The 54308-nt window shown below is 74.7% G+C and carries 59 protein-coding genes (2 of these 59 running past the window's edge); 29 read left to right on the plus strand and 30 right to left on the minus strand.

Translation table 11 applies throughout. The features are described from left to right. Window positions 1-524, minus strand: the 5' portion of a protein-coding gene (locus ACLQ2W_RS15735) for an adenosine deaminase (RefSeq protein WP_425787074.1). It extends 502 nt beyond the left edge of the window; 524 of the gene's 1026 nt are visible here — the first part of the coding sequence; the start codon lies at window positions 522-524; its stop codon lies off the left edge, out of view. Continuing rightward, window positions 521-1312: a trans-aconitate 2-methyltransferase gene (locus ACLQ2W_RS15740; RefSeq protein WP_425787075.1), complete on the minus strand. Its 792-nt coding sequence runs from the start codon at window positions 1310-1312 to the stop codon at window positions 521-523. Before ACLQ2W_RS15740 ends, ACLQ2W_RS15735 begins: the two co-directional genes overlap by 4 nt. An 87-nt stretch (window positions 1313-1399) precedes the next feature. Between ACLQ2W_RS15740 and ACLQ2W_RS15745 the strand changes: the two genes are divergently transcribed. Further along, on the plus strand, window positions 1400-2383 hold the full coding sequence (locus tag ACLQ2W_RS15745) for an aldo/keto reductase (protein ID WP_425787076.1): 984 nt from the start codon (window positions 1400-1402) through the stop codon (window positions 2381-2383). 91 nt (window positions 2384-2474) lie between these two features. Next, the gene (locus ACLQ2W_RS15750) at window positions 2475-2666 is read left to right on the plus strand and encodes a hypothetical protein (RefSeq protein ID WP_281939568.1); all 192 of its coding nucleotides are present in this window, start codon (window positions 2475-2477) and stop codon (window positions 2664-2666) included. Between the two features lie 102 nt (window positions 2667-2768). Here the strand turns inward: ACLQ2W_RS15750 and ACLQ2W_RS15755 are convergent, their stop codons facing one another. The 7 genes from ACLQ2W_RS15755 to ACLQ2W_RS15785 all read right to left on the minus strand — a co-directional run bounded on the left by ACLQ2W_RS15755 (window position 2769) and on the right by ACLQ2W_RS15785 (window position 7143). Continuing rightward, window positions 2769-2972 (minus strand): cold-shock protein, encoded by a 204-nt coding sequence (locus ACLQ2W_RS15755; RefSeq protein WP_088962828.1) that lies wholly within the window; start codon window positions 2970-2972, stop codon window positions 2769-2771. Window positions 2973-3262: 290 nt separating this feature from the next. After that, window positions 3263-3535, minus strand: coding sequence for a DUF4235 domain-containing protein (locus ACLQ2W_RS15760; protein ID WP_107160738.1), 273 nt, complete (start codon window positions 3533-3535; stop codon window positions 3263-3265). Then, complete coding sequence (locus ACLQ2W_RS15765; protein WP_425787077.1) at window positions 3532-3897, minus strand: DUF3618 domain-containing protein; 366 nt, start codon at window positions 3895-3897, stop codon at window positions 3532-3534. The genes ACLQ2W_RS15760 and ACLQ2W_RS15765 overlap by 4 nt, the downstream gene beginning before the upstream one ends. After that, window positions 3894-4328: a phage holin family protein gene (locus ACLQ2W_RS15770; RefSeq protein WP_107160733.1), complete on the minus strand. Its 435-nt coding sequence runs from the start codon at window positions 4326-4328 to the stop codon at window positions 3894-3896. The genes ACLQ2W_RS15765 and ACLQ2W_RS15770 overlap by 4 nt, the downstream gene beginning before the upstream one ends. Window positions 4329-4603: 275 nt before the next feature. After that, the gene (locus ACLQ2W_RS15775) at window positions 4604-5800 is read right to left on the minus strand and encodes a mechanosensitive ion channel family protein (RefSeq protein WP_425787078.1); all 1197 of its coding nucleotides are present in this window, start codon (window positions 5798-5800) and stop codon (window positions 4604-4606) included. A 78-nt stretch (window positions 5801-5878) separates the two neighbouring features. Beyond that, window positions 5879-6700, minus strand: a complete 822-nt coding sequence (locus tag ACLQ2W_RS15780; protein ID WP_425787079.1) for a DUF1206 domain-containing protein — start codon at window positions 6698-6700, stop codon at window positions 5879-5881. Window positions 6701-6777: 77 nt separating this feature from the next. Continuing rightward, window positions 6778-7143 (minus strand): hypothetical protein, encoded by a 366-nt coding sequence (locus ACLQ2W_RS15785; RefSeq protein WP_107160726.1) that lies wholly within the window; start codon window positions 7141-7143, stop codon window positions 6778-6780. Window positions 7144-7202: 59 nt separating this feature from the next. Here ACLQ2W_RS15785 and ACLQ2W_RS15790 point away from each other — a divergent pair, with 59 nt between their 5' ends. After that, window positions 7203-8429, plus strand: coding sequence for a cysteine desulfurase-like protein (locus ACLQ2W_RS15790; protein WP_425787080.1), 1227 nt, complete (start codon window positions 7203-7205; stop codon window positions 8427-8429). Further along, entirely contained in the window at window positions 8426-8713 is a 288-nt protein-coding gene (locus tag ACLQ2W_RS15795) for a GNAT family N-acetyltransferase (RefSeq protein ID WP_281939550.1), read from the plus strand. The genes ACLQ2W_RS15790 and ACLQ2W_RS15795 overlap by 4 nt, the downstream gene beginning before the upstream one ends. A gap of 46 nt (window positions 8714-8759) precedes the next feature. On the opposite strand, the gene ACLQ2W_RS15800 is transcribed toward ACLQ2W_RS15795, so the two are convergent. Then, complete coding sequence (locus tag ACLQ2W_RS15800; RefSeq protein ID WP_425787081.1) at window positions 8760-10259, minus strand: glycoside hydrolase family 3 protein; 1500 nt, start codon at window positions 10257-10259, stop codon at window positions 8760-8762. Window positions 10260-10396: 137 nt separating this feature from the next. Between ACLQ2W_RS15800 and ACLQ2W_RS15805 the strand changes: the two genes are divergently transcribed. The 5 genes from ACLQ2W_RS15805 (at window position 10397) to ACLQ2W_RS15825 (ending at window position 14243) form a co-directional block, all read left to right on the plus strand. After that, window positions 10397-10519 (plus strand): hypothetical protein, encoded by a 123-nt coding sequence (locus ACLQ2W_RS15805; protein ID WP_255563043.1) that lies wholly within the window; start codon window positions 10397-10399, stop codon window positions 10517-10519. A gap of 67 nt (window positions 10520-10586) precedes the next feature. Continuing rightward, on the plus strand, window positions 10587-10826 hold the full coding sequence (locus ACLQ2W_RS15810) for a hypothetical protein (RefSeq protein WP_425787082.1): 240 nt from the start codon (window positions 10587-10589) through the stop codon (window positions 10824-10826). A gap of 50 nt (window positions 10827-10876) precedes the next feature. Further along, a complete protein-coding gene (locus ACLQ2W_RS15815) occupies window positions 10877-12508 on the plus strand; it encodes a RecQ family ATP-dependent DNA helicase (RefSeq protein WP_425787083.1) in 1632 nt (543 codons plus the stop codon). A gap of 63 nt (window positions 12509-12571) precedes the next feature. Then, the gene (locus ACLQ2W_RS15820; RefSeq protein WP_405093525.1) at window positions 12572-13075 is read left to right on the plus strand and encodes a hypothetical protein; all 504 of its coding nucleotides are present in this window, start codon (window positions 12572-12574) and stop codon (window positions 13073-13075) included. 136 nt (window positions 13076-13211) lie between these two features. Further along, window positions 13212-14243, plus strand: a complete 1032-nt coding sequence (locus tag ACLQ2W_RS15825) for a helix-turn-helix domain-containing protein (protein WP_425787084.1) — start codon at window positions 13212-13214, stop codon at window positions 14241-14243. A 175-nt stretch (window positions 14244-14418) separates the two neighbouring features. Here the strand turns inward: ACLQ2W_RS15825 and ACLQ2W_RS15830 are convergent, their stop codons facing one another. Genes ACLQ2W_RS15830 through ACLQ2W_RS15865 form a run of 8 tightly spaced genes read right to left on the minus strand, consistent with a single transcriptional unit; the run spans window position 14419 to window position 23044 of the window. Further along, window positions 14419-15411 carry a DNA topoisomerase IB gene (locus tag ACLQ2W_RS15830; protein ID WP_425787085.1) on the minus strand — a complete coding sequence of 331 codons (993 nt, stop codon included), beginning with the start codon at window positions 15409-15411 and terminating at the stop codon, window positions 14419-14421. Then, complete coding sequence (locus tag ACLQ2W_RS15835) at window positions 15395-16354, minus strand: glycosyltransferase family 9 protein (RefSeq protein ID WP_425787086.1); 960 nt, start codon at window positions 16352-16354, stop codon at window positions 15395-15397. Before ACLQ2W_RS15835 ends, ACLQ2W_RS15830 begins: the two co-directional genes overlap by 17 nt. Next, entirely contained in the window at window positions 16351-17058 is a 708-nt protein-coding gene (locus ACLQ2W_RS15840) for an SDR family oxidoreductase (protein WP_357300461.1), read from the minus strand. Before ACLQ2W_RS15840 ends, ACLQ2W_RS15835 begins: the two co-directional genes overlap by 4 nt. After that, on the minus strand, window positions 17055-18545 hold the full coding sequence (locus ACLQ2W_RS15845) for a PfkB family carbohydrate kinase (protein ID WP_425787087.1): 1491 nt from the start codon (window positions 18543-18545) through the stop codon (window positions 17055-17057). The genes ACLQ2W_RS15840 and ACLQ2W_RS15845 overlap by 4 nt, the downstream gene beginning before the upstream one ends. An 11-nt stretch (window positions 18546-18556) precedes the next feature. Continuing rightward, a complete protein-coding gene (locus tag ACLQ2W_RS15850) occupies window positions 18557-19231 on the minus strand; it encodes a D-sedoheptulose-7-phosphate isomerase (protein ID WP_425787088.1) in 675 nt (224 codons plus the stop codon). Next, the gene (locus ACLQ2W_RS15855; RefSeq protein ID WP_425787089.1) at window positions 19231-20448 is read right to left on the minus strand and encodes a glycosyltransferase; all 1218 of its coding nucleotides are present in this window, start codon (window positions 20446-20448) and stop codon (window positions 19231-19233) included. The genes ACLQ2W_RS15850 and ACLQ2W_RS15855 overlap by 1 nt, the downstream gene beginning before the upstream one ends. Further along, window positions 20433-21407: a glycosyltransferase gene (locus ACLQ2W_RS15860; RefSeq protein WP_425787090.1), complete on the minus strand. Its 975-nt coding sequence runs from the start codon at window positions 21405-21407 to the stop codon at window positions 20433-20435. Before ACLQ2W_RS15860 ends, ACLQ2W_RS15855 begins: the two co-directional genes overlap by 16 nt. After that, window positions 21404-23044: an HAD-IIIA family hydrolase gene (locus tag ACLQ2W_RS15865; RefSeq protein ID WP_425787091.1), complete on the minus strand. Its 1641-nt coding sequence runs from the start codon at window positions 23042-23044 to the stop codon at window positions 21404-21406. The genes ACLQ2W_RS15860 and ACLQ2W_RS15865 overlap by 4 nt, the downstream gene beginning before the upstream one ends. Window positions 23045-23158: 114 nt before the next feature. On the opposite strand from ACLQ2W_RS15865, the gene ACLQ2W_RS15870 reads away from it, so the two are divergent. Both ACLQ2W_RS15870 and ACLQ2W_RS15875 read left to right on the plus strand, forming a co-directional pair. After that, window positions 23159-23605 (plus strand): SRPBCC family protein, encoded by a 447-nt coding sequence (locus ACLQ2W_RS15870; RefSeq protein ID WP_405093515.1) that lies wholly within the window; start codon window positions 23159-23161, stop codon window positions 23603-23605. A gap of 90 nt (window positions 23606-23695) precedes the next feature. Then, window positions 23696-24463 carry a polyprenol monophosphomannose synthase gene (locus ACLQ2W_RS15875; RefSeq protein ID WP_107160691.1) on the plus strand — a complete coding sequence of 256 codons (768 nt, stop codon included), beginning with the start codon at window positions 23696-23698 and terminating at the stop codon, window positions 24461-24463. Window positions 24464-24823: 360 nt separating this feature from the next. Here ACLQ2W_RS15875 and ACLQ2W_RS15880 read toward each other — a convergent pair whose 3' ends face one another. After that, entirely contained in the window at window positions 24824-26416 is a 1593-nt protein-coding gene (locus ACLQ2W_RS15880; protein ID WP_425787092.1) for a phytoene desaturase family protein, read from the minus strand. A gap of 70 nt (window positions 26417-26486) precedes the next feature. Here ACLQ2W_RS15880 and ACLQ2W_RS15885 point away from each other — a divergent pair, with 70 nt between their 5' ends. Continuing rightward, window positions 26487-27920 (plus strand): aldehyde dehydrogenase family protein, encoded by a 1434-nt coding sequence (locus ACLQ2W_RS15885; RefSeq protein WP_425787093.1) that lies wholly within the window; start codon window positions 26487-26489, stop codon window positions 27918-27920. A gap of 65 nt (window positions 27921-27985) precedes the next feature. Here the strand turns inward: ACLQ2W_RS15885 and ACLQ2W_RS15890 are convergent, their stop codons facing one another. Beyond that, on the minus strand, window positions 27986-28390 hold the full coding sequence (locus ACLQ2W_RS15890) for a ChaB family protein (protein ID WP_425787094.1): 405 nt from the start codon (window positions 28388-28390) through the stop codon (window positions 27986-27988). Between the two features lie 144 nt (window positions 28391-28534). Between ACLQ2W_RS15890 and ACLQ2W_RS15895 the strand changes: the two genes are divergently transcribed. The 5 genes from ACLQ2W_RS15895 to ACLQ2W_RS15915 all read left to right on the plus strand — a co-directional run bounded on the left by ACLQ2W_RS15895 (window position 28535) and on the right by ACLQ2W_RS15915 (window position 31270). Beyond that, the gene (locus ACLQ2W_RS15895; protein WP_425787095.1) at window positions 28535-29512 is read left to right on the plus strand and encodes a YihY/virulence factor BrkB family protein; all 978 of its coding nucleotides are present in this window, start codon (window positions 28535-28537) and stop codon (window positions 29510-29512) included. 86 nt (window positions 29513-29598) lie between these two features. Next, window positions 29599-30015: a DUF2795 domain-containing protein gene (locus ACLQ2W_RS15900; protein ID WP_425787096.1), complete on the plus strand. Its 417-nt coding sequence runs from the start codon at window positions 29599-29601 to the stop codon at window positions 30013-30015. A 55-nt stretch (window positions 30016-30070) separates the two neighbouring features. Then, window positions 30071-30532 (plus strand): SRPBCC family protein, encoded by a 462-nt coding sequence (locus tag ACLQ2W_RS15905; RefSeq protein WP_425787097.1) that lies wholly within the window; start codon window positions 30071-30073, stop codon window positions 30530-30532. A gap of 101 nt (window positions 30533-30633) precedes the next feature. Continuing rightward, complete coding sequence (locus ACLQ2W_RS15910) at window positions 30634-30894, plus strand: hypothetical protein (protein ID WP_107160680.1); 261 nt, start codon at window positions 30634-30636, stop codon at window positions 30892-30894. 160 nt (window positions 30895-31054) lie between these two features. Then, window positions 31055-31270 (plus strand): hypothetical protein, encoded by a 216-nt coding sequence (locus ACLQ2W_RS15915; protein ID WP_425787098.1) that lies wholly within the window; start codon window positions 31055-31057, stop codon window positions 31268-31270. Here ACLQ2W_RS15915 and ACLQ2W_RS15920 read toward each other — a convergent pair whose 3' ends face one another. Further along, the gene (locus tag ACLQ2W_RS15920) at window positions 31271-31717 is read right to left on the minus strand and encodes a hypothetical protein (RefSeq protein ID WP_425787099.1); all 447 of its coding nucleotides are present in this window, start codon (window positions 31715-31717) and stop codon (window positions 31271-31273) included. Between the two features lie 165 nt (window positions 31718-31882). Here ACLQ2W_RS15920 and ACLQ2W_RS15925 point away from each other — a divergent pair, with 165 nt between their 5' ends. Further along, the gene (locus ACLQ2W_RS15925; protein WP_396770893.1) at window positions 31883-32245 is read left to right on the plus strand and encodes a DUF6401 family natural product biosynthesis protein; all 363 of its coding nucleotides are present in this window, start codon (window positions 31883-31885) and stop codon (window positions 32243-32245) included. Between the two features lie 59 nt (window positions 32246-32304). Here the strand turns inward: ACLQ2W_RS15925 and ACLQ2W_RS15930 are convergent, their stop codons facing one another. Then, window positions 32305-33165: a mechanosensitive ion channel family protein gene (locus ACLQ2W_RS15930; RefSeq protein WP_281939506.1), complete on the minus strand. Its 861-nt coding sequence runs from the start codon at window positions 33163-33165 to the stop codon at window positions 32305-32307. A gap of 201 nt (window positions 33166-33366) precedes the next feature. Here ACLQ2W_RS15930 and ACLQ2W_RS15935 point away from each other — a divergent pair, with 201 nt between their 5' ends. From ACLQ2W_RS15935 to ACLQ2W_RS15945, 3 genes are all read left to right on the plus strand, one after another. Continuing rightward, on the plus strand, window positions 33367-35463 hold the full coding sequence (locus ACLQ2W_RS15935) for an ATP-binding SpoIIE family protein phosphatase (RefSeq protein WP_425787100.1): 2097 nt from the start codon (window positions 33367-33369) through the stop codon (window positions 35461-35463). 41 nt (window positions 35464-35504) lie between these two features. Beyond that, entirely contained in the window at window positions 35505-36182 is a 678-nt protein-coding gene (locus ACLQ2W_RS15940; RefSeq protein WP_425787101.1) for an HAD family hydrolase, read from the plus strand. Window positions 36183-36283: 101 nt separating this feature from the next. Further along, window positions 36284-37570, plus strand: a complete 1287-nt coding sequence (locus tag ACLQ2W_RS15945) for a cation:proton antiporter (RefSeq protein ID WP_425787102.1) — start codon at window positions 36284-36286, stop codon at window positions 37568-37570. A 25-nt stretch (window positions 37571-37595) separates the two neighbouring features. On the opposite strand, the gene ACLQ2W_RS15950 is transcribed toward ACLQ2W_RS15945, so the two are convergent. Next, complete coding sequence (locus ACLQ2W_RS15950; protein ID WP_425787424.1) at window positions 37596-38540, minus strand: NAD(P)/FAD-dependent oxidoreductase; 945 nt, start codon at window positions 38538-38540, stop codon at window positions 37596-37598. A gap of 101 nt (window positions 38541-38641) precedes the next feature. On the opposite strand from ACLQ2W_RS15950, the gene ACLQ2W_RS15955 reads away from it, so the two are divergent. After that, window positions 38642-38869, plus strand: coding sequence for a DUF3072 domain-containing protein (locus ACLQ2W_RS15955; RefSeq protein WP_405093502.1), 228 nt, complete (start codon window positions 38642-38644; stop codon window positions 38867-38869). A 9-nt stretch (window positions 38870-38878) separates the two neighbouring features. On the opposite strand, the gene ACLQ2W_RS15960 is transcribed toward ACLQ2W_RS15955, so the two are convergent. The 3 genes from ACLQ2W_RS15960 to ACLQ2W_RS15970 are packed head-to-tail and all read right to left on the minus strand — an operon-like array spanning window position 38879 to window position 42027. Then, entirely contained in the window at window positions 38879-39379 is a 501-nt protein-coding gene (locus ACLQ2W_RS15960; protein WP_425787103.1) for a metallophosphoesterase family protein, read from the minus strand. Between the two features lie 36 nt (window positions 39380-39415). Then, the gene (locus tag ACLQ2W_RS15965) at window positions 39416-40195 is read right to left on the minus strand and encodes an SDR family oxidoreductase (RefSeq protein WP_281939494.1); all 780 of its coding nucleotides are present in this window, start codon (window positions 40193-40195) and stop codon (window positions 39416-39418) included. Beyond that, on the minus strand, window positions 40192-42027 hold the full coding sequence (locus tag ACLQ2W_RS15970; RefSeq protein WP_425787425.1) for a glycoside hydrolase family 15 protein: 1836 nt from the start codon (window positions 42025-42027) through the stop codon (window positions 40192-40194). Before ACLQ2W_RS15970 ends, ACLQ2W_RS15965 begins: the two co-directional genes overlap by 4 nt. Before the next feature lie 112 nt (window positions 42028-42139). Between ACLQ2W_RS15970 and ACLQ2W_RS15975 the strand changes: the two genes are divergently transcribed. Continuing rightward, a complete protein-coding gene (locus ACLQ2W_RS15975) occupies window positions 42140-42727 on the plus strand; it encodes a general stress protein (protein WP_425787104.1) in 588 nt (195 codons plus the stop codon). A 54-nt stretch (window positions 42728-42781) separates the two neighbouring features. Here the strand turns inward: ACLQ2W_RS15975 and ACLQ2W_RS15980 are convergent, their stop codons facing one another. Further along, complete coding sequence (locus ACLQ2W_RS15980) at window positions 42782-43369, minus strand: DUF1684 domain-containing protein (protein ID WP_405093498.1); 588 nt, start codon at window positions 43367-43369, stop codon at window positions 42782-42784. Between the two features lie 122 nt (window positions 43370-43491). Here ACLQ2W_RS15980 and ACLQ2W_RS15985 point away from each other — a divergent pair, with 122 nt between their 5' ends. Together ACLQ2W_RS15985 and ACLQ2W_RS15990 are read left to right on the plus strand one after the other, a co-directional pair. After that, complete coding sequence (locus tag ACLQ2W_RS15985; protein WP_405093497.1) at window positions 43492-43974, plus strand: MarR family winged helix-turn-helix transcriptional regulator; 483 nt, start codon at window positions 43492-43494, stop codon at window positions 43972-43974. A gap of 11 nt (window positions 43975-43985) precedes the next feature. Further along, window positions 43986-44972 (plus strand): pirin family protein, encoded by a 987-nt coding sequence (locus ACLQ2W_RS15990; protein ID WP_281939484.1) that lies wholly within the window; start codon window positions 43986-43988, stop codon window positions 44970-44972. A gap of 62 nt (window positions 44973-45034) precedes the next feature. Here ACLQ2W_RS15990 and ACLQ2W_RS15995 read toward each other — a convergent pair whose 3' ends face one another. After that, a complete protein-coding gene (locus tag ACLQ2W_RS15995) occupies window positions 45035-45163 on the minus strand; it encodes a hypothetical protein (protein ID WP_255563042.1) in 129 nt (42 codons plus the stop codon). A 143-nt stretch (window positions 45164-45306) separates the two neighbouring features. On the opposite strand from ACLQ2W_RS15995, the gene ACLQ2W_RS16000 reads away from it, so the two are divergent. After that, on the plus strand, window positions 45307-46896 hold the full coding sequence (locus ACLQ2W_RS16000; protein ID WP_425787105.1) for a phospholipase D family protein: 1590 nt from the start codon (window positions 45307-45309) through the stop codon (window positions 46894-46896). Here ACLQ2W_RS16000 and ACLQ2W_RS16005 read toward each other — a convergent pair. Then, window positions 46845-47579: a hypothetical protein gene (locus tag ACLQ2W_RS16005; RefSeq protein WP_425787106.1), complete on the minus strand. Its 735-nt coding sequence runs from the start codon at window positions 47577-47579 to the stop codon at window positions 46845-46847. The two genes, ACLQ2W_RS16000 and ACLQ2W_RS16005, sit on opposite strands and share 52 nt — an antisense overlap. Before the next feature lie 266 nt (window positions 47580-47845). Here ACLQ2W_RS16005 and ACLQ2W_RS16010 point away from each other — a divergent pair, with 266 nt between their 5' ends. Continuing rightward, window positions 47846-48646, plus strand: a complete 801-nt coding sequence (locus ACLQ2W_RS16010) for a SigB/SigF/SigG family RNA polymerase sigma factor (protein WP_405093493.1) — start codon at window positions 47846-47848, stop codon at window positions 48644-48646. 118 nt (window positions 48647-48764) lie between these two features. Next, a complete protein-coding gene (locus ACLQ2W_RS16015; protein ID WP_425787107.1) occupies window positions 48765-51404 on the plus strand; it encodes an ATP-dependent RNA helicase in 2640 nt (879 codons plus the stop codon). A gap of 6 nt (window positions 51405-51410) precedes the next feature. Here the strand turns inward: ACLQ2W_RS16015 and ACLQ2W_RS16020 are convergent, their stop codons facing one another. Continuing rightward, the gene (locus tag ACLQ2W_RS16020) at window positions 51411-52136 is read right to left on the minus strand and encodes a PP2C family protein-serine/threonine phosphatase (RefSeq protein WP_425787108.1); all 726 of its coding nucleotides are present in this window, start codon (window positions 52134-52136) and stop codon (window positions 51411-51413) included. Between the two features lie 218 nt (window positions 52137-52354). Between ACLQ2W_RS16020 and ACLQ2W_RS16025 the strand changes: the two genes are divergently transcribed. Further along, window positions 52355-54308 carry the 5' portion of a glycoside hydrolase family 9 protein gene (locus tag ACLQ2W_RS16025; protein ID WP_425787109.1) on the plus strand. Its footprint extends 656 nt past the window's final position, so 1954 of the gene's 2610 nt are visible here — the first part of the coding sequence; its start codon is at window positions 52355-52357; its stop codon lies beyond the right edge, outside the window.

Raw genomic sequence — 54308 nt, forward strand, 5'->3', positions numbered from 1 at the left:
ATCTCGGGGCCGCCGAGACCGAAGCTGATCAGCCCGTCCGGCCGCTGGTCCAGCGCGATGCGCAGCGTCTGCTCGGCGGCCGGCAGCCCGGCCTCGCCGGGGATGTCGAAGCACCAGCGCAGCGCGATGCCGAAGTCGGCCTCGGCGCGCTTGCGGGCGTCCTCGATCGCCTCGCAGAACGCCGGCGCGGGGATGCCCCGGTGCACGTGCGAGTACGGGGTGACGGTCAGCTCGGCGTAGCGGACCTGCTGGCGGGCCAGCTCGCGGGCCACCTCGTGGGTGAGCAGCCAGACGTCGTCGGCGTCCCGGATCAGGTCCACCACGCTCAGGTAGATGTCGATGAAGTGGGCGAAGTCGCGGAACGCGAAGTAGTCGGCGAGCGCCTCCGGGTCGGCCGGGACGGGGCTGCGCCCCTCGTGCCGGGCGGCCAGTTCGGCGACGATCCGGGGCGAGGCGGAGCCGACGTGGTGCACGTGCAGCTCCACCTTGGGCAGGCCGGCGATGAAGGTGGACAGGTCGGTCACGGGTTCTCCTCTGCGCGGGCGCCGGTGCGGGCCACCACGAAGATCCGACGGAACGGGAAACACACCTGACCCTGCCGCACCGGGTACGCCTCGGCGAGGCGGGCCCCCAGCTCGGCCCGGAAGTCGGCCCAGCCGGCGGCGTCCAGCGCGGCCCGGACGGGGCGCAGCGCGGTGCCTTCCATCCAGGTCAGCACCGGGTGGTCCGCGCCGGCGACCGGGAGCAGGTGCACGTAGGTAGTCTCCCAGGCGTCCACCGCGCAGCCCGCTCCGGTCAGCAGCGTGGCGTAGTCGACGGGTTCACCGACCGGGGCCTCGCGCAGCAGCCCGGCGAGCGGCTGGCGCCACCGGTCCCGGCCGGCGACCTCACGCAGCGCGCGGTGCGACGGCGCGGCGAAGTTGCCGGGGACCTGGAACGCCAGCCAGGCGTCCGGCGGCAGCTCGACGGCCCAGCGGGTGAGCAGCTCGCGGTGGCCGGGCACCCACTGGAGCACCGCGTTGGCGACCAGCACGTCGACGTCCGGCGCCGGCCGCCAGTCCCGGGCGTCGCCGACGGCGAACGTGACCGGGGCGGCCAGGGCGGCGGCCCGGCCGATCATCTCGGGCGAGGAGTCGAGGCCGGTGATCCGGCTGCCGGGCCAGCGCTCGGCGAGCCCGACGGTGAGCGTGCCGGGCCCGCAGCCGAGGTCGACCACCGCGCGCGGGCGCTCGGCGCCGACGCGGGCCAGCAGGTCGTGGAAGGGCCGGGAGCGCTCGTCGGAGTAGCGCAGGTAGGTGCTCGGGTCCCACATGACAAGTCTCCAAACCGTACGTACGTCTTGCTGACGACCGTACGGCCCGGCGAGCGCCACGGCAACCCGCTCACTAGGCTCGACCGGATGGAACAGCGCAACTTCGACCGGCTCGGTCGGCACGTGGGCATCATCGGACTCGGCGCCTGGCAGCTCGGCGCCGACTGGGGCGAGGTCAGTGAGGACGCGGCGCTCGACGTGTTGACCGCCGCCGTCGACGCCGGCGTCACCTTCCTGGACACCGCCGACGTGTACGGCGACGGCCGCAGCGAACAGCTCATCGGGCGGTTCCTGCGGTCCCACCCGGGTCACGGGCTGACCGTGGCCACCAAGATGGGCCGGCGGGTGCCGCAGACGCCGGAGGCGTACACGCTCGACAACTTCCGGGCCTGGACCGACCGGTCCCGGGCCAACCTCGGCGTCGACACGCTCGACCTGGTGCAGCTGCACTGCCCGCCCACCGCGGTCTTCGCCGACGACCGCGTCTTCGACGCCCTGGACACGCTGGTCGCCGAGAAGCGCATCGCCGGGTACGGCGTCAGCGTGGAGACCTGCGACCAGGCGCTCACCGCCATCGCCCGGCCCGGCGTGGCCAGCGTGCAGATCATCCTCAACGCGGTCCGGCACAAGCCGCTGGAACGGGTGCTCCCGGCCGCCGCCGCGGCCGGGGTGGGCGTCATCGCCCGGGTCCCGCTCGCCAGCGGCCTGCTCTCCGGCCGGTACGACGAGCACACCACGTTCCCGGCGGACGACCACCGCACCTTCAACCGGCACGGCGAGTCGTTCGACGTCGGTGAGACGTTCTCCGGCGTCGACTACGACCTCGGCCTGGCCGCGGTACGCCGGCTCGCGCCACTGGTCGGCGACGCCCGCACCATGGCGCAGTTCGCGCTGCGCTGGATCCTCGACCAGCCCGGCGTGACCGTGGTGATCCCCGGCGCCCGCTCCGCCGAGCAGGCCCGGCGCAACGCCGAGGCGGCCGGCCAGCCGCCGCTGACCGAGGTGGAGCTGGCCTCCGTGCGGGCCACCTACGACGAGCTGATCCGGCCGCAGGTGCACGACCGGTGGTGACCGCACCGATTCGGCCCGCCGGCGCGGCGTCGCCCACGACCGGCGTCGGCGGGCATGCTGGGGCGGGGCGGACGTCGTCGGAGGGGGCGCGATGAGGGGTTGGTTCCGGCTCACCATGGGCCTGCTGGCGGTGGTGATCGGCGCGCTCTGGACCGTGCTGGGGCTCGGCTACGTCGAGGGCAGCGTGCTGACCGACCGGCGGATCTGGGCACTGGTCGGCCCGGTGGTCGTCCTGGTCGGGTTCGTGGCGCTCTGGCTCGGCATGCGGGCCCGACGCCGCTGAGGCGCACCGGCGCGCCTGCCGGGTGGGACACGGAGAAGCCCCGCCTCCCGTGCGGGATGCGGGGCTTCGCGCACCGGCCGGCGGGGCCGGCACGGTGTCAGCTCAGATGGGGCGGACCTGCTCGGCCTGCGGACCCTTCTGACCCTGGGCGATCTCGAACTCCACCCGCTGGTTCTCCTCCAGCGAGCGGTAGCCGCTGGACTGGATGGCCGAGAAGTGGACGAACACGTCAGCACCCCCGCCGTCGACGGTGATGAAGCCGAAGCCCTTGTCAGCGTTGAACCACTTCACGGTTCCCTGCGCCATGTGCAACTCCTTCTAAAACTGGCGGCCGAGCACGCCGTGCGGCCGATTGGCCGTTTTCGAGCAGCGGCGCCTGAGGCGGCCCCCCGTGCAGGGGAACGTCCCTCAACCCACGCGTCTCGCAACAGCGTGAGACAGCAAACCACGTACGCAAAAACTTCGCACAGCCTACCGGACGAAGTTCTCCGACATGTGACCTGAAAGTTGTCCGGAGATCGACGGATGGCCGGGGTCCGGAAACGCGAAGGGCCCCTCTCCCACGCAACGGGAAAGGGGCCTTCGATCGAGCTGGTTCAGTCCGGCCAGTGCCCGGTCAGCCGGCGTACGCCGACCGCGCCGCCCCGGTCCACGGCGGCGCGCACCGCCGAGAAGATCGCGCCCTGGAGCGCCGCGGCGGCCAGGACCTCGCCCCACCCGCGGTCCTCGTCGGTGGCGCTCGGCGCGTCGCCGTCGCCCGCCGTCAGCTTCCAGACCTGCCGGAAGATCATTCCGGCGACCGTGCCGGCGGCGAGGCCGAGCAGCACCCCCACCGGCTTGTAGGCCGCCTTGCCGATCCTGCCGCTCACCTGCGCCTCCCTCGGACCACCAACAGCACCACCACGGTCACCACCGCGCCGACCGCGACGGCCGCCCACGGCAACGGGTTGCGCCCGACCGCCTCACCCGACTCGTACGCCTGCGCCCGGACCTGCCGGGCCCGCTCCGTGGCCCGCGTGCGCACCCGGGCGACGGTCAGCGACGCCTCCTGGCGCACCTTCGCCTTGGCCTGCTCGGCGGAGTGCCGCACCAGCGCCTTCGGGTCGGCCCGGGCCGCCAGCAGCTCCACCGTCTCACCGAGTTCCACCCGGGTGCGGCGGATCTCCTCCCGGAGCGCCGCCACGTCCGGGGTCCCGTTCCCGTTCGCTTTCCCGTTCCCGTTGCCGGTCACGCCCGCCTCCCGTCCTTCACCGCGGCGGTGACCGTGTCGACGTCCGCCCGCACACTGCGGACCGTCGCCTCCGGCACCGGCGGGACGGCACGGCTGACCTGCTTCTTGCCCACCAGCGCCAGGATCCCGGCGAGCAGGAACAACACCACCGCCACGATCAGGGCGGCCAGCCACGCCGGCATGACCAGCGCCAGCAGCAGGATCACGGTGGCGACCAGCGCGCCCGCGCCGTAGAGGGCCATCACCCCGCCGCCGCCGAACAGACCGATCCCGATCCCGGCGTGCTTGCCCTTCTGGGTCAGCTCCGCCCGGGCCAGCGTCAACTCGTCCCGTACCAGACGGGTGACCTGTTCGGTGGCCCGCTGCACCAGTTCCGCGGTGGACGGCTCGTGCCCGGTCCGGGACGTACTGTGACTCGCGACGTCAGCCATGCTGTCCTCCTTTCTTCATCACCGCGCTGTATGCCCGGAGTCGCCGCCCGTCAATCCTGCGCGGGGCGGCCGGTCGGCCCGGCCGCGCGCCACCGGCGCCCGGCGTCGACCAGCCGGAATCCGGGGCGTGCGCAGCAGGTCCCCGGAACTCGGCCGGGCAAACCCGTCCGGCCGGGCCCGCTACGGACCCCGGACGCCCGGCCCCAGGCTCGGCACGCACGGAGAGCCCCCGGCGCCGCGCGGGCGGCCGGGGGCTCCGATCGGGGTACGACGGCTCAGCGGCGGGCCTCGGCGTGGTCCTCGCGGCCCACGAACACCTCGCTGCGGGCGTCCCCGTCGTCGCTGCCGCCGAAGACCCGCGCGTCGTCGTGCGCCTCGGTGTCGGCCGGCCGACGGGCCGCCCGGCGCGGCTGCACCACCTGCCAGGGCAGCGGACCGGTCGCGTCGCCCACCTCGGCACGCAGCCGGGGCAGGGCGGTCGGGCGGTGGTCGCGTACCCAGGTCACCAGGTGCTCGCGGACCAGGCAGCGCAGGTCCCAGAGGCTGCCGGCGTCGGCGGCGCTGACCAGCGCGCGGACCTTGACCATCCCACCGGTCGCGTCGGTCACCTGGAGCACGCAGACCCGGCCGTCCCACAGCTCGGTGCCCTCGCAGAGCCGACGCAGCTCCTCCCGCATGGCCTGGACGGGGATGGCCCAGTCGAGGTCGAACTCGGCGGTGCCGAGCACCGCCGCCTCGGTGCGGGTCCAGTTCTGGAACGGCTTGCTGGTGAAGTACGAGGTGGGCAGGATCAACCGGCGGTCGTCCCAGATCTGCACCACCACGTAGCTGAGCGTCAGCTCCTCGATCCGGCCCCACTCCCCCTCGACCACCACCACGTCGTCGAGGCGTACCGCGTCGCTGAAGGCGAGCTGGAGGCCGGCGAAGACGTTGCCGAGCAGGCTCTGCGCGGCGAGCGCGGCGACGACACCGACCACACCGGCGGAGGTGAGCACGCCGGCGCCGACGCCGCGTACGGCCGGGAACGTCATCAGCATCACGCCGACGGCGAGGATCACGATCACCGCGATGGTCAGCCGGCGCAGCAGCACCACCTGGGTCCGTACCCGGCGGGCGTGCCGGTTGTTCGGCACGTCCACCCGGAACCGGGCCAGCGCGGTGTCCTCCGCCACCACCAGCAACGAGGCCACCAGCCAGGCCGCCGCGGCGATCATCGCCAGCACCAGCGTGTGCAGCACGAACTGCCGCCACGGGCTGCCCACCGCGTAGAGCGTGGTGAACCGGACCGCGAGCTGGACGCCGACCACGGTGGCGGCGACCTGGAACGCGCGGTGCGAGTGCTCGGTCAGCTCGGTCATCAGCAGCGAGCGGCGGCCGAGCCGGCGGGTGACCCGGTGGACCACCTCGACCAGCACCAACGCGACCGCCGCCGCGGCGAGCGCGGCGGCGACCGTCACCAGATAGCTCTGCACGACATTCTCTCCCTCCGGCCCGCGCGGATTCGGGCACAAAGGCCCAATGGTGCCCCGCGGTCCGGGTATCGACCAGGATCAGACCTTGCGGTACCGGGACTGGAAGAAGCAGTAGACGCCGAACGCGGCGATGCCGAGCGCCATCAGCGCCAGCAGCCACGGCCCGTACGCCTGGTCGCGCAGCGTCCGCAGGGCGGCGTCCAGGCCGCGCGCCTTCTCCGGGTCGTACTTGACGGCGGCGACCACGATCAGCAGACCGGCGATGGCGAAGACGGCGCCGCGGGCGGCGTACCCGGCCATGCCGAGGCGGCGGGTGAGCTGGCGGGTCTTCGGGCTCATCTCACCGGTCTTCAGGTTGCGCTCGAACTTCTTCTTCAGGCCGTAGATCACCATGCCGATGCCGACCGCGGCGAGCACCAGGCCGGCGAGCCCGACCAGCCACCGGCCGCCGTCGGAGGCCATCAGCTTCTCGGTGAGCTGCTGCTGCTGGTCCGAGGAGTTGGAGCTGGCGTCCTGGACGACCTTGATCGCGGTCCAGCCCAGCCAGACGAAGATGATCACCCGGACGACCGAGGCGATCCGCTCGAAGGTGCGCTCCTTGCCGGTCCTGGACTGGTGACCGACAAGCGCCTCGGAGGCCTGCCAGAGGGCCATGGCGAAGAGGCCGATGGCGATCACCACCAACACGAACTTGCCGAGCGGCTGCTCGCCGAGCGTGCGCAGCGCGCCGTTCTGGTTGCCCTCCTCCCCGGAATTCCCGAAGGCGATCTGCAGCGCCAGCCAGGCGAACAGGAGGTGGACGATTCCGTAGCCGATGAAACCGGCGCGAGTCAGCAGTTCGAGCCACCGGCTGTTCTTGGCCTGGGCGGCGGTGGCTCCGGCGTTCCGGGTGAGAGACATGGGCCCTCAATCTCCCGACGTGCAGTTTTCCAAACGTCACCGCCCGCCGCCGCCGACCGCCGCCCGGCCGAATCCGATCAGTTGTTGGGGTTGCGGGCCACCCGCAGCGTGACGTTCTGGTCGGTGACGCTGTCCAGGCTGACCTGGAAGCCGCCGACCTCGGTGGCCTGCTGGCCGGTGGTGAGCGAGAGCTGCTCCCCGGCCACCTCGACGGTGACCTGGTCGTCCTGGGCGCCGATGAGCTTGGCCTCGACGCCGAGGATGGTGGCGCTGGCGTCCACGCCACGGTCGAAGGTGATGGTGCAGGCGTCCAGGCCGCAGTCGGTGTCGGCGCCGTTGGAGCTGCACCCGGCGAGCAACGCGGCGCCGAGGGCGAGACCGGCGAGCAGCCCGGCGGCACGACGGGTGGGGGTCGGGGGGAAGGTGGCGCGTCGGTTCGTCACCTCCCCAACGGTACGTGCTCACCACCACCGCTCCCGTTCCCGCAAGCTAGGGTGCGGGAATGGCTTTTGACGTGGGGCGGGTGCGGGGGGCGTATCCCGCGCTGGGCGAGGGCTTCGCCCACTTCGACGGCGCCGGTGGCACCCAGACCCCGACCGGGGTGATCGAGGCGGTGGCCGACGCCATGCGCGCCGCCATGGGCAACCGCAGCACCGCCTTCCGGCCCGGCCGGCGGGCGCTGGAGCTGGTCGCCGACGCCCGGGCCGCGGTCGCCGACCTGCTCGGCGCGGACCCGTCGGGCGTGGTGCTCGGGCCCAGCGCCACCGCGCTGACCTACACGCTGGCCCGGACGCTGGGCGCCGGCTGGCGACCGGGCGACGAGGTGGTGGTCTCCCGGCTGGACCACGACGCCAACGTCCGGCCCTGGGTGCAGGCCGCCGAGGCGGCCGGCGCGACGGTGCGCTGGGCCGAGTTCGACCGGGCCACCGGTGAGCTGCCCGCCGGCCAGTACGCCGACCTGGTCGGCGAGCGCACCCGGCTGGTCGCGGTGACCGCCGGCAGCAACGCGATCGGCACCGCGCCGGACGTGCCGGCGATCGCCAAGACCGCACACGCGGTCGGCGCGCTGGTCTGCGTGGACGGGGTGCACTCGGTGCCGCACGGCCCCACCGACCTGGCCGCACTGGGCGCGGACGTGCTGGTCACCAGCGCGTACAAGTGGTCCGGCCCGCACCTGGCGGCGATGGTCGCCGACCCGGCGCGGTGGGCGGCGCTGCGCCCGGCGAAGCTGCTGCCCTCCGCCGACACGGTCCCGGACCGCTTCGAGTACGGCACACCCAGCTTCCCGCTGCTGGCCGGCGTGACCGCCGCGGTGGACCACCTGGCGTCGCTCGACCCGGCCGCGACCGGCGACCGCCGGGCCCGGGTCCGCGCCGGCCTGGCCGCCGCCCAGGCGCACGAGGAGGCGGTCTTCGACCGGCTGCTCGCCGGGCTGGCGGCCCGCCCCTTCGTCACGGTGTACGGCGCGCCCGCCCGGCGCTGCCCCACGGTGTCGTTCCGGGTGGCCGGGCGGACCCCGGCGGAGACCGCCGCGGCGCTCGGCGAGGCGGATCTCTGCCTCTCCTCCGGCGACTACTACGCCTACGAGTTCTTCCAGGCCATGGGCCTGCGCGACAGCGGCGGCGCGGTGCGGGCCAGCGTCTACCACTACAACACGGTCGACGAGGTGGACCGGCTGCTGGCCGAACTCGACCGGCTGGCCGACGACGAGGGGACAATGGTCAGGTGAGCTTCCTGGTCGAGGAGAACCCCGCCAAGCACCGCTTCGAGATCCTGGTCGACGACGCGCTGGCCGGCTTCACCGCGTACCTGCCGCGCGGTGAGGTGCTGGTCTTCACGCACACCGAGGTCGAGGACCGCTACCAGGGGCAGGGCGTGGGCGCCGCGCTGATCCGGGGCACGCTGGACCAGGTGCGCGCCAACGGTGGCCGGGTGGTGCCCCGCTGCCCGTTCATGGCCGCGTTCATCGAACGGCACCCGGACTACGCCGACCTGGTGGTCGACGCGCCCTGAGGCCCGGCCCGACCGGGGGACCTCCCCACCCGGCCGGGCCGGGAGTTCAGCGGACGCCGGCCAGCAGCTCGGCGGCGGCCCGGGCCGCCGCCGCGGTGGCGCCGTGGGTGGCCAGGTGCACCCGACCGGCGGCCAGCTCGGGCACGCCCAGCTCGACCACCACCGCGTCCGGGCGGGACGCCAACGCCCGGGTCACCGCGTCCCGCATCCAGCCGTGCCGGTGCAGGTCGCGGACCACGAGCACCAGCGGCCGGTCGGCCGGGCCGGTGGCCGGGTCGGCCGGGACGGCATCGGCGGCGTACCGGGCGGTGGTGGTGCCCGGCGTCAGGTGGGCCAGCGGCGTGGCGATCCCCCACGGGGTCTCCTCGCCGATGGCGATGTTGCGGGGCGGCGCGAACTCCACCACGTGCGCCGGCCCGGCCAGCGGCAGCAGCCCGGCGTCACCGGTGACCCGGACGGCCCGGCGGGCGGCGGCCAGCCCGATCGGCGACCCGTCGGCGGCCGGCCGGCCACCGCTGCGGTGGGCGCGGGCGGCGACGCTCCACGCGGCGAGCTGACCGACCCGTTTCGCCGCCTCGGCCAGCCGCTCCTCCGGCAGTTCGCCGCGCACCACCGCGGCCACGATCGCGTCGCGTAGCTCACGGGCGTCGGACTCGGTGGCCCGTTCCCCGCCCACGCAGATCGCGTCCGCGCCGGCGGCGAGCGCCCGCACCGCCGCCCCGGCGAAGCCGTACCGGTCGGACACCGCGCGCATCTCCACCGCGTCGGTCACCACCACGCCGTGGAAGCCCAGCTCCTCGCGGAGCAGCCCGCCCAGGATGCGCGCGCTGAGCGTGGCCGGCAGCTCCTCGTCGAGCGCCGGCACCAGCAGGTGGCCGGTCATCACCGCCTGGACCCCGGCCGCGACCGCGGCGCGGAACGGGGCCAGCTCGACCGCGTCCAGCCGGGCCCGGTCGCCGCCGATGCGGGGCAGGTCGAGGTGGGAGTCGACCCGGGTGTCGCCGTGCCCGGGGAAGTGCTTGGCGCAGGCGGCGACGCCGCCGGCCTGGAGCCCGCGGACCCAGGCGGCGGTGTGCCGGGCGACCAGCTCGGGATCGGCGCCGAACGAGCGCACCCCGATGACCGGGTTGGCCGGGTTGGAGTTGACGTCGGCGTCCGGGGCGTAGTCGAGCGTGATGCCGACCGCGGCCAACTCGGCGCCCAGGTCACGGGCGACGTCCTCGGTCAGCGCCGCGTCGTCCACCGCGCCGAGCGCGAAGTTGCCGGGCCGCGAGCTGCCCCGGGCCGACTCGATCCGGGTGACGTCGCCGGCCTCCTCGTCGATCGCCACGATCACGTCCGGCCGCTCCGCCCGCAGGTTCGCCGTCAGCGTCGCGACCTGCTCGTGGTCGACGACGTTGCGGGCGAACAGGACCACCCCGCCGAGCCCTTCGCCGAGCCAGCGGCAGACCCAGGGCGGCGGGGTGGTGCCGACGAACCCGGGTTGCAGGACGGCGGCGGCGAGCGCCGCCAGGTCTCCGCTGGCGCCCACGATCCGTTCCCTCACGCTGTGCTACCCCCGTATCCCCACGGACCCGCCGGGGATCGACGGGTGCTGACATGGTCACACCGCGCAGCTAAATAGTCAACAATCCTTACTGTTAGCTGCTGGCATCCCGCCCCGCCCCGTGGGAGAGTTCGTCCATGCCCGCCCTGCCGCTCGCGGACGCCACCGGCGCCGCCGACATCCCCGGCGTACGCCTGCTCGGCCTGGTGGTCGGCGCGCTCTTCCTGCTGATCGCGATCCGCGCGATGTTCCGCCGCTGACACCCGGTTCGACAGGGGCCGCCGGGGTAGGGGTGTCGGTGTCCCGACACGGCGGAGGGTGCGGCGCATGAAGATCGGCTACTTCCTGTCCAGCGAGGAGTACACCCCGGCCGAGCTGCTGGCCCAGGCGCGCGGCGCCGAGCAGGCCGGCTTCGAGGCACTGTGGATCTCCGACCACTACCACCCGGAGATGATCGACAGGTACGCCAAGGCCGGGTTCGACGAGGTCTACGTGGCCAACACCGGCCCGCACTGGCAGGGCTTGTTCGACCTCTACCAGCGCGACGTGCTGCCCCAACTGCGGTGATCAGGGCAGCCGGTTTCGGGGTCGGACTCCGGGGGTAGCTGAGGCGCTTGATGAAACTGACCAGGCACGCCACCACTCTGCGCCGCGCGGCGAAGAACCTGTTCGGCTGGACCGCGTTGCGGCCCAACCAGTTGGCCGCCATGCGCGCCGTCATGCAGCGCCACGACGCCCTGGTGGTGCTCCCCACCGGCGCCGGCAAGTCGGCGATCTACCAGATCCCGGCCAGCCTGATCCCCGGCCCGACCGTGGTCATCTCCCCGCTGCTCGCGCTCCAGCAGGACCAGATCGCCGCGCTCAACGAGCGGCAACGGCCCGAGCTGCGCGCGGTCCGGATCAGCTCGGACGAGAGCGCCGCGCAGCAGGCCGAGGCGATCGAGGACGTCCGGGCCGGCCGGGCCGAGTTCCTGTTCATCACGCCCGAGGCGCTGAGCAACCCGGACCGGCTGGCCGAGGTCCGCTCGCTGTCCCCGGCGCTGGTGGCGATCGACGAGGCGCACTGCATCTCGTCCTGGGGCCACGACTTCCGGCCGGACTACCTCGCGCTCGGCCACCTGATCGACGGGCTCGGCCGGCCGCCGGTGGTGGCGCTGACCGCCACCGCCTCGCCCCCGGTGCGCGACGACATCATCGCCCGGCTGCGGCTGCGCGAGCCCGAGGTGGTGGTCTCCGGGCTGGATCGGCCGAACCTGTTCCTCGAGGTGGCCCACTGCCCGACCGAGGACTACCGGTGGCGGCGGCTGGTCGCGTTGCTGCGCGACGACGAGCGGCCCGGCATCATCTACGTGCCGACCCGGCGCGCGGCCGAGGAGCTGGCCGAGCGACTGACCAAGGCGGGCTTCCCGTCCGAGTTCTACCACGGCGGCATGCCCACCGCGGCGCGGCACGAGCTGCACGAGGCGTTCCTCGCCGACCGGGTGCCCATCATGGTGGCCACCTCGGCGTTCGGCATGGGCATCGACAAGCCGAACATCGCCTGGGTGGTGCACATGGCGCTGCCCGACTCGCCGGACAGCTACTTCCAGGAGATCGGCCGCGCCGGCCGGGACGGCTCCCCGTCCCGGGTGCTGCTGCTGTGGCGCTCCGAGGACGTCGGCCTCCAGCGCTACTTCAGCGGCGGGCTGCCGGACGAGAAGGAACTGTCCGACCTGGCCGCGGTGCTGCGGAGCAAGGCCCGCACCCGCAAGGAACTGCGCGAGCTGACCGGGCTGGGCCCGCGCAAGCTCGGCCAGTACCTCTCCCTGCTGGAGCAGATCGGCGCCGCCGAGCCCCGCGCCCGGCAACGCGTCGGGGTGCCCCGCTACGCGCCGGAGGCCGCCGAGGCCGGCCGGGCCGCGCGCGCCGAGGCCGAACGGCAGCAGACCGTGACCCGGTCGCGGACCGACATGATGCGCGCGTTCGCCGAGACCACCGGCTGCCGCGGGCAGGCGCTGCTGGCCTACTTCGGTGAGCAGATGAGCGAGGTCTGCGGCCACTGCGACAACTGCCACGCCGGCACCAGCGTGGCCAACGACGGCGCGGTCGGGCCGTTCCCGGTGCACAGTCAGGTCCGCCACGCCGAGTGGGGGTCGGGCCTGGTGCTCAGCTACGAGGAGGGCCGGATGACGGTGCTCTTCGACGAGGTGGGCTACAAGACGCTGTCCGTGCGCGTGGTGTCCGAACAGGGCCTGCTGGAGCTGGACTAGCCTGATCCGGGCACCGCGACGGTGCCCGTCGACAACGACGACCGCGGCGAAAGGAACCTGATCGTGATCGAGCAGCCGGCGTACACCCGGTTCGGCGTCTCGGACGAGGAGTGGGGGCTGCTGGTGGGACTGCCGCAGTCGGTGCTCACCGCGGCGGCGGCCGCCGAGTCCGACGGCACCCGGCGCACCATGGCCGAGAACGCCGCCGGGCTGGAGACCATCGCCGCCGGCCGGGAGTCGGCCAGCCCGCTGGTGGCCGCCGTGGCCGGCGAGATCGTCTCCCGGGTCGGCGACCCGGAGACCGGCGCGGAGCTGCCGGTCATCACGCCGGACGACCCGACCGCGATGATCGAGGACGTGCTCGCCCGGGCCGGCCAGGCGTCCGCCCTGCTCACCGGCAAGGTGGACGAGGGGCAGGCCGGGGCGTACCGGCACTGGCTGGTGGAGATCGCCGAGCAGGTGGTGGGCGCCGCCTCCACCGGCGGCATCCTGGGCATCGGCGGGGACGTGGTGAGCGACTCCGAGCGCCGGTTCCGGGACCGACTGTCCCAGGTGCTCAACGACTGAACGCAGACTTAACAGAGGCTTCCACGTTCGTCAATGACGGACGTCACGCCCCACGGGTGCCGCATTTCGGCCCCGTGGGGCGTCGTGTTTGTGGAGGGATGTCGACAGACCACGGGGGTCGTTCATGGACACACCGATGCAACCGCAGATCTTCGACACGGCGCAGATACCCGCCGCCGACCGCTTCGGGCTCTGGCTGGAGATGCTCGCCCAGACGCCCACGCTGATGCGCGTCCACACCGAGCACGCCGACAACTTCGAGGCGCGGGCCGAGTTCCTCGAACTGGGGCCGATCCAGCTCATCCGGCACCGCTACCCGTCGCTGCACGGGATCCGGACCCGCAAGCTGATCAGCCGGTCCGACGCCGACTGCTACCTGCTGGCGCTGACGCTCACCGGCACCGGCATCGCCGACCAGGACGGGCAGCGGGGGGTCTGCCCACCGGGCGACCTCACCTTCTACGACTGCGCCCGGCCCCAGGAACTCAGCCACCACACCGACCGTGCCGACGACCGGTCCGCCGCGTCGATCGTGGCGCTCATCCCGCACGACGCGCTGCCGCTGCCGCACCGCCGGCTCACGCCGCTGTTCGCCAGCCGGATGTCCGGCGCCGAGGGGATCGGCGCCCTGCTGGCCGACTACCTCATCCGGATCACCAGCCATCCGGACCAGTACCACGCGGTCGACGCGGACCGGCTGGGCGGCGTCGCGCTCGACCTGATCGCCACGCTGCTCGGTCGCCACCTGGTCTCCGAGGAGGCGGTGCCGACCGAGGTCCGGCGCCGCGCGCTGCTCGCCCAGGTGCACGCGTACGTCCGGCAGCACCTCGGCGACGTGACGCTGGGCCCCGGCACGATCGCCGACGCCCACCACCTGTCGGTACGGTCCCTGCACCGGCTCTTCGAGGACGAGGAGACCACCGTAGCGGCGTACATCCGGGACGAGCGGCTGGCCCGGTGCCGGCGCGACCTCGCCGACCCGGCGCTGGCCGACCGGTCGATCCAGGTCATCGCCGGCCGCTGGGGGTTCCGGGACAAGGCCCACTTCAGCCGCGCCTTCCGGGCCACCCAGGCGGAGACACCGCAGGCGTTCCGGGCACGTCACCTGGAACAGGCACGGATCGTCAACAGCCCGGCATCCGAAGTCAACTCGACCCGGACACAATGAACCCGGGCCGGCACCGGCGACGGTGACGACCCGCTGGTAACGGGGGGCCGTGGCGTGGCGCCCGCGGCGGTCCAGCCGCGGGCGGCCGCCCGGTGACCCCCTCGCGCCGCATCGGACGGCACCCGGGTTCCGGCCCCGTCGTTTTCCCCCCAGGACCGACGGGGCCGGTCGGGGGTCAGTCGGCCGCCGCCTCCTCCAGCAGCGCCAGCACCGACTTCTCCACCGCCTCGCGCGGCATCTCCGGCTGCACCGGCGCCAGCACCCCGTCGTGGTACAGGTCGACCACGCGCGGGTCCACGTACGACGTGCGGGCCACCGTCGGCGTGTTGCCGAGCAGCTCGGCGACCGAGCGCATCACCGCCGCCACCGCCCGGCGGCGCGCGGTGACGGACCGCTGCGGGCCCACCGAGGCCAGCTCGGCGGCGGCCAGCACGGTGGCGTGCCAGGTGCGGAAGTCCTTCGCGGTCATCTCCCCACCGCTGGCGTCGCGCAGGTAGTCGTTCACCTCGTCGCTGCGCACGTCGCGCCACGCGCGACCGTCCCAGTAGCCGAACAGCCGCTCCTGGGCGCGACGCCGTCGGCGCAGGTTGAGCAGCACCTGGCACAGCTCCGCGTCCTCGACGCGGCGGACCTGGTCGATGCCGCCCTTGGCCGGGAACTCGAACACCACGCACCCGCCGCGGGAGCGGGCGTGCTCCGGTCGCAGCGTCGCCACGCCGAACGTGGGGTCGTCGCCGGTCGCGTACTGGTCGCTGCCCACCCGGAACGCGCCCATGTCGAGCAGCCGGGCCACGGTGGCCAGCACCCGTTCCCGCCGCAGCCCCCGAAGCGCCAGGTCGTGCGCGACCCGGTCCCGCAGCGCCGGCAGCCGGTGGGCCACCTCCAGCACGTGGTCGAACTTCACCTCGTCCCGCTTGCGCCGCCACTGCGGGTGGTAGAGGTACTGCTTGCGGCCGGCCGCGTCGATCCCGGTGGCCTGGATGTGCCCGTTCGGGTGCGGCGAGAGCCACACGTCCCGCCAGGCGGGCGGGACCACCAGCTCGCGCAGGCGGGCCAGTTCGTCGGCGTCGCGCACCGGTTCGCCAGTCGCGTCCAGGAAGAGCCAGCCCTTGCCGCGCCGCCGCCGGGCGTACCCCGGCCGGCCCGGGTCGCTACGCCGCAACCGCACCGGAGACCCGTTCCACCTCGGCCACCGCCGCCACCACCTCGTCGACCCCGATGGCATCCAATGTCGGATGCGTTCCCACCCCGCCGGAACCGGTCGAGTCCGGGTCGGATCCGGCGACCTCGACGCGACCGAGCACCAGGTGCCGGCGCCGGTCCGGCGGTGGACCCCAGCGGGCCGCCGGCACCGGGCCGAACAGCACCACCGAGGCGGTCCGGTACCCGGTGGCCAGGTGCGCCACCCCGGTGTCGCCGCTCACCACCACGCGGGCGTCGGCCACCAGCGCGGCCAGCTCGGTCAGGCCGGTCCGCCCGGCCAGCACCGCCGTCGGCGGCAGGTCCGCGTCGCGGGCCACCCGGGCGGCCAGCGCCCGCTCGTCGGCCGAACCGGTCAACACCACCCGGTGGCCGCGCGCGGTGAGCGCCCGCGCCAGCCCCGCGAAGCGGTCCGCCGGCCAGCGCTTCGCCGGCACCTTGCTGCCCGGGTGCAGCACCGTCACCCCGGCCGGTACGCCGACCGCGGCCGGCCGCCGCAGCGCCAGGTCCCCGGCATGCGCCGGCAGGCCGTACGCGTGCAGCAGCCGGCACCAGCGACGCACCTCGTGCTCGTCGGCGTCCCAGGCCGGACCGTCGAGGTGGCCGGCCGACGGGTTCCGGAAGGCGAGCAGCCGGCCCGGCCGGACGGCGGCCAGCGCCCGGTGCGACTCCGGTCCCCGGCCGTGCAGGTTCACCGCCACCTCCGGCGGCGGCCCGGTCCACCGGATCCGGTCCGGTCCCGTGGTGGGCAGCACCCGGTCGACCGCCCCGGTCAGCGCCGCCAGCGGCGCCAGCCAGGCCGGGGCCGCCAGCACCAGCTCCCGGCCGGGCAGCCCGGCGCGCAGGCCGCGCAGCGCCGGGACCGCGGTGGCCAGGTCACCGACGCCGAGCGCGCGCAGCACCAGGATCACGGGTACGACGACTCCCGCTCGGCGCAGACCACCAGCTCGCGGACCGCGCAGCCGGCGGGCTGGGAGAGCGCGAACAGCACCGCGGCGGCGGTGTCGGCCGGCTCGTTGAGCACGGCGTCCGGCCCGGGCCGGTACTGCTCGTCGCGCTCGTCGAAGAACGCGGTGCGCATGCCGCCGGGGATCAGCAGCGTCACCCCGACCGCGCCGGCCAGTTCGGCGGCGAGCGCCCGGGTGAACCCGACCACCCCGAACTTCGCCGCGCAGTAGGCGGTCGCGTCGCCGACCGCCTTGACGCCGAGCGTGGAGGCGACCGTGACGATGGTGCCCCGGGACTCCTCCAGGAAGGGCAGCGCGGCCCGGATCACCGCCGCGGTGGCGAGCAGATCCACCGTGACGATCCGTTCCCAGGTCTCCGCCGGCACGTCGGCCAGTTTTCCGGGCACGTCCAGGCCGGCGGCGGTGACCACCGCGTCCAGGCCGCCGGAGCGTTCCGCGAGGTCCCGGGTGGCGGCCTCGGCAGCCCGGGTGTCGGCCAGGTCGCACTCGACCCACGGCACCCCGTCGGCGGGCCGCTGCCGGTCCAGCACGAGCGGCCGGCCGCCGGCGCCGGCGACGGCCGCGACCACCGCCGCGCCGAGACCGCTGGACCCGCCGGTGACCAGCACGGTCGGCCCGGCGCCGGGCCGGTTGCGTGGCGCGTTCATCGTGCTCCCTTCGCCGTGGACCGGACGACCGGCTCCGGACCGGTCTCCGGGACCGGGCCGGCCGGCCAGCCGGCGCTGCCGCGGCCGGCGCGGGCCGCCGCGATCATGTCGGTGGTGGACCGCCCGGCCAGGTAGGGCACCACCACCGTGTGGCCGCCCCAGCGGGCCAGGATCGCCGACTCCGGCAGCGTCTCCGCGCCGCCGCCGCTGGCGTAGTCGCCGCCCTTGACCCAGATGTCCGGGCGCACCCAGGACAGCGCCGCGTGCGGGGTCGGCTCGTCGAAGATCAGCACCGCGTCGACGCAGCCGAGCGCCGCGAGCAGCCGGCCGCGGTCGCCCTGCGGCACCACCGGGCGCTCCGGCCCCTTGAGCCCGGCCACGCTCGCGTCGGAGTTGAGGCAGACCACCAGGCAGTCGCCGAGCTGCCGGGCCGCCTGGAGCGTCGCCACGTGCCCGGCGTGCAGCAGGTCGAAGCAGCCGCCGGTGGCCACCACGGTGCCGCCGGCGGCGCGTACCCGGGCCAGCACCTCGCCGGCGGCGACCGCGCCGATCCGGTCCCCGCCGGCGGTGACCACCGTCGGGGCGACCGCCCGGACCGGCGCCGGCAACGCCGTGGTCACGCCCCCGCCGGCCACGTACGCGGACGCCTCGGCGACCGCCTCCTGCACCGCCTCGGACACCAGCGCGCCCCGGGCCAGCGCCAGCGTGGCCGCGGCGGCGAACCGGTCCCCCGCGCCGCAGGTGTCCCCCTCGGCGGGCGGCGCCGGGACCACCAGCGGGGTGGAGCCGGCGTGGCAGAGCAACGCGCCGTCCCCGCCCAACGTGACCGCGACCGCGCCGGCCTGCCAGCGCCGGCGCAACGCCTGCGCGCTCCGGGACGCGTTCGCCAGGCGGGACCCGCCCGGCGGCGTCTTGGCCAGGTCCCGGGCCTCCGGCTCGTTCGGGGTGGCCAGGTGCACCCCGGGCACGGCCGCCGGGCCGCGCGGGTGCGGGTCCCACACCACCGGCGCCCGGGTGGCGGCCAGCGCGGCCCGCAACGCGGGCTGCCCGGCGACGCCCCGGCCGTAGTCGCTGACCAGCACCGCGGACGCGCCGGCGAGCAGCCGCCGCACGGCCTCGCCCGGCTCCCCCGGCACCCCGGTCGGCCCGCCCCGGTCGTGGCGCAGCAGCACCCGCCCGCGCGCCCGCAGCCGGACCTTCTCCGGCGTGGCCCCGGCCAGCGGAAGCGCGTAGAGCTGCACCCCGGCGGCGGCGAGCAGGGTGCCGAGCCGGGCCCCGCCGGCGTCGTCGGCGACGGCGGTGACCAGCGCGACCTCGGCGCCCAGCGCGGCCGCGAACACGGCGGCCAGGCCGGCCCCGCCGGGGCGGTCGACGGACGCGGTCTCGTCGAGCACCGGCACCGGGGAGTCCGGGCAGAGCCGGTTCACCGCCCCCTCGACGTCCCGGTCCAGCAGTGTGTCACCGAGCACCACCACGGGTCCCGCCATGCTCGACCTCCTCATCGGGCCTGCACCTCCGGAGCCGGGTCGCCGAGCACCACCTCGACGCCGGTGCGCACCGGACCGGCCGGGGTCCGGGCGGCCAGCGCCGCCGGCAACGCCCGGTCGACGTACTCGCAGAGCACGTGCACGGCCACCAGGTGCAGCTCCTGCACCACCTGGGCGTCCGGTGAGTCGACCGCCAGCCGCTCGTGGCAGAGGTCGGCGAGGGGGTTGGGGGCGGGTCCGGTGAAGGCCCAGCAGCGCAGGCCGGTGTCGTGGGCGGCGTGGGCGGCGGTCAGGAGGTTGGTGCTGGTGCCGCTGGTGGAGAGCAGGAGGAGGAGGTCGTCGGGTCGGCCGTGGGCGCGGACCTGGCGGGCGAAGGCTTCGTCGTAGCCGTAGTCGTTGGCGATGGCGGTGAGGGCGCTGGTCTCGGCGTGCAGGGCGATGGCGGACAGGGGTTGGCGGTCGTGGCGGAGTTTGCCGACGAGTTCGGCGGTGAGGTGTTGGGCCTCGGCGGCGCTGCCACCGTTGCCGGCCACCAGCAACCGGCCGCCCGAGGCGAGGCGGTGCGCCAGCTCCCCGCCCCAGCGGGCGAGCAGCTGTTCCGCCTCGCGCAGCGGTGGCAACGCGCCGGCCAGCCGGGTCAGGTGGTCCGCCAGCACCGTCCCGCCGGCCGTCCGGGCGGCCGTCATCAGGCGACCACCCGGGTCGGTCGACGCACGCCGGCCACCTCGCCGTACAGCGTGCCGAGGCGGTCGGCCGCGGTGGCCCACGAGTAGCGGGTCCGGGCCCGTTCCAGCGCCGCCGTGGCGTAGGCGAAGCGGCGGATCCGGTCCCCCAGCAGGCCCCGGATCGCCGCGCCGAGCGCCGCCGGGTCGCGGGCCGGCACCAGGTCGCCGGTGCGGCCGGGCACCACCGTGTCGATCAGCCCGCCGACCGCGGTGCCGATCACGGGTACGCCGCAGGCCATCGCCTCCAGCGGGGTGAGCCCGAACGGCTCGTACCAGGGGGCGGCCACCAGCACGTCGGCGGAGCGGTACCAGCGGCCCATCTCCTCCCGCGGCACGGCGCCGACCAGGCGTACCCGGTCGGCGATGCCGAGCGACCGGGCCAGCGCCCGCAACCGCATCGCGTACGGGTCGGTCTCCAGCAGCCCGGCGGGCGGCCCGCCGACCACCACGCACTCGGCGTCCGGCACCAGCGCGGTGGCGCGGATGACGTCCTGGAAGCCCTTGCGCTCGACCAGCCGTCCGACGGTGAGGATGCGGGCCCGGCCGCCGTCGGCGTCGGCGACCGGGCCCAGCGGGTCGAAGGTGGACAGGTTCACCCCCGACGGCACGACGGTCATCCGGGACCGCGGCACCCCGAGCCGGACCAGTTCGGCGACCTCGTCCTGGCACTGGGCGACCACCCGGTCCACCGCGCGGCCCAGCTCCCGTTCGTGGTCGACGCGGCCCGGCGGGCTGGTGTCCAGGGCACCCTGGTGGCGGCGTTTGACGGTGCCGAGCGCGTGGTACGTCTGCACGATCGGCACGCCGGTGCGCCGGGCCGCCGCGAGCCCGGCCAGCCCGCTCATCCAGAAGTGCGCGTGCACCACCTCGGGCTGCCAGTCACCGGTGCGCCACCGGTCCGTCAGCCAGTCGGAGAACGCCGGCATGTACGGCAGCAGGTCGTCCTTGGCCACCGGCTCGGCCGGGCCGGCGGGCACGTGCACCACCTCGTACCCGTCCGGGGCGGCCACGGTCACCGGCAGGTCCACCGCGTCGCGGCGGGTGTGGACGCGGACGTCGTGTCCGGCTGCCGCCAGCGCGGCGGAGAGTTCGGCGACGTGCGTGTTCTGGCCGCCGGCGTCCTCCCCGCCGAGGACGGCGAGCGGGCTGGCGTGTTCGGAGATCATCGCGATGCGCATACTTCCTCCTCCAGCAGCCGGTCCCAGTCGGCGAGGAAACGCTCCAGGCCGTAGCGGTCGCGGGCGGCGGCCCGGGCCGCCGCGCCCGCCCGGCGGGCGGCCGCCGGGTCGTCCAGCAGGCCCCGGGCGGCGTCGAGCAGCACGTCGACCCGGGTGGAGAGCACTCCGGCGTCCGGCGGTACCGCCTCGACGGCCTCGGTGGTGGCCAGCGCGATCACCGGCATGCCGATGGTCATGGCCTCGATCAGGCTGAGCCCGAGCGAGGTCCAGCGGCACAGGTGCAGGTAGGCGCGACGCTTGGCCAGCTCGGCGTGCATGGCGTGCTGCGGCACGTCGTCGTGGCTGGTCAGGCGGTCCTCGGGCAGCCCGAGGTGGGCGGCGAGCCCGGCGACCTTCATGCCGTAGACGTCCAGCGGGGCGACCGCGGCGAACCGGGCGAGCAGGTCGGTGCCGGTGACCCGCCAGCGGCGTACCGGTTCGTTGATCACCACGGCGAGGCGGTCGAGTTCGCCGGTCCATTCGACGGCGGGTGCGACGACGCCGTGTTCCACCACGGTGGTGCGGGTGGCGCCGTTGTCCCAGAACAGTTCGTTGAATCCGGTGACGTGGGTGAGCAGCAGGTCGTCGCGGTCGGCCATCGGGTGGCGGGTGTTCGGGACGTCGCCCTTGGGGGTGTTGTGTTCGACGTAGACGGCCGGCAGGTCGCGGCCGGGCCGGCGGCCGAGCCACCGGGCGGCCAGGTCGAGTTCCTCGGGGCGTTGCAGGACGACCACGTCGACGTCGGTGGTGCGGAGCTGCTCCGGGGTGACCTCGACGGCGTTGTCGGGCCAGGGGTAGGTGCGCGCCCGGCCGAGTCCGTAGGCGTCGCGTGCCGGGTTGACCGGGATGAGGTAGCGGTGCTTGCCGTGCACGAACGAGGTGGTCCAGGACCCGTGCACGTGCCACAGCAGGATGTTCATCCGGCCACCCCGAGCAGCCGCAGCGCCTCCAGCACCCGGCCCGGCTCGACCGCGGAGAGGCAGGGGTGGCCGGGGACCGGGCAGGTGGTGGCGCGGGTGTCCCGGCAGGCCGCGCCCGCGTCGCCGAGGCGGACCGTCGGAACCCGGTACGGTCCCCACTGGCCGAACGGGACGGTGGGGGCGAACAGGCTGACCACCGGCACGCCCAGCGCGGCGGCCAGGTGCGCCGGACCGGTGTTGCCGACCACCAGCGCGCCGGCCCGGGCGATCACGGCGGCCAGCTCGGCCAACCCGGTCCGGCCACCCAGGTCGACGCCGCCGGCGGCGGCCACCCGCGCGGTCAGCTCCCGCTCGTCCGGCCCGCCGGTGACCACCACCCGGTGGCCGGCGGCGCCGAGCACCCGGACCACCCGGGTGGCCAGCTCGACCGGGCAGGCCCGGGTCTCCACCGAGGAGCCCGGGTGCAGCACCACGTAGCCGGACGCTCCGGCCGCCGCCGGGACCTGCGGCAACCGGTCGGTGCGCAGGCGCAGCGCGGGTTCGTCGTCCGTGGGCAGCGGGAAGCCGGCGGCGGCGGCGAGGGAGAGCGCGCGTTCGGGTTCGGGCACGCCGACCGGGACGCGGTGGCGCACGTCGAGCAGGGCGCCGGGGTAGTCGTCGCTGACGGCGCTGATCCGGGGCACGCCGGCCAGGCGCAGCAGCAGGGCCAGCGGCAGCGGGGACTGGTGGAAGCTGGTGAAGACGACCGCCTCGTCGGCGTGCACGGCGGCGAGCCGGTCGGTGAGCGCGCGGATGGCGGTGGGGTCGACCGGTGGGGCGGGGGCGTCGATCCAGGGCAACGGCCATTCGACGATCTCGTCGACGCCGGGCAGCAGGTCGGCGGCGGCCCGGCCGCGGGGACCGCAGAGCAGCACCACCCGGCGGGCGCCGGCCGCGACCGCCCGGATGCCGGGACCGGTGACCAGCACGTCCCCGGCCGCGTCGCTGCGGACCACCAGCACGGTGCCGGCGCGACGCCGACGGTCGGGCGCCGGCGCGGCCACCAGCCGCATCCGGGTCAGCACGGTGTCCACCGCGTCCGGCAGGTCGGCGGCGACGGTCGGCGCGGCGGCCACCTCGGCGGCCCGGGTGGCGGGCGTCGGGACCAGGACGCCGGCGGCGCCGGCCGCCGCGGCGGCGGCCATGTCGGCGCCGATGTCCCCGATCAGCACGCACCGGCTCGCCGTGGTGCCGAGCGCACGCGCGGCGGCATGCACCAGCCCCGGCGCCGGCTTGCGGCAGCCGCACCGGTCCGGCTCCGCGTGCGGGCAGATCTGCCAACTGTCGAACGGGCCGAGCAGCTCCTCGACCCGGGCGTTGACCCGGTGCAGGTCGTGCGCCGTGAAACAGCCCCGGGCCAGGCCGGACTGGTTGGTGACCACGGCCAGCCGCAAGCCGGCCGCGCGCAGCCGGTCCAGCGCCTCCCGGGCGCCCGGCACCGGCCGGACCTTCTCCGGGTCACCGTTGTACGGCACGTCCTCCACCAGCGTGCCGTCGCGGTCCAGCAGCACCGCCTCGTACAGGCCGGACGGGAGCCGGTCAGCACCCGGGTAAACCCGGGCTGACCTGCACTGATCCCGCTCGTGGTCCCGTCGCACGGGCGGCGGGTTCCCGACCCCCCGAGGAGTAAACGTCAGCCCCGGTTACCCGCCGCCTCCGAGAAGCTAACCCGGCTGCCGTTAGCGACGGTCGCCCCGGGGTACCGGACACTCGTGGCGGTTGTGGAAAAAGTGATCGATGCGTCCCCGGACCGGGTCTTCGAGGTGCTGGCCGACGGCTGGACGTACAGCGACTGGGTGGTGGGCACCGCCCACGTGCGGGACGTGGACGACACCTGGCCCCGGGTGGGCAGCCGGTTGCACCACCGGGCCGGCCCGTGGCCGTTCTCGCTCCAGGACAGGTCCACCGTGCTGGAGTGTCAGGCGCCGCATCGGCTGGTGCTGCGCGCCGGGCTCTGGCCGGCCGGCGAGGCGGTCGTGGCGTTCGTCCTGGAGCCGTTGGACGACGGCCGGACCCGGGTCACCCTCGGCGAGGACTTCGCGGCCGGACCGCTGCGGTGGGTCCGGACCAAGCTGAACGACCTCGTGCTGCATCTACGGAACCGGGAGACGCTGGCCCGGCTGTCCGACATCGCGACGCGACAGAAGTCGGAGCGGTGAGCGGTCGATCGCGGGGCGTCTGTGCGGACGCCGGAAAGCGGACTGGCTACCCTCTCAGGTGAACCTGTCGGCCGACCGAGGAAGTCCGTGATGATCGAACCCGTGCAGTTGCCCTCCCCGTGGGCGGACGCGCGCCTGACCGTCGTCGTTCCGACCTACAACGAGGCGGGCAACCTCCCGGTGCTGGTCGAGCGCCTCCTCGCGCTGCCGCTGCCCGGGTTGAAGGTGCTCGTCGCGGACGACAACTCCCCCGACGGCACCGGCGAGGTCGCCGACAAGCTGGCCATCGAGCACCCGGACCGGGTGCTGGTGGTGCACCGCCCCGGCAAGGAGGGCCTCGGCCGGGCGTACGTGGACGGTATCGGCCGCGCGATCGACGACGGCGCGGAGTACGTCGCCCAGATGGACGCGGACATGTCGCACCCGCCGGAGGCACTGCCCGGCATGCTCGGCGCGCTGCTCTCCACCCAGGCGTCCGTGGTCATCGGCTCCCGCTACGTGCCCGGCGGCGAGCTGGACGAGAACTGGCCGCTCTACCGCCGCGCGCTCAGCGGCTGGGCCAACCTCTACGTGCACACGCTGCTGCGGGTGCGGATCCGCGACCTGACCGCCGGCTTCAAGATCTGGCGGGCCGACGCGTTGCGCGCCATCGGGCTGGACCGGGTGCAGTCCAACGGCTACAGCTTCCAGGTGGAGATGCACTACCTCGCCACGAAGCTGGGCCACACCATCCTGGAGGTGCCGATCCGCTTCGAGGAGCGCCGCGAGGGCGACTCGAAGATGACCACGGCCACCAAGATCGAGAGCGCGCTGATGCCGTTCAAGCTGCGCACCCGCCACCGCAACATCGACTCCTGACCGAGCCGCCGCACGCCAAGCCATCACGCTGCGTCAACATGACGCAGCGTGATTTCTTTGCCGTCGGTGAGGTGACACGCTCGCCGCCTTTGCTCTGCAGCCTTCGACGCAGCACCGCGCTGACCTGCGACCGAGCGTTTCCGTTCGGCCGGCACGCGACCCGCCGTCGGCACCTTGCGTCACCGATGCGTCGATGGCTGCAGAGCAAAGGCGGCGGACGGACACTCACTGACTCCCGGCAACGACTACCTTCCGTGATGGCATCATCTCGCCAGGGAGACGCCCGTCGGGTGTCAGGCGCGCCGGGCACCGGGCCCGGACCGCGGGCGGGGGCAGGGGCAGGGGCAGGGGCAGCGCGCGTCAGGGGTAGACGGTGCGGTGGGCGGCGGCGATCGCGCGGGCGTACACCTGGCCGGTGAGCGCGCGGTCGCGGGCCAGCGCGGCGCGGGCGGCGTTCGCGCCCGGCGCGCCGTGCACCCCGCCGCCCGGGTGGGCCGAGGCGCTGGCCAGGTAGAGCCGGTCCACCGGGGTGTCCGCCCGGCCGAGTCCCGGGATCGGCCGCAGGAAGAGCTGCTGGTACGCGGCCGCGGTGCCACCACCCAACGCGCCACCCACCAGGCTCGGCTCGGCCGCCTCCAGATCGGCCGGACCGGCCACGTGCCGCCCGACGACGGACGCGCGGAAGCCCGGCGCGGCGGCCTCCAGCACCTCCTCCATCCGCTCCACGTGCCCGGCGATCTCCTCGGCCCGCCAGTTCCGGCGGAACGGGAGGTGGGTGTAGGACCACAGCGACTCGGTCCCCGGCGGCGAGTGGCTCGGGTCGGCCACCGTCATCTGCCCGACCAGCAGGAACGGATCCTTCGGGACCTCGCCCCGGGCCAGTTCCGCGGCGTACGTGGTGAGGCCGTCCAGGTCCGCGCCGAGGTGCACGGTGCCGGCGCCGGCGACGTCCCGGTTCCGCCACGGCACCGGCGCCGACAGCGCCCAGTCGACCTTGAGCGTGGAGCCGTCCCACTTGAAGTGCGCCAGATCCTCGACCAGCCGGGGCGGCAGCGCCGCCGCGCCGACCAGGTCCAGGTAGAGCGCCGGGGCGGGGACGTCGGCGAGCACGGCGCGGCGCGCCCGCCAGTCCGCCCCATCCGCGGTCCGCACCCCCATGGCGCGGCCCCGGGCGGTGAGCACCCGCTCGACCCGGGCGTCGTACTCGATCCGGCCGCCGCTCGCCACCAGCCGGGCCACCAGCGCGTCGGTGATCCGCTGCGCGCCGCCCACCGGCACCGGCCAGCCGACCTGCTGGCCGAGCATGGCGAGCAGCCAGCCGTACACGCCGGAGCCGGCCTCCTCCGGGGACAGGTCGGTGTGCAGCGCGCAGCCGGCCAGCAGCGCCGGCCCGCCCTCGCCCTGGAAGAGTTCCGCGCCGAGCTTGCGCACCGGCAGCACCAGCCGGCGGGCCAGCCGCAGCGCGCCGGCGACCCGCAGCCGGCGCAGCAGGCCCACCCCGCCGCGGACCGGCGGGAACGGGCTGGTGATGGCGTCCAGCATCGGCTCCGCCACCTGGAGCCAGTCGGTGTACGCGTGCCGCCAGCGCTCCCCGTCGCCGGGGGCGAACGCCTCCAGCGACGCGGCGGTGGTGTCCAGGTCGCGGTTGACCACCGCGGCCCGCCCGTCGGGGAGCAGGTGCGCCAGCACGTCGGGGGCGTTGGTCCAGGACAGGCCGTGGCGGTCCAGGTTCAGCCCGCGCAGCACCGGGGAGGCGTAGCCGAGCGGGTAGAAGGAGCTGTACAGGTCGCTGAGATAGCCCGGGGCGGTCACGTGGGCGGAACGCACCGCGCCGCCGGGCGCCTCGGTGGCCTCCAGGACCAGCACGTCCCAGCCCGCGTCGGCCAGCAGGTTCGCCGCCACCAACCCGTTGTGCCCGGCCCCGACGACGACGGCGTCGGCGGTGGAAGTCATCCGTTGCGCCTACCCGGCCGCCCGGCGGCGGAAACACGTTTGCCTCGCCCGGGCCGGGGCAACCACGCGCATGTACACGGTTGCGCAGCTCATAGGCGGGGTGTGGGGCGCCGGGGGCGAGGGCGGCGAGCTGGTCGTCCACGATCCGGCCGACGGGACGCCGGTGACCCGGGCGCCGGTGGCCGGCGCGGACGAGGTGGCCAAGGCGGTGGAGGCGGCCCGGGGCGCGGCGGCGGAGTGGGCGGCGACCGCCCCGGCCGAGCGGGCCGCCGCGCTGCACCGGGCCGCGGACGCGGTCGAGGCGGCGGCCGACGAGCTGGCCGAGGCGACCACCGCGGAGATGGGCAAACCGCTCGACGACGCCCGCGGCGGCGTGGCGGCGGGCGTCGGCACGCTCCGGCAGTACGCCGAGCTGGCCCCGCTGCGGGGCGGCCGGACGCTGCACGGCGGCCACGCCGCGGTGGACTTCATGGCCCCGGAGCCGCGCGGCGTGGTCGCCGCGATCACGCCGTGGAACGATCCGGTGGCGGTCTCCTGCGGCCTGCTCGGCGCGGCGCTGGTGACCGGCAACGTGGTGGTGTTCAAGCCGAGCGAACGCACCCCGGGCACCGGCTGGCTGCTGGCCCGGGCGCTGGACGCGGCGTTGCCGGCCGGCGTGCTGTCGTTGCTGACCGGCGGCGGCGAGGTGGGCGCGACGCTGGCCGGGCAGGAGCTGGACGTGGTGGCCCACGTGGGCTCGACCGCCACCGGCCGGGCGATCGCCGCCGCGGGCGCGCGGACCGGCGCGAAGGTGCTGCTGGAGAACGGTGGCAGCGACCCGCTGCTGGTGGACGCCGACGTCGACCCGCGCTGGGCGGCCGAGCAGGCCGCGTTGGGCTGCTTCGCCAACGCCGGGCAGATCTGCGTCGCGGTGGAACGCGTCTACGTGCACCGCGACATCGCCGGGGACTTCGTCGACGCGTTGGTGGCCCGCGCCGAGGCGCTCGTCGTGGGCCCCGGCCGCGACCCGGGAACCCAGCTCGGCCCGCTCGTCGACAGGCGGCACCGGGACCACGTGCACGGGCAGGTCACCGCCGCGGCGGCGCAGGGCGCGCGGATCCGCGCCGGGGGCGCGGCGCCGGACGGGCCTGGCGCGTTCTACCCGGCCACCGTGGTCGACGGCTGCCGGCACGAGATGGCGCTGGTGCGCGAGGAGACGTTCGGCCCGGTCGCCCCGGTGGTGGTGGTCGACTCGTTCGACGAGGGGCTCCGGTGCGCGGCCGATTCGCCGTACGGGCTGGCCGCCACCGTGCTGACCGGCTCGATGAGCCACGCGCAGCGGGCCTGGCGGGAGCTGCCGGTGGGCACCGTCAAGGTCAACGCCGTGTTCGGTGGCGCGCCGGGCGGGGCCGCCCAGCCGCGCCGGGGCAGCGGCCAGGGCTTCGGGTACGGCCCGGAACTGCTCGACGAGTTCAGCACCGTGAAGGTGGTCCACCTGGAGGCGCCGGGGGGCGGCCACTGGTGAGCACCCGCACGACCGGAGCCCGGGACCGCGCCGGTCCCGGGCCCTCTCGGCGTACCCCTGGCGGGTCAGCGACCGCCGCGGGCCTTGCGGGTGGCGGTGTTGTTCGCCTTCTGGATCGCCTTCACCAGCTCCGGCTTGGTCATCCGGGAGCGGCCCCGCACGTCGAGCTTCTTCGCCACCGACATGAGGTGGTCCTTGGTGGCGTTGGCGTCCACCCCGCCGGCCGTGGGCGCGCGCCGGGCCGGTCCGCCGCCGGCGGCCTGCTTGTCGCTCGGCCCCTTGCGGCCCTTGGCCTCCCAGTGGTCGCCCACCTTCTCGTACTCGTGTTTGACCGCGGCGAAGGCGACGCGGTGCGCGCGTTCCCCCTCGCCGTACGTCTCGACCGCCGAGTCGTGCGTCTTCTCCCAGGTCCGCTGCGCCTTGGCCGGAGAGCGCTTCAACGTGCTGGGCAACACCTCGCGCCCGGGCATCTCGTCCACCTCCGTCTCGATCGGGTGTCCCGTGTCGTTCCCCCCGGCCCGGGGGACAAACCGGTGCACGGTTTGTCGATTTCCACCGGGGGGTACCGCCCGGCCACGCCCCGGTGGCGCACCGGGCGCGTGGAGGAGGCGGTCATGACGGCGACGACACCACCCACTGTCGACGGCGCGGACCGCGCCCGCTTCCCCCGCCGGATGCGCCAACTCGACTGGCGCACCTGGCGGGGTGTGCTGCTGCGCAGCGGCCAGGGCTTCGTCAAGGACAACTGCGCCGACTGGGCCGCCGCGCTCACCTACTACGGGGTGCTGGCGCTCTTTCCGTCCACGATCGTGGTGGTGGCCCTGGTCGGGCTGGTCTCCGACGGCCCGCGCACGGTGGACACCGTGATCGACCTGGCCCGGGAGATCGGCGCCGGCTCGGTCGTCGGCAACGACGCGTTCGTCGGCGTGGTGCGCACCGTGGTCGAACAGCAGGGCCCGGCGAAGGCGCTGCTGAGCTTCGGTCTGCTCGGCGCGCTCTGGTCCGCGTCCGGGTTCATCGGCGCGTTCACCCGGGCCTCCAACGCGATCTACGGGGTCCAGGAGGGCCGGCCGTTCTACCGGCTCCGCCCGCTCCAGATCGGCATGGCGGCGGTGACCATGCTGCTGCTGGCGGTGGTGGCCACCGGGCTGATCGTCAGCGGCCCGGTCACCGACGCGGTGGGCGACCGGCTGCACGCCGGCGGCCTGGCCCGGACCACCTGGTCGGTGACGAAGTGGCCGCTGCTCGCGCTGGTCGCGATGACGTTGCTGTCGCTGTTGTTCTGGATCGCGCCGAACGTGCGGCAGCCGCGTTTCCGCTGGCTCACCCCGGGCGGCGGGCTGGCGCTGGTGGCCTGGGTGCTGGCGTCCTTCGGTTTCGGCCTCTACGTGGCGAACTTCGGCTCGTACGACGTCACCTACGGCAGTCTCGGCGCGGTGATCGCGTTCCTGGTCTGGCTCTACCTGTCGAACTGCGCGCTGATGCTCGGTGTGCAGGTCAACGCGGAGTTGCAGCGGGGCCGGGCGATACAGGCCGGCGTCGAGGACCCGGCGGAGCCGGTGCTGCCGCCCCGCGCGCCGGCCGACTCCTGAGACCGCCCGCCCGGTTGCGGGCCGGATGACCGGCTCGCCGGACCGGCTCCGGTTTACCGGCGGTCCTCCGGGGCATCACCGAGGGCATGGAACGTGGCAGCAGCAAGCACTCGCCCAGGGTCGACGACCAGATGAGCAGCGAGGTCAGCGGCCTGGTCCAGGGTCCGGGCACGGGTGGTGCCCGGGTCGACGAGTTCCGCCAGGCCGAGCCGTCCGGCGAGGACCAGCCGGAGGCCACCACGGCGCCGGCCGGCGACCTGCGTACCGGCTCCCCGCAGGGGATGAGTTCCACGGACGTGGAGGCGCGCAGCCGGCTCGGTCGGTTCATCGGCATGGCGGCGCTGCCCGGTGACCGCGACGCGCTGGTGGCCAACGCCCGGCAGAACGAGGCGCCAGCGGACATCGTCGCCGCCCTAGAGGGCCTGCCGGACGACACGCGTTACCAGACGGTTTCCGAGGTGTGGGCCGCACTCGGGCACAGGAACGAGACGACGCGCTGGTGAGCGGGCCGGCCCACGGTTCGCGACAGCACACCGGCGGAACAGGAGGAACCCCGACATGAGCGGCGTAATGGAACACGTGGATGTGGACGTCCCGATCCGGACCGCGTACGACCAGTGGACCCAGTTCGAGGAGTTCCCGCACTTCATGGAGGGCGTGCAGGAGGTCCGGCAGCTCTCCGAAACGATGACGCACTGGACCGTGGAGATCGCCGGCGTGAAGCGCGAGTTCGACGCCGAGATCACCGAGCAGCTTCCGGACGAGCGGGTGGCGTGGCGGTCCACCGGCGGCACCCAGCAGGCCGGCGTGGTGACCTTCCACCGCCTCGACGAGGGGCACACCCGGGTCACGTTGCAGATGGAGTTCGAGCCGCACGGCGTGGTCGAGCAGGCCGGCGACAAGCTTGGCGTGGTGGACCGCCGGGCCAAGGGCGACCTGGAGCGGTTCAAGCAGTTCATCGAGCGGCGCGGTCAGGAGACCGGCGCCTGGCGCGGCGCGGTCGACCGCCCCACCCCCTGAGCGTCTCCCCCGCACGAACCCCGATGGCCGCCGGCTCCACCGGCGGCCATCGCCGTGCCGGTGGTCCGTTTGCGATCATCCGGCCCGGGTACCGCAGGGGAATGACCGACAACGACCGCCAGTGGCGCGACGAGGACCGCACTCCCCTGCACGAGCTGGACCAGGCGATCGCCCGGTCGACGCTGGACGGCCAGGCCGACGACGCGACCGGGAACGACGCCGGTGAGGAGGCCGCGTTCGGCCACGGTCCGGAGGCGGTGGACCGGGGCGCCGGCGCGGAGGCCGAGCGTCGGGAGATGACCGACGCGGATCGGGCGTACCGGCCGTCCACCACCGGTCGGACCGGACCGGACAGCATTTGAGCACCCCTGCTCCGGGCACTCGCCGAGTGCCCGGAGCCAGGAGCGCGCATCGACCGAAACGACAAAAACTGCCGTACGGACGGTCGGGAAAACGGACAGCCCATCCAGAATCGGCCGAACGGCTAGCAGTTCTCCGGGTCCGGCGCGTAAGAATTTCGGAATGGATCAGGGCTCCGCTTTCCTCTCCACTCGTCAGCGCCGCCTCGCCTGGTTGGGCTTCCTGCTCGCCGCCCTCCAGGCTCCCGTTGCGGCGAAGTTCAGCGACGACAGCTCCTGGCTGTTCAGCGTGGTGGTCGCGTTGATGGTCGCGACCGTGATCATCGCCGACGACGGTGCCCGGCGCCGTCGCCCGGCCGAGGCCCGCTCCTCCGACTGATCACCGTTCGGCCGGGCGCGCCTCGTGCCCCGGCCGTCCCCGGCTGCGGCGCCGCTCCTTCAGCTCCGCCTCGTAGAGGTGCCGCCGGCCCCCGACCAGTTCGTCCCGGGCCTGCCGGTCCACCTCCCGGAAGAGCGCGTGGTAGCCGTCGTCGAAGTCCTCGACGATCTGGAACGTCCACCTACCGGCGATCACGTTGCGGCCGAGCAGGTCCCGGTCGATCCGCTCGGCGATGCTCGGGTGGCCGGCGGAGCGGAACCGCTCCACCGCCTCGTCCAGCATCAGATCGGCGTGGCCGATGAGCTGGTGCAGCTCGTAGAGGTGGCCGCGGGCCCGCTCGACGCACTCCAGCGCCTCGCCGAGCTTGCCCAGTGCCTCGACCGTGGCGTCACTCACCCCGTCCGGCCGGCGGTGCGCGCGGTCCGGTCCGTCGACCTGCTGTCCCATCGTGTGCCTCCGCGGACTCGGCTGCGTCGTCTGCGTGGTTCCCTTCTGCCCCGCCTCGGGCGGCTCAATCCCCGGGGCCGAGGCGGGCCGGGTCGCCCGGACGAGCCGGGCATCGGCCGGTCGGCCGAGGCCGCCCCGGTCCGCGCGGGGCTAGCCTCGGTCCCCATGCGCGTGCCGAACAACCGGGTCGCGACCCCGTCCGCGGCGGTGGCCGCACGGTCGACCCTCACCACGCTCACCGCCGCCGTCGGCACCGCCGGCCTGGCCGCGGCCCGGCTGAACCCCGGGCTGCTCGCCGAGGTCGACCAGCACGCCGCCGGGGTACGCGACAGCCTGCACGGTGACCGCCGGCCGCTGACCGTGGCGGCGCTCGCCGGGTACGCCGAGGGGCTGCGGGAGGCGGCGTCCGAGCACGGCTGGACGCCGCCGGTCGGGCCGGTCGACTGGTCGGCACCGGGCTGGCTGCTCACCCGGCTGCTCGCGGTCTGCCTGCTGGCCCGCGCGCTGGACCCGCGCCACCTGGCCTGAGACACGGCGCGGGGCGCCCGCGATCGCCCCGCGGACACCCCCCGTCACCCGTGCTGCCGTCAGCCGCCCGGCCGACGGAACTGCTGCGTCTCGTCGCCCCGCTCGCCGGAGCGGTACGTGCCCGCGCCCGACATGGACGACTGCGGTCCGGTCGGGGCCGGCTGTCCGCCCCGGTCGGCCATCCGCCGCTCGTAGTCGCCGCGGCCGGTCTGCTGCCCCTGCCGCTGCTGCCGGAACGCCCGGGACTCCTCCGAGACCCGGTCCAGCCAGCCGTCCCAGCGGTTCTGCATCGGCTTGATCAGACCACCGCCGACACCGACGACCAGGATTCCCGCCACCGTGGCGAGGAACGCGATGAGCACCGGCGTGGTCACCGTGGTGGCGATGCCCACCTGGTTCAGCGCCGCGATGACACCGAGCGCCAGGATGAAGAACGCCGCCACGTCGGCCAGAATCCGGCCGTACGAGAGCCCGCCGAGCGCGCCGGACACCAACTGCCGGACGGCGTTGGCGATGGCGGCCGCGATCACCACGATGACGATCGCCACGAAGGCCCGCGGCAGCCAGGACACCACCCCGCGGATCAGGTCGCTGATCGCGTTGGGTCCCCACACCCCGAAGGCGAACTGCAGGGTGAACAGCAGGACCGCGTAGTAGGCCAGTCTGGCCAGGATGTCGCTGGCGTCGTACTTGGTGCGTTCCAGGGCGCGCTTGATCCCGCCGCGTTCCACGGCGCGGTCGAACCCGACCCGTTCCAGTGCCGCGTCCACGATTTTGAGGACGGCTCGGGCGATGAGCCAACCCACCACGAGGATCGCGATGAACGCGATGGCCCTCGGTACGAAGAGCAGCACCGACCTCCAGAAGTCGGTCCAGGCCGCACTGATGTCGACCTGGCCGACCGCGAGGGTTTTCGGCATGATGTCCCTCCTGTCGCGTGAACTGCGCCGCCCGCATACCCGTCGCTCTGGGCAGCACGCCGGGCCGGACCGGGGCAATTTCCCGACATGACCCGCCGAACCGGCCCTGACCTGCCCTTAACGTTCACGCCGACGGCGACCGGCGGCGACGGTGGCCGCATGATCGGAACCCGTCGGCCACCCGCCGGTTAGGCTGCGGTCATGCCAGGCACCGTCGGTCGGATTCCCACGCCGTCCGCCCCCACTCCGGGAGCGCCCGCCCACCCGTGGGCCGGTACGCCGTTGGGCGCCCCGGAGCAATGGGACCCGGCGGTGCGCGCCGTGGCGGACGTGGTGCTGTCCTCCCCCGTACCGATGGCCCTGCTCCTCGGTGACGACCTGGTCCTGCTCTACAACGAGGGCTACGCCGAGTTGATCGGCGACCGGCACCCGGACGCGTTGGGCCGGCCGGCGGCGGAGGTGTTCGCCGAGGTGTGGCGGGAGGCCGGCGCCGGCGAGGCGCTGGCGCGGGTCTACCGGCAGGGCGAGCCGTTCCTGGAGCGGGAGGCGGTGCTGCCGGCCGACCGGCAGGGCGCCGGCCCGGCCGAGCCGGCGGTGTTCACCCGCGGCCACTCCCCGGTCCGGGACTCCACCGGCCGCATCGTCGGCGTGCTCACCGTCTCGGCGCAGACCACCCAGCTCACCCGGCAGTTGCAGAGCCTCAGCGACTTCGCCGCGGCGCTCTCCGGCACGCTCACCCTGGACGACGTGGCCCGGGTGACGTTGCGCTACTGCCTGCACTCGTTCGACGCCGACCGGGTCTCCTTCGTGGTCGACGAGGGCGCCACCTGGCGGCTGGTCCGCCGGATCCGGGGCGAGCTGCTCGACGAGGCCGACGAGCGGCTGCCGCCGTTGTGGCGGCGGATGAGCGCCGACGCGGCGATGCCGGCGGTGGTCACCGCGCGCAGCGGCGTGCCCTCGTTCACCGCCGACGGGCAGCCGTTGCGCGACGTCGCGGTGGACCGGCACGACGAGAAGATCCGGGCGCTCGCCGCGCTGCCGCTGCGCTCGACAGTGGTCCGGGGCGCGCTCACCGTGGGTTACCAGACGCCACGTCCCTGGTCGCCGGCGGAACGGGCGCTGCTCGCCGCGTCCGCGGAGCTGATCGGCCAGGCCGCCGAGCGGGCCCGCCGCTTCGAGACGCAGCACGGCACCGCCCAGTTGCTGCAACGCAGCATGCTGCCGGAGCAACTGCCCGACCTGCCCCGGTTGCGCATCGCGGCCCGCTACGAGCCGGGCGTCGACGGCAACGCCGCCGGCGGCGACTTCTACGACGCGTTCCTGCTGCCCACCGGCGCGCTCGGCGTGGTGCTGGGCGACGTGGCCGGGCACGACGTGCAGGCCGCCGCCCGGATGGGTCAGGTCCGCGCCGCGCTGCGCGCGCTCGCCCTCTCCGATCCCCGGCCGGACGCGGTGCTCGGCGGTCTGGACCGGCTGGTGGCGAGCCTGGGCGTCGAGGGCGGCACGCACGAGCTGTTCGTCACCGTCGTGTTCGGGGTGGTCGACGCCGACCGGGAGCTGGTCACGCTGGCCAGCGCCGGCCATCCCGCGCCGCTGATCCGACGCGGCCGGACGGGCGCCGGCCCGGCCGCGGAGTTCGTCGAGGTGCCGCCCGGCCCACCGCTGGGCCTCGGCGGCGTCCCGCGCCCGGTCACCGTGCCGTTCCGCCCCGGCGACACGCTGCTGCTCTACAGCGACGGCGTGGTGGAGCGACGCTGGCAGGACCTGGCTTCCGGGCTGGCCGGGCTGGGCGCGGCGGTGAGCGCCGCGAGCGGCAGCGACCCCCGGGCGTTGTGCGCGGTCGCGACCGCCGCCGTGCCGGGCGCCACCGAGGACGACGTGGCCGTGCTGGCGGTGGAGCACGCGGTCCGGCCCAGCCGGTCGGCCGGCATGGAGGTGCCGGCCGAGCCGACCGCGCCGAGCCGGGTCCGGCACTGGCTGACCGCCCAGCTCACCGAGTGGCAGGTGCCCGAGGCGGTGGTCGGGGCGGCGGTGCTCTGCACCAGCGAGCTGACCACCAACGCGCTGCTGCACGCCGGCACCGCCGCCCGGGTCGAGATCGACCTGAGCGCGGAGCGGCTGCTGGTGTCGGTCGCCGACTCGGGCACCCGGGGGCAGGTCACCCGCGCCCAGACCGACACGTTGAGCAGCCGTGGCCGCGGGCTCGGCCTGATCGAGGAGCTGAGCGACGCGTGGGGCACCGACCCGACCGTACGCGGCTCGACGGTCTGGTTCGAGATCCTCATTCCGGCCGGGTGAGCCGGGCGTCGCTCGCGTCCGTCCCGGGTAGGAGGCACGCCATGACCGACGACACGCGCCACGGCGTCCTCTTCGACGTCGACGGGACCCTGATCGACTCCACCTACCTGCACACGGTGAGCTGGTGGGAGGCGCTGCGCCAGGCCGACCACCGGGTGCCGATGGCGCGGATCCACAGGTCCATCGGCATGGGCTCGGACAAGCTCCTCGACCACCTGCTCGGCGCCGAACGGGACGCCGACGCCGACGGGCGCCTGCGCGACGCGCACGACGCGCTCTACGCGGAGTACTGGGAGCGGCTCGCGCCGCTGCCCCGGGCCCGGGAGCTGTTGCACGCCTGCGCGGACCGGGGCCTGCGGGTGGTGCTCGCCACCTCGGCGGCCGAGCACGAGGTGGCCGTGCTGCGCGCCGCGCTGGATGCCGACGACGTGATCGACACGGTCACCTCCTCGGCCGACGCGAAGGAGAGCAAGCCCGCCCCCGACATCCTGGCCGCCGCGCTGCGACAGTCGGGGTTGGCCGCCGAGCGGGTGGTGTTCGTCGGCGACTCGGTCTGGGACGTCGCCGCGGCCGGCAAGCTGGACATCCCCTGCATCGGCCTGACCTGCGGCGGCACCGGCCGGGCGGAGCTGGCGGGCGCCGGCGCGGTGGCGGTGTACGAGGACCCGGCCGAGCTGCTCGACGGGCTGCCGGACAGCGCGATCGGTTCCCTCGGCTGAGCCACCGGTCAACACCGCTGCGTCGAAAGGCTTAGCCGGCACCGGTTCGGGGCACTGCTGACCACCTCCGCCCGGCCGCCGGGCGGCCGAAGGGTGGGGTCGTGGAACCGGTCGATGTCGCGTTCGCTCTGCTGGGCGTCGGTGCGCTGCTGGCGGGCATCCTGCCCCGGGTGCTGGAGAAGCGGCCACTGTCGATGCCGATCGCGTTCCTCGGGCTCGGCATGCTGGTCTTCGCGCTGCCGACCGGGTTGCCGACACCGGATCCGCTGCGCTCGCCGGAGCTGACCACCCACCTCACCGAGGTGGGGGTGATCGTCGCGCTGATGGGCGCCGGCCTGAAGATCGACCGGCCGCTGAGCTGGGCCCGCTGGTCGTCCACCTGGCGGTTGCTGGCCATCGCCATGCCGCTGTGCATCGCCGCGGTGGCGCTGCTCGGCTGGTGGTGGGCCGGCCTGGTGCCGGCGGCGGCGCTGCTGCTCGGGGCGGCGCTCGCGCCGACCGACCCGGTGCTCGCCTCCGACGTGCAGGTGGGTGAGCCGACCGACGTGGAGGACTCCGAGGACGAGGTGCGCTTCGCGCTCACCTCGGAGGCCGGCCTGAACGACGGTCTGGCCTTCCCGTTCGTCTACGCCGCCATCGCGATCGCCAGCACCAGCCTCGCCCCGTCGGCCTGGCTGGCCGAGTGGGTGGCCGTGGACGTGGTCTACAAGCTCGCCGCCGGCGTGGGCGGGGGCCTGCTGGTCGGCTGGCTGCTCGGCAAGCTGTTCTTCCGTGCCCCGAGCACGCTGCGGCTGGCCAAGCACTCCGAGGGGTTCCTCGCGCTGGCCGCCACGTTCCTCGCGTACGGACTGGTCGAGGTGATCGGCGGGTACGGCTTCCTGGCGGTCTTCGTGGCGGCCCGGGCGATCCGGGCCGCCGAGCGCACCAGCGAGTTCCACTCCGTGCTGCACGACTTCGCGGAGCAGGTGGAACGGCTGCTCACCGTGCTGTTGCTGCTGCTGTTCGGGGGCGCGGTGATCGGCGGGCTGCTGGCGCCGCTCACCTGGCCGGCGGCGCTGGTCGGGCTGGGCCTGGTGCTGGTGATCCGGCCGCTGGTCGGCTGGCTGTCGCTGCGCGGCGCGCCGGGCCGGCCGGCCGAGCACTGGGTGATCTCGGCGTTCGGCATCCGCGGCGTCGGCTCGTTCTACTACCTGGCGTACGCCACCAGCAAGACGGACTTCCCGCAGGCGGAGCTGCTCTGGGCCACCGTCGGCCTGGTGGTGGTGGTCTCGGTGGTGGCCCACGGGGTCGCCGCGACGCCGGTCATGCAGTTGCTGGACCGGGCGGGCGACCGCACCCGGGACAGCACCGAGACCGGTGCGGGCAAGGAGCCGGTGCCGGCCGGCTGAGCGAGTCCCGGCGGCCGGCGGGGGGTCAGTCCCCGCGCAGCCGGGCGGCCAACGCCCGACCGAGATCGTGGCCGGACCGCCAGGCGCTCTGCACCCGTGGCCGGCCGAACGCGTCGCCGGCCAGGCCGATCCCGTCGTCGTCCAGGTGGAACGTGCCGTCCGCGCCGTTCGCCACCGGCCGGGCGTACGTCCAGCGGTGCACGTGGGTCGACAGGGCCGGCTCGGGCAGGCCGAGCAGGTCCCGGACGGCCTGTTCGATCTCCGGCCGGGCGGCGGTCGGTTGCAGCAGGTGGCCGGCGGCGAACGCCGGCGTGGTGTGCGCGACCAGCACCGGGGCGCCGTCGCCACGCCGGTCGCCGTCGTCGCAGACCAGGCTCAGCACCGGGTGGTCGTTGACGAACGCGCCCCGGAAGTCGGACCAGCGGCGGGACTTGAAGTGCAGCACCGCGGCGAGCGTGGACGACCAGCGTTGGGTCGCCACCGCGCGGGTGGCCGTCTCCAGCGCCGGGTCGAGCAGCAGGGCGGCCTGCGGGCCCGGCATGGCGAGCACCACCGCCTCGGCGGCCCGGCCGTCCACCCGGGGTCCCGGCTCGACCATCATGATCAGCCGGTCGTGCGTGACCGGCAGGTCGGCGGCCAGGTGTTCCACGAGCGAGCGCAGCCCGCGCGGGGCGGCCCAGCGCATCGGGCCGGTCACCTGCTCCCGCCCGCGCGGCCCGTACGCGACGAGCGTGTCGGTCCACTCCCGGACCAGCCCGGCGGCCTGCCAGCCGGCGACCACGGCGGCGAAGTCCGGGTCGTCGACGGTGAAGTAGGCGGCGCCCAGGTCGGCGGGACGGCCGTCGAAGCGCTTGCTGGCCATTCGCCCACCGGTCACGCGGGCGCGTTCGCGCACCTCGACCGGGATGCCGGCCCGAGCCAGCTCGGTCGCGCACGCCACCCCGGCGATGCCCGCGCCGACCACCACCACACCCGCCCGGTCCGCTGTCATCGGTTGATCGTAGGTGCCGGCCGGCATGAACCCGCCGGCACGGGGGTAATGGCACATCCGTTCGAGAAAGGGTGATCATCATGGCCGACCGCACCAACGACCGCACCACCGTGAACGTGAATCCGGACGCCGCCGTCAAGGACCCGGACGACTGGGTGACCGGCGACGAGCCGCCCACCGCGGCCCAGGAGTCCTACCTGCACACCCTGGCCCAGGAGGCGGGCGAGACGGTGCCGGAGGGGCTGACCAAGGCGGAGGCGTCCCGACGGATCGACGAGCTCCAGGCGGAGACCGGCCGGGGGCGCTGAGACCGGCGATCAGCGCGGGGGGAGGCGGTGCAGCTCGACGCGGTCGAGCCGCCCCGCCGCCACCCGGGCGGTCAGGTAGGTCGCGTACGGCTGGGCCCGCCGGTCGGTGGGCGAGCCGGGGTTGAGCAGCCGCAACCCGCCCGGCGCGACGGTGTCCCACGGGATGTGCGAGTGGCCGAAGACCAGCAGGTCACAGTCGCGGTACGCGGCGGCGCACCGCTCCTCCCGCCGGGTCTTCGGCCCGGTCTCGTGCACCACCGCGACCTTCAGCCCGGCCAGCTCGACGCGGGCCACCTCGGGCAGCCGGGCCCGCAACGCCGGCCCGTCGTTGTTGCCGTACACGCCGACCAGCCGGCGCGACCGGGCCTCGAGCGCGTCCAGCAGCGCCTCGTCCACCCAGTCCCCCGCGTGCACCACCACGTCGGCGGCGTCCACCGCCGCCCAGAGCGGTTCCGGCAGGTCCCGCGCCCGCTTCGGCACGTGCGTGTCCGCCATGACGACCAGCTTCACCGCGCCATCCTCCCGCACCCGGCGCGGCGGCGCCGCTCAGGCGCCCTGGCCCTGGTTCTGCATCAGGCCGCCGTCCATGAAGTACGTCGACCCGGTCACGTAGTCGGCGTCGGCGCTGGCCAGGAACACCGCCAGCTTCGCGATCTCGGCCGGCTCGGCGGCCCGCTTCCACGGGATGCTCTGCACCTGCTCGTGCAGGTACTTCGGGTCGTCGATGGCCTCCTGGTTGAACGGGGTGAGCACCATCCCGGGCCCGATGTTGTTGACGTTCATCCGCATCGGGGCGACCTCCAGGGCCAGGCTCTTGGCCAGCTCCAGCATGCCGCCCTTGCTGGCGTCGTAGTCCGCGCCGCCGGCCCGGGCCACCTCCTGGTGGATCGAGGTGATGTTGATGATCTTTCCGCCGCCGCCGGCGTCCCGGCGGTGCCGGACGAACCGCCGGCAGCAGAAGAACATGCCGTAGAGGTTGGTGCGGATGCACCGGTCCCAGGTCTCGGTGTCCAGGTCGGCCACCGGGATGCCGGAGGCGTCCACGCCGGCGTCGTTCATCAGCACGTCCAGCCGGTCGAACTCGGCCAGCGCCTCGTCGAACATCGCGTCGACCTGGTGCTCGACGCTGATGTCGCCCTGCACCACCACGGCCCGCCCACCGGCCGACTCGATCTCGGCCCGGGTGTGGTTCGCCCCGGCGTGGTCGTGCAGGTAGTGCACCACCACGTCGGCGCCCTCCCGGCCGAACTCGATGGCGGTGGCCTGGCCGATGCCCGAGTCCGAGCCGGTGATCAGGGCGGTCTTGCCCGCCAGCCGTCCGGTCATCCGCGTGCTCCCTCCGTGCGGGCCGCGCCAATCGGCACGGCCGGTCGGTCGTGCGCGAACCGCGCGGCGGCCTCGGTGATCCGGCCGGCGGCGTTGATCAGGCCGATGTGCGAGAACGCCTGCGGGAAGTTCCCGAGCTGCTCGCCGGTGACCTGGTCGATCTGCTCGGCGTACAGGCCGAGGTCGTTCGTGCGCGCGGCGAGCTGCTCGAACAACCGCCGGGCCCGGTCCAGCTCGCCCGCCTCGGCCAGGCAACCGGCCAGCCAGAACGAGCAGATCACGAAGCCGGCCGGGTCACCGTCCCAGCGCCGCAGCAGCCCGTTGTGGGACAGCCGCCGCTCGATCACGTCCATCGTGGCGCGCATCCGCGGATCGTCCGCCGGCAGGAACCCGACAAGCGGCATGACCAGCACCGAGGCGTCCAGGTCGTCGGAGTCGAACGCACCGGTGTACGCACCGACCCGCTCGTTCCAGCCCCGGGTGAGCACCGCCGCCCGGACCTCGTCCCGGGCCGCCGCCCAGCGGGCCACGTCGGACGGGTCGCCGAGCCGCGGCCCGAACCGCACCGCCCGGTCCAGCGCGGTCCAGCACTGCACCTTGGACGAGACGTAGTGCCGCTCGGCGTCGCGCGCCTCCCACATCCCGGCGTCCGGCCGGTGCCAGTCGCGTACCGCCTGGTCGGCGAGCGTGCACAGCAGGTGGCGCACGTCGGGTGACATCGGGTCGAGGTAGTGCCGCATCAGCCAGGCCGCGTCGAGCACCTCGCCCAGCACGTCGTTCTGCCGCTGCCGCCAGGCGTCGTTGCCGACCAGGACCGGCCGGCTGCCGGCGTACCCGGCGAGGTGGTCGAGGTCGTGCTCGGTCAGGTCCCGCTCCCCCTCGACCCCGTACATGATCGGGGCGGGCGCGTCGCCGAGCCGGCCCATCGCCCGGGCCACCCAGGTGAACTGCCGGTCCGCCTCGTCCGGGCAGGCGGCCCGCCAGAGCGCCTGGAGCGTCAGGCTGAAGTCGCGGAGCCAGACGAAACGGTAGTCGTAGTTGCGGTCCCCGCCGAGCTGTTCCGGCAGCGCGGTGGTGGCCGCCGCGACGACCGCGCCGCTCGGCCCGTAGGTCATCCCCTGCACCACGAGCGCGCTGCGCCGGACCAGGTCGCGGTACTCCCCCCGGTAGTCGTGCAGCTCGGCCCAGGACCGCCAGCCGGCGACCGTCCCGGCCACCACCTCGGCGGCGTCGGGCAGCGTCGGCGTCCCACCGGCGTACGTCGGGGCGTACCCGAGGGTGAAGTGGTGGGCGCTGCCGGCGCGGGCGGTGAACCGACCGACGGCGGTCCCGTCGGCGAACGTCAGGCCCACGTCGGCGCGCAGCTCCAGCCGGCACGCGCCGGCGGTGGCCACCACCACCCCGTCGCGCTCGGTGAGGTAGGCGCCGACCCGGCCGTACTCGAACCGCGGCGCGTAGTCCACCCGCATCGGCACCTCGCCGCCGATGCCCTCGACCAGCCGCGCGAGCACCCGCGGCGACCGCAGCCCGACGTCGTGCCCGCGCGCGCCGGGCTCCAGCGCCAACGCGTCGGTGACGGCCACCGTCCCGGTCGGCGTGGTGAAGACGGTACGCAGCACCAGTGCCTCGTCCAGGTAGGACCGGGTGCTGGTGAACTCGCCCTCCGGATGGATGGCCCAGTGCCCGGCGTCGTCGTCCAGCAGCCGCCCGAAGACCGACGGCCCGTCGAACCGGGCCGGACACCACCAGTTGACCGCGCCGGCGGTGTCCACCAGGGCGGCGCTGCGCCCGTCGGCGAGGAAGCCGTGCTCACTGATCCGTCCGGTCCGCACGGTGCTGGCTACCCGGCCTCGCCGTCGCCATGCGTCGCCGGGATCGGTGCCGGCCGGCGCGTTACCGCTCGCCGGTGTCGGGAACGCGGCGGGTTGACGAAGGAGGATGCTCATGACCAGACCCTCGACTCCGACCGCGGCCTGGCGACCCGGAATGCCGGGCAGCGACAACCTCCCGTCCGGCCCGAGCGGTCGCCCGACGCCGCCGAGCGGGGACGGGCACGGGCCGCGGGCCGGCCCGCCGACCGTCACGATCGGCTCGTACCCGGACTATCCGTCCGCCCAACGCGTGGTGGACTATCTGGCCGACAACCGGTTCCCGGTGGAACGGACGTCGATCGTCGGCACCAACCTGACGCTTGTGGAGACCGTGATGGGGCGACTCACCACGGGCCGGGCGGCCCTGCTGGGCGCCGGCACCGGCGCCTGGTTCGGCCTGTTCATCGGGTTGCTCTTCGGCATCTTCACGGCCGGCAACTGGCTGGCGGTGATCCTGGTCGGGCTGGTGATCGGCGCGATCTGGGGTGCCGTGTTCGGCGCGGTCGCGCACGCCATGAGCGGCGGGCAGCGCGACTTCACCTCGGCCAGCTCGCTGCGGGCCAGCCAGTACGCGGTCACCGTGGACGCGGAGCTGGCGGAGCAGGCCCGGCAGATGCTCGGCCGGATGCACCTGACGCCCACCGGGGCCACCGCCCGCTGAGGCGGCCGGCGGCCACCCGCGGGAGGGTCCCGGTCGGGGCCCTCCCGTTCCGCGTCACTCGTGGTACGCCCGCTCCCCGGCGCGCAGCGGCACGTCGAGGCGGTTCTCCGGCGGGGCGAGCGGGCAGGCCCACCGGTCGTCGTAGGCGCAACTCGGGTTGTAGAGGTAGTTGGCGTCCAGCCGGACCCTGTTGCCGGGCAGCACGGTCAGGCCCCGCCCGAACGTGCCCTTCACCGTGTCGGTCAGGTAGCGCCCGCCGCCGTACGACCCGTCGCCGCAGCTCGCGTCGCGCAGCGGCACGAACAGCCCGCCCCCGTACGCGTCGATCCACCACAGGGTGAGCGGCCCCCAGGGCGTCTCGGCGACCGCCACCCGGCGGTAGTCGACCACCCCGTCGGGCCCGCCGGTGTCGATGCTCAGCGCGCCGGTGGCGGGCCGCAACGGCGCCTCCACCACGGCGGCCGGGTCCGGCGGGTACCAGCGCAGTCCGGTGAAGCCGGCCCGGTCGGCGGGTGGCACCGGGCTGCTCGGGTGGCTGCGGAACAGCTCGTCCCGGGCGGCCCGGAACCCGCCCAGGTCGAGGTCGGACAGGTAGAGCCCGGCCACCCGCTCCCGCCAGTCGAGCACGTCGAGGTCATCCATTCCCCGACCCTAGCCGGGCGGTCGCTTCAAATTTCGACCGATCGACTTCCTGTGGACGGGACTGTGCTGACGGCCACGTCGGAGAGACTTGTTTAAATTTTAAATAGTGCTACCTTTGCGGCATGACGGAGAGCCTGGACGCGGAGCGGATGGCCTGCTGGCGGGCCTACATCGAGTCGAGCCAGCGGCTGTTCACCCAGCTGGAGGACGACCTGCGCGCGGCCAGCGAGCTGAGCTTCGCCGACTACCACGTGCTGGTGCTGCTCTCCGAGGCGCCGGGGCAGCGGCTGCGCATGGGCGAGCTGGCCGACCGGCTGGTGTTCTCCCCGAGCCGGCTGACCTACCAGGTCACCTCGATGCAGAAGCGCGGCCTGGTGGCCAAGGAGTCCTGTCCGGCCGACCGGCGCGGCAGCGAGGCCGTGCTCACCGCGGCCGGCCTGCTGGCCCTGCGCGAGGCCGCGCCGCACCACCTGCGCTCCGTGCGCACCCACCTGATCGACGACCTCGACGACGCCGAGGTCGCCTGCCTCACCCGGGTCTTCGAGCGGCTCGGCCGGCGCCTGCGCGCCGACCGCGTCGCGTCGTCCACCCCGGCCGACAAGTAAAGGAGCCCGTGATGCCCGCGATCACCGTCGACGACGTCCTCGTCCTGCCCCGCCTGCCGAAGCTCGACGAGTCCACCAGCTACCGCCCGGTCCGCCGGGTCACCACCGCGCCCAGCGGCTACGAGGGCGAGGGCTTCCCGGTCCGCCGCGCCTTCGCCGGGGTCTCCATGACCGATCTCGACCCGTTCATCCACCTCGACCAGATGGGCGAGGTGGACTACGCGCCGGGTGAGCCGAAGGGCACCTCGTGGCATCCGCACCGGGGCTTCGAGACGGTGACCTACATGATCGACGGGATCATGGACCACCAGGACTCGACAGGTGGCGGCGGCACCATCACCGACGGCGACACCCAGTGGATGACGGCCGGCAGCGGCCTGCTCCACATCGAGGCGCCGCCGGAGCAGCTGGTGATGAGCGGCGGCCTGTTCCACGGTCTCCAGCTCTGGGTCAACCTGCCCCGGGTGGCCAAGATGAGCGCGCCGCGCTACCAGGACATCCGCGGCCGGGAGTCGGCGCTGCTCACCACGCCCGACGGCGGCGGCCTGATCCGGGTGATCGCCGGCGAGATCGCCGGGCACCGGGGGCCGGGCTCGACCCACACGCCGATCACCATCGCGCACGTGACGTTGCAGCCCGGGGCCGAGCTGAGCCTGCCCTGGCGGCCGGACTTCAACGCGCTCGTCTACGTGCTGGCCGGCCGGGGCACGGTCGGCACCGACCGGCAGCCGATCCACCTGGGTCAGCTCGCCGTGCACGGGCCCGGCGACGCGCTGCGGATCACCGCCGACCGGACGCAGGACGGCAACACCCCGGCGCTGGAGCTCTACCTGATGGGCGGCCAGCCGATCCGCGAGCCGGTGGCGCACTACGGCCCGTTCGTGATGAACACCCGGGCCGAGCTGATCCAGGCGGTCGAGGACTTCCAGGCCGGCCGGCTCGGGGTGATCCCGACCGGGCGGTTGCCGCACAGCGACGGTCAGGGTGACCGCCCCTGACCGGGCGGTCAGGGCCGCGGCCCAGGTCGGGCGCTCCGGTTCGCCGGGGCGCCCGACGCGGCTCAGGAGACGGCGAAGATCCCGGCCACCCCGAGGATCACCATCAACAGGACCGCCACCAGCGCACCCCGCTCCCCCTCCACCGCCTGGTCGCGGCCGTCGGTCACGGTGTTCGTCGTCTCGGCGGGCATGTCTGTGCCTCCTTGGGTTTCGCGATCCAGGGGTCCGGGGTACCCCAGGCGCGTACCGCCGCCGACCTGCTGCGTCGTGGTGCGGGGGCCCGTCCGGGGGTCCTACCGTGTGAGGACTGTTGTCGACCTCGGGAGGCTGGAACGTGACCCTGCGGGACTGGTTCCTCACCGCACAGGAACGCGCCAACCCACGGTCTGAGTTACCCGTCTGGACGGATGGAAACCTCGCCGAGCCGCTGATTCACGGATCCGCGTACTTTGACCGGCTGGTCAGCGAGGTGGAGGCGCTGGGCGACGGCGACCACCTGTTCTTCACCGACTGGCGGGGCGACCCGGACGAACGGATGCGCCCCGACGGGCCGACCGTGGCCCAACTGTTCGCGCGGGCCGCCCAGCGCGGGGTGATCGTCAAGGGTCTGCTCTGGCGCTCCCACCTCGACACGCTCTCCTACAGCGAGGCGGAGAACCGCGACCTCAGCGAGACGATCCGCGCCGCCGGCGGCGAGGTGCTGCTCGACCAGCGGGTCCGCCGCGGCGGATCGCACCACCAGAAGCTGGTCGTGCTGCGCCACCCCGACGAGCCGGAACGCGACATCGCGTTCGCCGGCGGCATCGACCTGTGCCACAGCCGGCGCGACGACGCCGCGCACGCCGGCGATCCGCAGCCGGTGGGCATGTCCCCCCGGTACGGCCCCACCCCGCCCTGGCACGACGTGCAGCTCGCGGTGCGCGGCCCGGTGGTCGGCGCGCTGGACACCACGTTCCGCGAGCGGTGGACCGACCCGATGCCGTTGGACTCGGAGAACCCGCTGGCCTACCTGCGGGACCGGCTGCGCGGCTCGGACCTCACCCCGGATCCGCTGCCCGAGCAGCCCGCCGACCCGCCGCCCTGCGGCCCGCACCACATCCAGGTGCTGCGCACCTACCCGGCGGTCCGCCCGCGCTACTCCTTCGCCCCGGACGGCGAGCGCACCGTGGCCCGCGGCTACACCAAGGCGGTCCGCCGGGCCCGCCGGCTGATCTACCTGGAGGACCAGTACCTCTGGTCCACCGAGGTGGCCGAGCTGTTCGCCCAGGCGTTGCGCGAGCACCCGGAGCTGCACCTGGTGGCGGTGGTGCCCCGGCACCCGGACGTGGACGGCAAGTGGGCGCTGCCGCCGAACATGGTGGGCCGGGAGCAGGCGCTCTCGCTCTGTCAGCGGGCCGCCCCGGAGCGGGTGCACGTCTTCGACGTGGAGAACCACGAGGGCACCCCGGTCTACGTGCACGCCAAGGTGTGCGTGGTGGACGACGTCTGGGCCAGCGTGGGCAGCGACAACTTCAACCGCCGCTCCTGGACCCACGACAGCGAGCTGTCCTGCGCGGTGCTCGACGACACCCGCGACGAGCGGGCCCCCGCCGACCCGGCCGGCCTCGGCGACGGCGCCCGGGCCTTCGCCCGGGACCTGCGGCTGCGGCTGTGGCGCGAGCACCTGGACCGGGACCCGGACGGGACGCAGGACGACGACCTGCTGGACCCGGCGGACGCGGTGGCGGCGATCACCGCGGCGGCGGACGCGCTGGACCGCTGGCACGACGGCGGCCGCGTCGGTCCCCGCCCGCCCGGCCGGTTGCGGCCGCACCGTCCCGAGCGACTGCCCTGGCGTACGCGGATCTGGGCGCTGCCCGCGTACCGGCTGGTCTACGACCCGGACGGCAGACCGCTGCGGGCCCGACGCGCCGGCACCTGGTGACGTGCCGCCGGCTCGCCCGGCGCACCCGGCCGGGCCGGGTAGGCGAAGGACACCCGGGGCGAGTAGAACCCCCAGCAGACGTCCAGCGGGTTGGCCGGGCGTAGCGCGTGGACCGGATGGTCGGGCGCCAGGAACTCCACCGACTCGACCTCGAACGGCGACACCGGCTCGGCCACGTACGGGTAGTCGGTGACGATCAGCTCCCCGTGGTGGCGGGTGAGGTAGCGGTGGTGGCCGCTGCGCGCGTCGGTGCCGGTGTGCCCGACGCGGGCGGTGACCCGGATCAGCGGGCGGTCGTCGACCCAGGTCTCGGCCGTGAGCCACCCGCCCCGCAGGTCGAGCCGGGTCGTCCCGTCGGCGGCCGGGGCGCCGCGCGCGGCGGCGTACTGCCGGACGCGGTTGCTGGAGGCCAGGTAGTGCGTCCACCAGCCACCGGGGGTCTCCCGGTCCGGCGGCTCCATGTCCGCCAGGGAGACGCCCAGGTAGGTCAGCGAGTAGGCCCCGAAGCCGGAGGTCTGCGTGTCGTCGTCGACCACGTACTGGTTGAGGAAGACCTGCCGCTGCGGATGCGGGCGGAGCCCGGTCGGCACCAGCGCCTCGGCCGCGCCCGGGTCCGCCGGGAGCCAACTGAACAGCAGCGTCCGGGCGTTGATGACGAGTTGCGGCGCGGCGGGATCGAGCACGGTGCCTCCGTAGACGTGTCCCCACGGACGCTACGGGCGGTCTCATTGGCGGGACAACGACAGAAAGTCGACACTCCGTCCCGGCGATTCGGGCGGACTATGGCCCGATAAGAACCTTTCCTACCCCGATACACCGTAAGTGCATCGTACTTTCGGCTGGATTTCTGTTAGCCGATCAGGCTAGTGTTGCTCCCGAACGGACTACTTAAACCTAAACCACAGCGTCTCTTCTTTTTCTCCGCGGACGAGGTGCAGGGAGGACCACCATGACCGCCCCGACGACCAAGGCACCCGCGAAGCTCGACCCCCGCTCACTCACCGACAGCGCCGCCAATCTGCTCGACGCGATGGTCGCGCTGCCCCCGAACCACCCCTCGCGGGCCGCCCTGCGCGACCGCGCCATCGAGGCCTGGCTCCCGCTGGCCAACCACCTCGCCCACCGTTACAGCGGCCGGGGCGAGCCCACCGACGACCTGGCACAGACCGCGGCGATCGGGCTGATCAAGGCGATCGACAAGTTCGACCCGTCCCGCGGCGTCGACTTCGCCGGCTACGCCATCCCGACCATCATCGGTGAACTCAAGCGCCACTTCCGCGACCGCACCTGGGACATCCGGGTGCCGCGCCGGCTCCAGGAGCTGCGCCTGGCGATCTCCGACGCCAACAGCACCCTGCTCCAGACGCTCGGCCGGTCGCCGACGGTCGCCGACATCGCCGCCCACCTCAAGGTCACCGAGGAAGAGGTGCTGGAGGGCCTGGAAGGCGCCCGCGCCTACAACGCGGTGTCGCTGTCCACCCCCACCGGTGACGGCGAGCGCGCCACCGAGCTGGGCGACCTGCTCGGCGGCGAGGACGGCGAGTTCGAGCTGGCCGAGATGCGGGTCGCGCTCGGCCCGGCGCTGGCCACGCTCGACCAGCGCGAGCAGCGGATCCTCACGCTGCGCTTCTACGGCAACCTGACCCAGTCGCAGATCGCCGAGCAGATCGGCGTCTCGCAGATGCACGTGTCCCGGCTGCTGGCGCGGGCGCTGACCAAGCTGCGCGGCCAGCTCCACGGCACGTACTAGCGGCTCTCGGCCCGGTCGGCGATGCGCCGGCCGGGCCGTTCCGTGCCCGGAACAAGCACGGGCCCCCTGTGAACAGGGGGCCCGTGCTTGTTCCGGGGGTGGGTGCGAGAGTGGGGGCGTGCTCGCCGACGTTCCTCTCGACCTGCCGGTCCGGCCGGTGCTGCCGGCGCTCGTCGAGGCGCTGCGCGCGGCGGGCGCCGGGGTGCTGGTGGCGCCGCCGGGCACCGGCAAGACCACGACCGCGCCGCTGGCGGTCGCCGACGCGGTCACCGGGCGGGTGGTGATCGCCCAGCCCCGGCGGGTGGCCGCCCGCGCCGCCGCGCACCGGATGGCCGCCCTGCTCGGCGAGCGGGTCGGCGACCGGATCGGGTACGCGGTCCGGGGCGAGCGCCGGAGCGGGCCCCGGACCCGGGTCGAGGTGGTCACCACCGGCCTGCTGGTACGCCGGCTGCACCAGGACCCGGAGCTGCCCGGGGTGGACGCGGTCCTGCTGGACGAGTGTCACGAGCGGCAACTCGACGCCGACCTGGCGTTGGCGTTCAGCGTGGAGGCCCGGGCCACCCTGCGTCCGGACCTCTGGCTGCTGGCGATGTCGGCGACCCCGCAGGCGGACCGGTTCGCCGCGCTGCTCGGCGGCGGCGTGCCCGCCCCGGTCGTCCGTGCCGAGGCCGCGTTGCACCCGGTCGACCGGGTGTGGGCGCCACCGCCGCGCCCGATCGCCCCACCCGGCGCGGGCCGGGTGGACCCGGCGCTGCTGGACCACGTGGCCGCCACGGTGCGCCGGGCGCTGCGCGAGCGGGTCGGCGACGTGCTGGTCTTCCTGCCCGGGGCGGGCGAGATCGCGGCCGTCGCCGGGCGACTGGCCGACCTGCGCGACACGGTCGCCGTGCTGCCGCTGCACGGCCGGCTCTCCGGCGCCGCCCAGGACGCCGCGCTGGCCCCACCGTCCGGCCGAGGAACCGCCCACCCGGGAACCGTCCGGCGGCGGGTCGTGCTGGCCACCGCGGTGGCGGAGAGCAGCCTGACCGTGCCGGGGGTGCGGGTGGTGGTGGACGCCGGGCTGAGCCGGGTACCGCGCACCGACCTGGCCCGTGGGCTGGGCGCGCTGGTCACCGTGCCGGTGTCCCGGGCGGCGGCCACCCAGCGGGCCGGCCGGGCCGGGCGGGAGGCCCCGGGTGCGGTCTACCGCTGCTGGTCGGAGGCGACGCACGCCCGGCTCGCCCCGCAGCCCGAACCGGAGATCGCCACCGCCGACCTGACCGGGTTCGCGCTGGAGCTGGCCGCCTGGGGCACGTGGGACGGCAGCGGCCTGGCGCTGCCCGATCCGCCGCCGCCGGCCGCGCTGGCCGTGGCCCGGGAGACCCTGGGCACGCTCGGCGCGGTCGACGCCGACGGCCGGATCACGTCCCGGGGGCGGGCGATCGCGTCGGTCGGCGCCCATCCCCGGCTGGCCCGGGCGTTGCTCGACGGCGCGCGGCGGGTCGGCGCCGACCGGGCGGCCGAGGTGGTGGCGGTGCTCGCCGACGAGTCGTCGGGCGGCGTGGGGGACGACCTGCCGGCCCGGTGGCGCCGACTGCGCGCCGGCACCGACCCGGCCGCCACCGCCCGGTGGCGCGCCGAGGTACGCCGGCTGCGCGCCGCCCTGCCCGCCCGCACCGCCGACAGCCGGCCGGAGCCCGGAGCGCCGACCGGCCAACCACCGCACCGGCCCGCCGGAGACACCGGCGGCCGGCCGGAACAGCCCGGACAGACAGCCGGCGGCCGGCCGGAGCGCCTGCCGGACGATCTGGCCGCCGGGCTGCTGGCCGGCTTGGCGTACCCGGAACGGTTGGCCCGGGTGCGGCGGCCCGGCGGGTCCGCGTACCTGATGGCCGGTGGCACCGCCGCGGAGCTGGCGGCGGGGTCGGGGCTGGCCGGGTCGACGTGGCTGGCCGTCGCGGTCGCCGACCGCTCCCCCGGCGCGCCGGCCGCCCGGGTCCGGCTGGCCGCGCCGGTCGACGAGGCGACCGCGCGGGAGGCCGGCGCGGCGCTGCTGCGCGACGGGCGGGAGGTCGCCTGGTCCGGCGGCGGGGTGGTGGCCCGGGAGGTGGTCCGTCTCGGCGCGATCGAGCTGGTCGACCGGCCGCTCGCCGCGCCCGAGCCGGAGCTGGTCGCGGCGGCGGTGCTGGACGGGCTGCGGCAGGAGGGCGCGGGGCTGCTGCGCTGGACGCCGGAGGCGACCGCGCTGCGCCACCGGCTGGCCTTCTGCCGGCAGGCGCTCGGCGACGACTGGCCGGACGTGTCGGACGCCGCGTTGCTCGCCGCCGCGCCCGGCTGGCTCGGGCCGGAGCTGGGCCGGGCGCGCCGCCGGGCCGACCTGGCCCGCGTCGACGTGACCACGGCGCTACGCCGGCTGCTCGACTGGCGGCAGGCGGCCCGGCTGGACGAGCTGGCGCCGGAGCGGCTGCCGGTGCCGAGCGGCTCGCGGATCCGGGTGGACTACGCCGATGCGGCAGCGCCGGTGCTCGCGGTCAAGCTCCAGGAGACGTTCGGTTGGCGGGACGTGCCCCGGATCGCCGACGGGCGGGTGCCGGTGCTGCTGCACCTGCTCTCGCCGGCCGGACGGCCGGTGGCGGTCACCGCGGACCTGGCCTCGTTCTGGCGGAACGGCTATCCGCAGGTGCGGGCGGAGCTGCGCGGGCGCTACCCGCGACACCCGTGGCCGGAGGACCCGACGACGGCCGAGCCGACTCGCCGGGCCAGCCCGCGCCGACGCTGACCGGGCTCACTCCTCGACGACGTCGGCGATCACCACGGTGATGTTGTCCGGCCCGCCGGCGCGCAGCGCGAGGTCGATGAGCCGGGCCGCGCAGGCGTCCCGGTCCAGGCCCTCGCCGAGCACCTCGGTGAGGGTGTCGGCGCGGACCACGTTGGAGAGGCCGTCGCTGCACAGCAGCCAGCGGTCACCGGCCCGGGGCACCATGGTGGCGTACGCCGGGGAGACCTGCTCGCCCTGCAACGCCTGGGTCACCACGGCGCGCCGGGGGTGGCTGCTCGCCTGGTCGGGGGTGATCAGGCCCTGGTCGACGAGCATCTGCACGAACGTGTCGTCGCGGGTGACCTGCTTGAGCACGCCGTCGCGGAACAGGTAGGCCCGGGAGTCGCCGACGTGTGCCAGCGCCAGGCAGCTTCCGGTGCGGGCGAACAGCAACGCGGTCAGCGTGGTGCCCATGCCCTGGCGTTCCGGGTCCTCCTCGACCGCCCGGCGGATGCCCGCGGTGGCCCGCTCGATGGCGCCCTGGAGCGCGGCGACCAGCGCGTCCTCCGGGGTCTCCACGTCCAGCGGGGCGATCGCGTCGATCGCGATGCGGCTGGCCAGGTCGCCGGCCGCCATGCCGCCCATGCCGTCGGCGACCGCGACCAGCCAGGGGCCGGCGTGCTGGGCGTCCTGGTTGCCGCTGCGGATCAGCCCACGGTCGCTCGCTCCGACGGAACGAAGCTTCAGGGTCATGGGACGCAGCCTGCCAGGTTGAGGGCTCGGTTGTCTCTAGGAGATCACCACCATCGTACGTGGCGCGGTGAATCTCACTGCGCGTGGGCGCACGCCCGCCATCGGACCGGATCGATTGACAGCGACGGAACGCGATGGAAACATCGGCCTGATATTGGGAGCGCTCCCAGCTCCCGTCGCTCCCCCACCGTCACCCCTGAGCACGGAAGGAACCCTCCGTGACCCGTTCCCGTCGTCGGCTGGTCGCGCTCGCCGCGACCGCCACCCTGGCGCTCACCGGCCTCACCGCCGGCCCGGCCCTTGCCGAGGTGCCGCCGGACGCCCCCGAACAACTCCGCAACGGCGACTTCAGCGCCGGCGTCTCCCCCTGGTTCTCCTACGGCACCGGTGAGCTGGCGGTCACCGACGGCCGGCTCTGCACCACGGTCGCCGCCGGCACGGCCAACCCCTGGGACGCCGGCATCGGCCAGGACGCGGTGCCGCTGATCTCCGGCGCCGAGTACGAACTCTCCTTCGACGTCTCCGCCACCCCCGGGGCGGCGCTCAAGGCGGTGCTCCAGCTCGGCAGCGCCCCGTACACCACGTACGCCAGCGTGGACGCCACCGCCACCGGCACCGCGAAGCACGTCACCACCACGTTCACCGCGCCGGCCGACAACGCCGGCGCGCAGCTCATCTTCCAGGTCGGCGGCAGCGCGCAGGCGCAGACGTTCTGCCTCGACAACGTGTCGCTGCGCGGCGGCGAGGCGGCCCCGCCGTACGAGCCGGACACCGGCCCCCGGGTCCGGGTCAACCAGGTCGGCTACCTGCCCGGCGGCCCGAAGCACGCCACCGTGGTCACCGAGGCCACCGGGGCGCTGCCCTGGCAGCTCACGTCCGCCGCCGGGGCCGTGGTGGCCAGCGGCGAGAGCACGCCGCGCGGCGTGGACGAGGCGTCGGCGCAGAACGTGCAGACCGTCGACTTCTCCGCGTACCGCACGCCCGGAACCGGCTACACGCTGACCGTCGACGGGGAGACCAGCCACCCGTTCGACATCTCCGGCACGGTCTACGACCGGCTGCGCGCGGACTCGCTCCAGTTCTTCTACGCCCAGCGCAGCGGCATCGCGATCGACGGCGACCTGATCGGCGACGAGTACGCCCGCCCCGCCGGCCACCTCGACGTCGCCCCCAACAAGGGCGACACCGACGTGCCCTGCCAGCCCGGCGTCTGCGACTACAAGCTGGACGTGCGCGGCGGCTGGTACGACGCCGGCGACCACGGCAAGTACGTGGTCAACGGCGGCATCGCCACCTACCAGCTCCTCAACACGTTCGAGCGCACCAAGACCGCGGAGACCGCCGACGGCGGCGCGGCGCTCGGCGACGCCACGCTGCGGGTGCCCGAGCGCGGCAACGACGTGCCGGACGTGCTCGACGAGGCCCGCTGGGAGCTGGACTTCCTGCTGCGCATGCAGGTGCCGGCCGGCAAGCCGCTGGCCGGGATGGTCCACCACAAGATCCACGACCAGAACTGGACCGGCCTCCCGCTCGCCCCGCAGGACGACCCGCAGGTGCGTGAGCTGCACCCGCCGTCCACCGCGGCCACGCTCAACCTGGCCGCCGTCGCCGCCCAGTGCGCGCGGCTGTTCGCCCCGTACGACGCCGCGTACGCGACCCGCTGCGGCACGGCCGCGAAGACCGCGTACGCGGCGGCCAAGGCGCACCCGGCGATCTACGCCTCGGCCAGCGACGGCACCGGCGGTGGCGCGTACGAGGACAACAACGTCACCGACGAGTTCTACTGGGCCGCGGCCGAGCTGTGGCTGACCACCGGCGACAAGGCGTACCTCGCCGACGTCACCGGCTCGCCGCTGCACACCGCCGACGTGTTCACCCCCAACGGCGCGTTCGGCTGGCAGAGCGTGGCCGCGCTGGGCCGGCTCGACCTGGCCACCGTGCCGAACACGCTGCCGGCGGCGGAGAAGACCCGCATCCGCGCGTCGATCACCGCCGCCGCGGACCGCTACCTGGCCACGATCGCCGACCAGGCGTACGGGCTGCCGATGCCCGGCACCGCCGACGCGTACGTCTGGGGCAGCAACAGCAACATCGTGAACAACACGATCGTGCTGGCCACCGCGTTCGACCTGAGCCGGAACGCGAAGTACCGGGACGGCGCGGTGCAGGCCG

Origin of the sequence: Micromonospora sp. DT227 (assembly GCF_049841835.1) — a bacterium.
In the GTDB taxonomy this organism is placed as follows: Bacteria; Actinomycetota; Actinomycetes; order Mycobacteriales; family Micromonosporaceae; genus Micromonospora.

Coding starts and splice junctions, on each gene's coding strand:
- ACLQ2W_RS15740 (WP_425787075.1), bottom strand. CDS start 1,312: ATGTGGGACCCGAGCACCTACCTGCGCTACTCCGACGAGCGCTCCCGG.
- ACLQ2W_RS15745 (WP_425787076.1), top strand. CDS start 1,400: ATGGAACAGCGCAACTTCGACCGGCTCGGTCGGCACGTGGGCATCATC.
- ACLQ2W_RS15750 (WP_281939568.1), top strand. CDS start 2,475: ATGAGGGGTTGGTTCCGGCTCACCATGGGCCTGCTGGCGGTGGTGATC.
- ACLQ2W_RS15755 (WP_088962828.1), bottom strand. CDS start 2,972: ATGGCGCAGGGAACCGTGAAGTGGTTCAACGCTGACAAGGGCTTCGGC.
- ACLQ2W_RS15770 (WP_107160733.1), bottom strand. CDS start 4,328: ATGGCTGACGTCGCGAGTCACAGTACGTCCCGGACCGGGCACGAGCCG.
- ACLQ2W_RS15780 (WP_425787079.1), bottom strand. CDS start 6,700: ATGTCTCTCACCCGGAACGCCGGAGCCACCGCCGCCCAGGCCAAGAAC.
- ACLQ2W_RS15790 (WP_425787080.1), top strand. CDS start 7,203: ATGGCTTTTGACGTGGGGCGGGTGCGGGGGGCGTATCCCGCGCTGGGC.
- ACLQ2W_RS15805 (WP_255563043.1), top strand. CDS start 10,397: ATGCCCGCCCTGCCGCTCGCGGACGCCACCGGCGCCGCCGACATCCCC.
- ACLQ2W_RS15810 (WP_425787082.1), top strand. CDS start 10,587: ATGAAGATCGGCTACTTCCTGTCCAGCGAGGAGTACACCCCGGCCGAG.
- ACLQ2W_RS15815 (WP_425787083.1), top strand. CDS start 10,877: ATGAAACTGACCAGGCACGCCACCACTCTGCGCCGCGCGGCGAAGAAC.
- ACLQ2W_RS15825 (WP_425787084.1), top strand. CDS start 13,212: ATGCAACCGCAGATCTTCGACACGGCGCAGATACCCGCCGCCGACCGC.
- ACLQ2W_RS15840 (WP_357300461.1), bottom strand. CDS start 17,058: ATGAACGCGCCACGCAACCGGCCCGGCGCCGGGCCGACCGTGCTGGTC.
- ACLQ2W_RS15845 (WP_425787087.1), bottom strand. CDS start 18,545: ATGGCGGGACCCGTGGTGGTGCTCGGTGACACACTGCTGGACCGGGAC.
- ACLQ2W_RS15850 (WP_425787088.1), bottom strand. CDS start 19,231: ATGACGGCCGCCCGGACGGCCGGCGGGACGGTGCTGGCGGACCACCTG.
- ACLQ2W_RS15855 (WP_425787089.1), bottom strand. CDS start 20,448: ATGCGCATCGCGATGATCTCCGAACACGCCAGCCCGCTCGCCGTCCTC.
- ACLQ2W_RS15860 (WP_425787090.1), bottom strand. CDS start 21,407: ATGAACATCCTGCTGTGGCACGTGCACGGGTCCTGGACCACCTCGTTC.
- ACLQ2W_RS15875 (WP_107160691.1), top strand. CDS start 23,696: ATGATCGAACCCGTGCAGTTGCCCTCCCCGTGGGCGGACGCGCGCCTG.
- ACLQ2W_RS15880 (WP_425787092.1), bottom strand. CDS start 26,416: ATGACTTCCACCGCCGACGCCGTCGTCGTCGGGGCCGGGCACAACGGG.
- ACLQ2W_RS15885 (WP_425787093.1), top strand. CDS start 26,487: ATGTACACGGTTGCGCAGCTCATAGGCGGGGTGTGGGGCGCCGGGGGC.
- ACLQ2W_RS15890 (WP_425787094.1), bottom strand. CDS start 28,390: ATGCCCGGGCGCGAGGTGTTGCCCAGCACGTTGAAGCGCTCTCCGGCC.
- ACLQ2W_RS15895 (WP_425787095.1), top strand. CDS start 28,535: ATGACGGCGACGACACCACCCACTGTCGACGGCGCGGACCGCGCCCGC.
- ACLQ2W_RS15900 (WP_425787096.1), top strand. CDS start 29,599: ATGGAACGTGGCAGCAGCAAGCACTCGCCCAGGGTCGACGACCAGATG.
- ACLQ2W_RS15905 (WP_425787097.1), top strand. CDS start 30,071: ATGAGCGGCGTAATGGAACACGTGGATGTGGACGTCCCGATCCGGACC.
- ACLQ2W_RS15910 (WP_107160680.1), top strand. CDS start 30,634: ATGACCGACAACGACCGCCAGTGGCGCGACGAGGACCGCACTCCCCTG.
- ACLQ2W_RS15915 (WP_425787098.1), top strand. CDS start 31,055: ATGGATCAGGGCTCCGCTTTCCTCTCCACTCGTCAGCGCCGCCTCGCC.
- ACLQ2W_RS15920 (WP_425787099.1), bottom strand. CDS start 31,717: ATGGGACAGCAGGTCGACGGACCGGACCGCGCGCACCGCCGGCCGGAC.
- ACLQ2W_RS15925 (WP_396770893.1), top strand. CDS start 31,883: ATGCGCGTGCCGAACAACCGGGTCGCGACCCCGTCCGCGGCGGTGGCC.
- ACLQ2W_RS15930 (WP_281939506.1), bottom strand. CDS start 33,165: ATGCCGAAAACCCTCGCGGTCGGCCAGGTCGACATCAGTGCGGCCTGG.
- ACLQ2W_RS15935 (WP_425787100.1), top strand. CDS start 33,367: ATGCCAGGCACCGTCGGTCGGATTCCCACGCCGTCCGCCCCCACTCCG.
- ACLQ2W_RS15940 (WP_425787101.1), top strand. CDS start 35,505: ATGACCGACGACACGCGCCACGGCGTCCTCTTCGACGTCGACGGGACC.
- ACLQ2W_RS15955 (WP_405093502.1), top strand. CDS start 38,642: ATGGCCGACCGCACCAACGACCGCACCACCGTGAACGTGAATCCGGAC.
- ACLQ2W_RS15965 (WP_281939494.1), bottom strand. CDS start 40,195: ATGACCGGACGGCTGGCGGGCAAGACCGCCCTGATCACCGGCTCGGAC.
- ACLQ2W_RS15975 (WP_425787104.1), top strand. CDS start 42,140: ATGACCAGACCCTCGACTCCGACCGCGGCCTGGCGACCCGGAATGCCG.
- ACLQ2W_RS15980 (WP_405093498.1), bottom strand. CDS start 43,369: ATGGATGACCTCGACGTGCTCGACTGGCGGGAGCGGGTGGCCGGGCTC.
- ACLQ2W_RS15985 (WP_405093497.1), top strand. CDS start 43,492: ATGACGGAGAGCCTGGACGCGGAGCGGATGGCCTGCTGGCGGGCCTAC.
- ACLQ2W_RS15990 (WP_281939484.1), top strand. CDS start 43,986: ATGCCCGCGATCACCGTCGACGACGTCCTCGTCCTGCCCCGCCTGCCG.
- ACLQ2W_RS15995 (WP_255563042.1), bottom strand. CDS start 45,163: ATGCCCGCCGAGACGACGAACACCGTGACCGACGGCCGCGACCAGGCG.
- ACLQ2W_RS16010 (WP_405093493.1), top strand. CDS start 47,846: ATGACCGCCCCGACGACCAAGGCACCCGCGAAGCTCGACCCCCGCTCA.
- ACLQ2W_RS16020 (WP_425787108.1), bottom strand. CDS start 52,136: ATGACCCTGAAGCTTCGTTCCGTCGGAGCGAGCGACCGTGGGCTGATC.